This is a genomic window from Achromobacter sp. 77, assembly GCF_020541125.1.
GTDB classification, from domain to species: domain Bacteria; phylum Pseudomonadota; class Gammaproteobacteria; order Burkholderiales; family Burkholderiaceae_B; genus Achromobacter; species Achromobacter mucicolens.
Genome location: NZ_CP059848.1, coordinates 1,751,996 through 1,809,123 on the forward strand (window position 1 = coordinate 1,751,996; position 57,128 = coordinate 1,809,123).

Genomic DNA, 57,128 nt, shown 5'->3' on the forward strand with positions numbered 1-57,128 from the left:
CAGCGGCATGTGGGGCTCATAGCGTTTGAACTTTTCCTTGATCAGGCGCGCGCGGTCCAGCACGTAGGCGATCTCGGCGGACGAGAAGTCCTTGAACTGCAGAAAGTGCCGCAGCGGGCCGTTTTGAGTCGTGGGAGGAGTCATGTTGATGTCGCAGGTCATTGGGCCCGGCCAGGCTCGTGGCCCGGCAGGGACGTTGATTATGGTTTTTCGGCCAGGAACTGTTGGATGAGCGGAACCAGGATGGCGACGATCTGGTCGGCCTCTTCCCGGGTCAGGATCAGCGGCGGCAGCATGCGGATTACGCGGTCGCGCGTGACGTTGATGAGCAGGCCCGCTTCCAGGGCGCGTAGCGCCAGGACGCCGCAGGGGCGGGCCAGTTCGATGCCCAGCATGAGGCCGCGGCCGCGGATGTCGGCCACGCCGGGCGTGCCGGCCAGCGCGCCGGCCAGGCGGTCTTTCAGGTATTCGCCCACGGCATGGGCGTTTTCAAGCAGGTTTTCGGATTCCAGCGCATCGAGCACCGCGAGGCCCGCGGCGCACACCAGCGGCCCGCCGCCGAACGTGGTGCCATGGCTGCCCGGCGTGAAGACGCCCGCGGCGGGGCCTGCCGCCAGCATCGCGCCGATGGGCACCCCGCCCGCCAGCCCCTTGGCCAGCGTCATGACGTCGGGACGGATATCGGCCCATTGGTGCGCGAACCACTTGCCGGTGCGTCCGATGCCGGACTGCACTTCGTCGATCATCAGCAGCCAGCCGCGCTCGGTGCACAACTGGCGCAGTGCTTGCAGGTAGTCAATGTCGGACGGGCGGATGCCGCCTTCGCCCTGCAGGACTTCCAGCAGCACCGCGGTGGTGCGGGGCTCGGCGTCGCCCGCGGCGCGCACCGCGTCCAGGTTGTTGTACGGCACCTGGATGAAGCCGCTGGGCAGGGGTTCGAAGCCCTTGCGCGCCTTGTCGCTGCCGGTGGCCGCCAGCGTGGCCAGCGTGCGGCCATGCCAGGACGAATCCATCGTGATGATGTGGGCGTGCTTGTTGCCGCGCTGGTATGCGTAGTAGCGGGCGAGCTTGATGGCCGCTTCGTTGGCTTCGGAGCCGCTGTTGTTGAACGCGACCTCCTGCATGCCGGACAGCGCCGTCAGCCGGGCGGCCAGCGCGGTCTGCTGGGGGATTTCGTAGATGTTGGAGGTATGGATGACCCGGGCGGCCTGCTCGGTGATGGCGGCGACCAGCTTGGGATGGGCATGGCCCAGGCACGAGACGCCGATGCCGGCCAGGGCATCCAGGTACTTTCGGCCGTCGGCGTCCCACAGCCAGACACCCTGGCCGTGCGTGAACGATACCGGCAGCCGGGCATAGATATTGGCCAGAGGCGAGCTCATCGCGGATCCTCCTGGGGGAATGGCATCGACAGCGTGCCCGCTTCCAAGGGGCGAATCGGGGGCGAATCGCGGTTTGAAAGAGGGCAAAGGATCAATCATATACAATTCGCGGCGCGGCACGCATGTTTGATCACGCCGAAGATCCGGCTTTCGTGAAAGGCGTCCCGCAGTGAAGAACACATGGCAACTCGCGTCAGACAATTCGTAATTCATGGCGTTACCGAAAGCGGTAGCCGCTTCCGCCCCAGCGATTGGGCAGAACGGCTCGCCGGCGTAATGGCACAGTTCCGGCCGGCCGGCTGTGCTGGTAACCACCTCACTTATTCGCCTTATGTGCTGCCCGTCGTGATCGATGGCGTGCGCGGGATCGTGGTCGACCTGCGCCTGCGCGACCTGGAGCCGCTGGCCTACAAGTTCGTGGTGGATTTCGCCCGCGACAACAACCTCAAGACGGAAGAACGCGAAATCTAGGCCCCCAGAACGAAAAAGCGCCCCAACCGGGCGCTTTTCTCATTCTGCGGCCCTGCACGCCCCTTGGGCGGGCCGGGCGCTACCCGCCGCGCGGGCGCTGGCCCGCACGGCGGCAGGCAGATCACTTGGCGTACACCAGGTCGCGCAGTCCCAGCGACAGGCCTGGCCAATAGGTGATGACCATCAGGCACAGGATCACGACGCCGACGAAGGGCACCAGCGGCTTGACGATACGCTCGAGCGGCAGCTTGGCCACCGCGCAGGCCGCGAACAGGTTCACCCCGAACGGCGGCGTGATCATGCCCAGCGCCAGGTTGACCACCATGATGATGCCGAAGTGCACCGGGTCCACGCCGAACTGCAGCGCCACCGGCAGCAGCAGCGGGGCCAGCACCACGATCGAGGCCGAGGTCTCGATGAACATGCCGATCACGAACAGCGCGGCGTTCACGCCCATCAGGAATCCGAACTTTGTGTCGAAAACCTGGGCGAGCCACGTGCCCAGCGCGTCCGGAATGCCGGCGCGGTTGAGCAGGAAGCTGAACAGGCCGGCGTTGGCGATCACGAACATGATGACCGCGGTCGACACGACCGACTTGTGCAGCGTGGTGGACAACTGGCGGAACGTGAGGCGGCGGTAGATGACCTTGCCCACGAAGACGGCGTACATCACGGCCACGACCGAGGCCTCGGTCGGCGTGAAGATGCCGCCGTAGATGCCGCCCAGGATGATGACGGGCATCAGCAGCGCCAGCCACGCGCGCTTGAACGACGGCCACAGCGGCAGGCGGCCTTCGCCGTCGCGCTTGCCCAGGTTGTTGCGCTTGGCGTAGAGCCAGACGTAGAACATCAGCGCCACCCCGATCAGGATGCCGGGCATCACGCCGGCGATGAACAGCTCGCCGGTGGACGTGTCGGTGGACACCGCAAACAGGATCATCGGGATCGATGGCGGAATGATGACGCCGAGTTCTGCCGCGCTGGCCTGCAATGACGCCGCAAAGGGGGCGGGATAGCCGTGCCGGATCATGGCGGGAATCAGGATCGCACCGACCGCGAAGGTGGTGGCCACGCTGGAGCCGGCGACTGCCGCGAAGATCATGCAGGTCAGCACGCAGGTGCAGGCCAGGCCGCCCTGGATGCCGCCCACCACGCTCTTGGCGAATTCCACCATGCGTTCGGAGATGCCGCCGGCTTCCATCAGGTTGCCGGCCAGGATGAAGAAGGGGATGGCCACGAGCGGGTACTTGTCCAGCGCGGCGAACAACTGCTGCGCGACGACCAGCCAGGGCAGACCCGCGGCGCCGACGCCCGCCAGGCTGGCCAGCCCGATCGACACGGCGACCGGCACGGACAGCCCGAAGAAAATCAGCATCGAGACAATCATTAATTGGGACATGGCGATTTCTGCTGCTCAGGTTCGATAAGGGGCGGCTCAGCCTTGCGCGTCGTTGCGCACGGGCACGTCTTCTTCTTCGCCGGCGCACCAGCGGGCCAGCACGGCGATGGCCGCCAGCGTGGCGCCCACGGGGATCGCCAGGTAGATCCAGGAAATCGAGATGTCCAGACTCGGCACGTTCTGGAAACGCACGCGGTAGGTCATGTTGCCGCCGATCCAGGCCAGAAAGCCGAGAAAACCGGCGCAGATGAGGCCGATGATGGCTTCCAGTACCCGGCGTCGCTTGCCGCCCAGCATGTTGCGCAGCAGTTCCACGCTGATCATGGCGCCGTGACGAAAGGCCAGGGCCACGCCCAGCAGCACGGTCCAGATGAGAAGCGCGCGGGTGAGGACCTCGCTCCAGTCGGCGGGCGAATGCAGCACGAACCGGGCGATGACCTGATAGAACGCGGCCGCTGCGGCGGCGACCAAGAGGAGTTGGGCGAATGCCGAGACCAGCTTGAACAGGCCGCGGTCGAAGGCGCAGAGCAAACGCATGGTGAATTCCGTTGGCGAAAGTCGCGAAAAAAATAGGGCGGGCGCGCGGCGAAAGCCGGCCCCGCCGCCAGGCGAGCGGCCCCGCCACGGGGGCCGCGCCGGCTTACTTGGTGTCGCGGATCGAGTCGATCAGCTTCTTGTCGAACTTCTTGTAGTACTCGGGGTAGGCGGGTTCCACGGCGGCGGCGAAGGCGGCGCGGTCCACTTCGGTGACTTGCATGCCTTCCTTCTTCAGCTGCTCGACGCCCGTTTTCTCGATGTTGTCGACGTAGGCGCGCATGGCCTGGGCCGATTCCTTGCCGGCCTTGTCGAAGTTGGCCTTGTCGGCGGCCGACAGGCCTTCATAGACGTTGGCCGACATCAGGACCAGGGCCGGACCGTACACGTGACCGGTCAGCGACAGGTACTTCTGCATCTGCGACAGCTTGGCCGACGTGATCACGGACAGCGGGTTTTCCTGGCCGTCGATGGTGCCCTGCTGAAGGGCGGTGGCCACTTCGGGCCAGGCCATCGGCGTGGGCAGGATGCCGATCTGGCGGAAGGCGGTGATGTGGATGGGGTTTTCCGTGGTGCGGATCTTCAGGCCCTTGGCATCCGCCGGGGTCTTGACCGGACGCACGTTGTTGGTCAGGTGGCGAAAGCCCTGTTCGCCCCAGGCCAGCGCCACGATGCCGCGGCTGGGGAACTTGGCCAGCATGTCCTGGCCGATCTTGCTGTCGAGCACGGCACGGGCGTGCGGCAGGTCGCGCAAGAGGAAGGGAATATCGAAAACGCCGGTTTCGGGAACAAAATTGAGGGTTGCACCGGTCGAAACGATCGCGAGATCGATGGTGCCGATCTGCAGGCCCTCGATGACCTCGCGTTCGCCGCCCAGCGCGCTGTTGGCGAATTGCTGGACCTTGAACTTGCCGTTGGAAGAGGCCTCGATGGACTTGGCCATCGCGTCGGCGCCGGCGCCGTAGTGCGACGAGGTCGACAGGGCGTAGGCCATCTTCAGGGTGGTCTGTGCCGCCGAGGGCAGGGATGTGGCGGCCGCGCAGGCGGCCAGAATCGTGGCCGCAAGCCAGGATTTACGCATTGTCTTCTCCGGAATTGGTTATCTTTATGGGCGGCTTTGCCTCCCGCCCCGGGATGATATCGGGAATCAGATCGCTTTCTTACCGTTGGCTAACATAGTTGAATGATGGATTTCCCTGATATGTCACAGGCCAAGCGCCCCGGTTTCTGGTCCACCCTGCGCCTGGGCGCCCGGATGATGATGCGCGATGCGCGTGCCGGCGAACTGCGCCTCCTGGTGCTGGCCCTGGTCGTGGCGGTGGCGGCGGTCACCAGCGTGGGCTTTCTGGCGGACCGTGTCGGACGCGCGCTGGAACGCGACGCCGGCCAGATGCTGGGCGCCGATCTGGTGCTGGATGCCGACGAGCCCGTGCCGGCCGCCTTCAAGGATCAGGCGCGCGAGCGCGGCCTCACCGTGTCCAGCACGTGGCAGTTTCCGTCCATGGTGGGCGCTGGCGACGGCGCTCAGCTTGCCGCCCTGAAGGCCGTGGAACCCGGCTATCCGCTTCGCGGGGCGCTGCGGGTGGCGGATGCGCCGTTCGCGCCCGACGCGCCCACGCGCGACGTGCCGCCCGAAGGCGCGGTGTGGGTCGACGCGCAACTGCTGGCCCTGCTGAACCTGAAGGTGGGCGACACGCTCAATGTGGGCGACGCCCACCTGCGCATCGACCGCGTCATCACCTATGAGCCGGACAAAGGCATGCAGTTCGTCAACGTGGCCCCGCGCGTGCTGCTGCGCGCCAGCGACCTGCCGGCCACCGGCCTGATCGCGCCGGGCAGCCGCATCGGGTATGCCATGCTTGTCGCCGGTCAGCCGGACGCCGTGGCCGGGTATTCCGCCTGGCTGAACCAGAACCTCAAGCGCGGCCAGAAGATCGCCACGCTGGAGTCTGGCCGCCCCGAAGTGCGCCGCACGCTGGACCGCGCGCAGCGTTTCCTGTCGCTGGTGGCGCTGCTGGCGGTGCTGATCTCGGCCGTTGCCGTGGCGCTGGCGGCGGGGCGCTACATGACGCGGCACCGCGACGGCATCGCGGTCATGCGCTGCCTGGGCGCCGTGCAGTCGCAGGTCGCGCGGATGCTGACGCTGGAATTCACGCTGGTCGGCCTGTTCTCGTCCGCGGCCGGCTGCCTGCTGGGCTTTGGCGTGCACCAGGTGCTGGTGATGCTGCTGGGGTCGCTGATCGACACCACGCTGCCGGCGCCGTCGGCCATTCCGGCGCTGCAGGGCCTGTTGACCGGGCTGCTGCTGCTCCTGGGCTTTGCGCTGCCCGCGCTGGCGCAGCTTCGGCACGTGCCGCCCGCCCGCGTCCTGCGGCGCGATGCGGACACGATCAGCGCGCGCAGCGCCTTCGGATACGTGCTGGGCGCTGCGGGGTTCGCGCTGCTCATCTGGTGGTTCGCGGGCGACGCCAAGCTGGGGGGCGTGGTGGCCGGCGGCTTCCTGGGGGCCTTCGGCGTGTTCGCCCTGGTTGCCTGGCTGTGCATTCTGGGGCTGGCGCGGGTGCGCCGCCTGGCGGCCGGGTTTCCCGCGCTGCGTTTCGCGCTAGCGGGCGTGGTGCGCCGCCGTGCGGCCACCATCACGCAGGTCTGCGCGCTGGCTGTCGGGTTGATGGCGCTGCTGCTGCTGACCATGACCCGCACCGATCTGATTCAGGGGTGGCAGCGCACCATGCCGCCGGACGCGCCCAACCGGTTCCTGATCAACGTGCAGCCAGACCAGCGCCAGGCCGTGACCGATGCGCTGACGCGCGAAGGGCTGGGCCGCATTACGTTGTCGCCGATGGTGCGTGGCCGGCTGATCGCGGTCAACGGCAAGCCGGTGGAACCGGACGACTACGAAGAGCCGCGCGCCAAGCGGCTGGTGGACCGCGAATTCAACCTGTCCTATGGCGATGCGCTGCCGTCTTCGAACCGCATCGAGCAGGGCCGATGGCTGGCGCCGGGCTCGGCCGAGGTCTCGCTGGAGGCGGGGCTGGCGCAGTCCCTGCGCATTGGCCTGGGCGACAAGATGACGTTCGACGTGGCCGGCCAGCAGGTCGAAGTGGCCGTCTCGAGCATCCGCCGGGTGGATTGGGATACGATGCGCGTCAATTTTTTCGCCATCCTGACCCCCGCCGCACTGGCCGACATGCCTCAGAGCTGGATCACGTCCTTTTACCTGCCGCCTGACAAGGCGGCGGTGCTGCCCGCGCTGGTGCGGGAGTTTCCGAACCTGACGGTGTTCGACGTAGGCGCCATCCTGCAGCAGTTGCAGTCCGTGCTGAATGAAGTGGGCCGCGCGGTGCAGCTCCTGTTCCTGTTCACCCTGGCCGCCGGCGTGCTGGTGCTGTCCGCGGCGCTGACCGCGACGCGCGATGAGCGGATGCGCGAGGCGGCGGTGCTGCGCGCGCTCGGCGCCACGCGCCGTCAGCTTGCCCGTTCCCAGCGCATCGAGCTGTGGGCGGTGGGCGGGCTGGCCGGCCTTTTGGCGGCGGCTGGCGCCACGGCGATCGCTTGGGTTTTGTCAACGCAGGTGTTCGACTTCACCATTACCCTCAGCCTCTGGCCATGGCTGGCCGGCATCGGCGCCGGCATGCTGGGCGCCTGGGCGGGCGGCGCGCTTGCCCTGCGCGGCGTGCTGCGCACGCCGCCGCTCGTCACCCTTCGAGAAACCTGATGACGTCCCGCGTCCACACCATTACAGAACCCGTGGAAAACTCCCGCACCATGTTTGACCTTCTCGGCGGCGAAGCCGGCGTGCGCGCCCTCGTCGACCGTTTCTATGACCTGATGGACATGGAGCCCGACCTCAAGGAACTGCGTGCCGCCCACGGCCCCAGCCTGGACGAGGCGCGCGACAAGCTCTTCTGGTTCCTGTGCGGGTACTTCGGCGGGCCGGACCACTATATCGAGCGCTTCGGGCATCCCCGCCTGCGGGCCCGCCATCTGCCGTTTTCCATCGGCGAGGTCGAGCGCGACCAGTGGGTGGCCTGCATCGGACGCGCGATGGAAGACGAGGGCATCGAGCCCGTACTGATCGAGCGCCTGCTCGAATCGTTCTACGGCGTTGCCGACTGGATGCGCAATCGTGAAGGGTGACGATCAATCCGGCGCGCGGCGCACCGCCTGGGAGGGTCCGCTGGCCGGCGCCATGCTCAGCGACGCGCGGCGCCTTGCCGACGCGGGGCCGGAAGTCTTCAATCCCGCGCACTACGGCGACCGGGCGCGGCCCGTGGACGCGGGCGGACGTCAGGCCGCGTGGTTCGTGGAGGGGCAGGGCTGGCAGGGCGTGCTGCGGCGCTACCGCCGCGGCGGCATGATCGCCCGCATCAGCCGCGATGCCTATCTGTGGAACGGCGAGTCGCGCACCCGAAGCTTCCGGGAATACCGCCTGCTGGCCGCGCTGCGCGCGCAAGGGCTGCCGGTGCCCGCCCCGCTGGCGGCGGCCTACTGGCGCCAGGGCCCGATCTACCGCGCCGCCATCGTGGTCGAGCGCATCCCCGGCGTGCGGCCCTTGGCGCAGGCGCTGACCGAACCGTTATGGCAGCCAGTGGCCGACGCCATCGTCCGCATGCACCGGGCGGGCGTCTGGCACGCCGACCTGAACGCGTTCAACATCCTCATCGGCAATGACGGCCGGGTCTGGCTCATTGACTTCGACCGCGGCACGCAGGGCGCGCTGTCCGAGCGTCAGCGCCAGGCCAATCTGGACCGGCTGCGCCGGTCGCTGCGCAAGGTGGCTGGCGAGGCCGGCGACCGATTCTGGATGCGCCTGCGCGACAGTTACTGGACGGCCTGGGGCATCGGCATCCAGCCCTGACCGCCGGCCCGCCGGCGCGCGGCCGCCACGGGGGTAATTGCGCCAATTACCCGCCAAAGTTGGGCAGGTCAGCGCTAAAAGGCTTTATCATTTCGCCTTTTGGTACTCCTGTCATAAACGGCATAGAGCAAGGGGGCTGGACATAATGGAACTGAAGGCGGGAATGCGCTGGGCGCTCGGCGCGGTGCTGGCTGCGGCAGCTACATCGGCGGCGGTGGCGCAGAACAAGGTCGTCAACGTCTACAACTGGGCCGAATACACGGCCCCGGACACGATCCCGGGTTTCGAGAAGGAAACCGGCATCAAGGTCCGCTATGACGTCTATGACAGCAACGACGCCTTGCAGGCCAAGCTGCTGGCCGGCAAGTCGGGTTACGACGTCGTTGTCCCGTCCACCCATTACGCCTCGCGCCAGATCGAAGCCGGCCTGTTCCAGAAGCTGGACAAGTCCAAGATCCCCAACTGGAAGTACCTGGATCCCGAAATCATGGCGCTGGTCGCCACGGTCGATCCCGGCAACGAACACGCCATTCCGTGGGGCTACGGCACCAACGGCCTGGGCTACAACGTCACCAAGGTCAAGCAGATCATGGGAGATGACGTGGACCTGGCCAGCTGGGACATGATCTTCAAGCCCGAGAACGCCGCCAAGCTCAAGGAGTGCGGCATCTCGATGCTGGACGAAGCCGCGCAGGTCTTCCCGGCCGTGCTCAAGTACCTGGGCAAGGACCCCAACAGCACCAACGCCGCCGACTACCAGGCCGCGATGGAAGTGCTGAAGAAGATCCGCCCGTATATCCGGCAGTTCAGTTCGTCGGGCTACATCGACGAGCTGGCCGTGGGCGACCTGTGCATGGTCTACGGCTTTTCCGGCGACGTCATGATCGCCCGCAAGCGCGCGCAGGACGCCAAGAAGCCCTATGAAGTGAACTACTTCATTCCCAAGGGCGGCGCGCCGGCGTGGTTCGACCTGATGGTCATCCCCAAGGATGCGCCGCATCCCGAAGAGGCGCTGGCCTTCATCAACTACATCGAAACGCCGAAGGTCCATGCGGCCATCACCAACACCATGTTCTATCCCAACGCCAACAAAGAGGCGCGGCAGTACGTGAACAAGGATGTGGCTGAGAATCCCATGATCTACCCGCCCGCCGACGTCTCCAAGACCCTGTACGTGATCAAGGCGCTGCCCTTGAACATTTCACGTCTGCAGAACAAGTTGTGGTCCGAGCTGAAGTTGGGAAATTAGTCATCATGAACGATAGCCGTTACTCGGCGCAGCACGCGGCGGACCCGGACGAGTTCGTCCGGGTTTCCGACGTGGTAAAGATCTTTGGCGACGTGGTGGCCGTGCGCTCGGTCAACCTGTCCGTCAAGCGCAATGAAATCTTCGCGCTGCTGGGCAGCTCGGGCAGCGGCAAGTCCACCTTGCTGCGCATGCTGGCGGGCTTCGAGGAAGCCACGTCGGGCCAGATCCTGCTGGACGGCGAGGACATCACCAGCGTGCCGCCGTACCGCCGGCCCGTGAACATGATGTTCCAGTCGTACGCGCTGTTCCCGCACATGACGGTCGAGGCCAATGTGGCCTTTGGCCTGAAGCAGGAAGGCGTGGACCGCGCGGAAATCCATGACCGCGTGTTCGAGGCCCTGGACCTGGTGCAGATGGCGGGCTATTCGCGCCGCAAGCCCAACCAGCTCTCGGGCGGGCAGCAGCAGCGCGTGGCGCTGGCGCGCAGCCTGGTCAAGCGTCCCAAGCTGCTGCTGCTGGACGAGCCCATGTCGGCGCTGGACAAGCAGATCCGCCAGAAGACGCAGATCGAACTCGTGAAGATCCTCGAGCAGGTCGGCGTGACCTGCATCATGGTCACCCACGACCAGGAAGAAGCCATGACCATGGCGCACCGCCTGGCCGTCATGACCGAAGGCCAGATCGTCCAGTGCGGCACGCCCCAGGACGTCTACGCGTTCCCGAACTCGCGCTTTGTCGCCAGCTTCATCGGGTCGACCAACATGTTCACCGGCACCATCGTGGTCGACGAGCCCGACCACGTGGCCATCGAATGCGCCGAGCTGACCCGTCCGCTTTACGTGAACCACGGCGTGAGCGAGCCGCTGGGCATGGAAGTGCACGTGTCCATCCGCCCCGAGCGCCTCTTGGTGTCCCGCGAGCAGCCCGATGGCGATTACAACTGGGCGCACGGCATGGTCAGCCACATGGCCTGGATGGGCAGCTATGCCCTCTATCAGATCCGCCTGGATTCCGGCAAGACGGTCGAGGCCAGCGTGCCCAGCCGGCTTCTTGCCCAGATGGATGCGCCGGGCATCGACGAAGAAATCTTCGTCAGCTGGGACGCCGACAGCGCGACGGTGCTTGCGTCATGATCCGTTTTTCGCCCCGCGACTGGCTCCCGTCGGGCCGGGCACTGGCGGTGGTGCCGCCGTTCGCCTGGCTGGTGCTGTTTCTGCTGGTGCCGTTCCTGCTGGTGCTGAAGATCAGCTTTGCCGAAATGAAGTTCGGCATCCCGCCGTATACGTCGCTGGCGCAGTTCCAGGACGAGGCGATCCAGTTCAGCCTGCACCTGCGCGGCTACATCCTGCTGTTCACGGAAAACCAGTATTTCCGCACGTACCTCAGCTCGGTCAAGATCGCCGGCATCACCACGCTGGTCTGCGTGCTGATCGGCTATCCCATCGCGTACTACATTGCCCGTTCGTCGGCGCGCGTGCGCAACCTGCTGCTGCTGGCGGTGATCCTGCCGTTCTGGACTTCGCTGCTGCTGCGCGTGTATGCCTGGGTGGGCATCCTGCGCAACGACGGCCTGCTCAACAACCTGCTGCAGAGCCTGGGCCTGATCTCCAGTCCGCTCGAGATCTACCGCACCGACCTGGCCGTGTACATCGGCATGGTCTACGCCTATCTGCCGTTCTTCATCCTGCCGCTGTACGCGACGCTGGTGAAGATGGACCTGCGTCTCCTGGAGGCCGCCTATGACCTGGGTGCCAAACCCTGGCAGGCGTTCTGGCAGATCACGGTCCCGATGTCCCGCCAGGGCGTGATCGCGGGCGCCATGCTCGTGTTCATCCCGGCCGTCGGCGAATACGTGATCCCGGAAATGCTGGGCGGGGCCAATACGCTGATGATCGGCCGCGTGATGTGGAATGAATTCTTCAACAACGCCGACTGGCCGATGGCGTCGGCCGTGACGTGCGTGATGGTGTTGCTGCTGCTCGTGCCGCTGGTGTACTTCCAGTACAGCCAGGTCAAGCAGCAGGGGGGAGGCCGCAAATGAACGGTCCGAACAAGACGCTGCGCGCCGTGGTGCTGGGGCTGGGCTACTTCTTTCTGTACGTGCCCATCATCAGCCTGATGGTGTTTTCGTTCAACGAGTCGCCGTCCGTCACGTCGTGGACGGGGTTCTCGCTGCGCTGGTATCACTCGCTGGCCAACGACGACGCGCTGTTGCGCGCCGCCTGGCTGTCGTTCCGCATTGCCGTGCTGACGGCCACCGCGGCGGTCGTCATCGGCACCTGGGCCGGCTACGTGCTGGGCCGCATGGGGCGCTTTCGCGGCTTTGCGCTCTACGTCGGCATGCTGAGCGCGCCGCTGGTGATCCCCGAGGTCGTGCTGGGCATCTCGCTGCTCCTGATGTTCGTCGAAGTGCGCGGCGCGCTGGGCTGGCCCGAGCAGAACGGCATGTTCACGATCTGGGTGGGGCATGTGACGCTGTGCATGGCGTTCGTGGCTGTCGTCATCCAGACCCGCATCCGCGACCTGGACAGCTCGCTGGAAGAGGCCGCGCTGGATCTGGGCGCCACCCCGATCACGGTGTTCTTCAAGATCACGCTGCCGCTCATCGCGCCCGCGCTGGCGTCGGCCTGGCTGCTCGCCTTCACGCTGTCGCTGGACGACGTCGTCATCGCGTCGTTCCTGTCCGGCCCCGGTTCCAGCACGCTGCCCATGGAGGTCTTCTCCCGGGTGCGGCTGGGCCTGAAGCCCGAGATCAACGCGCTGGCCACCCTGTTCATCCTGGCGGTGGGCACGTGCGTGATCCTCGCCAACCGCATGCAATGGCGCAAGGAGTCCGAATCCAAATGACGCAAACCACCCTGTATGGCCTGACCAAGTGCAGCACGTGCGTGAAGGCGCGCGACTGGCTTACCGAACACGGCGTCGACCACGCCTTCGTCGACTATCGCGACAATCCGGTGGCGGCCGCGACGCTCAAATCCTGGGCCGAGCAGGTCGGCGGCTGGGAAAAGCTGGTCAACCGCGCCTCGATGACGTGGCGCAATTTGCCCGAAGACCGCAAGACCGCGCACACCGACGCCCAGTGGACCAAGCTGATCGCCGAATACCCGGCGTTGGTGCGCCGTCCGGTGACGGTCACGCCGGATGGCGAGGTGAGTGTTGGTTTCAGTGAAAAGCGCTACGGCGAACGTTTCGCCTGAGGCCGGGGGCGGGCCCGGCCGGGCCCTGCCGGACCCCTTCTTCGACCGCGATGCAGCCCAGCTTGCGCGCGAGTTGCCCGGCAAGGTGATCCGCCACCGGGTCGGCGGCCTGTGGCTGTCGGCCCGCATCATCGAGACCGAGGCCTACTATCTGGAAGAGCGGGGCAGCCATGCCTCGCTGGGCTACACCCACAAGCGCCGCGCCCTGTTCATGGACGGCGGCACCATCTACATGTATTACGCCCGCGGGGGCGATTCGCTGAACTTCAGCGCGGGCGGCCCCGGCAACGCGGTGCTGATCAAGTCCGCCTATCCGTGGACCGACGCGCTGTCCGGCCCCGAAGCCCTGGACCGGATGCGCGAGTTCAATCCCGATGCGCAAGGACGGCCCCGGGCTTTGGGCGCGCTCTGCGCGGGGCAGACCCTGCTGTGCCGGTCGCTGGGCCTGAAAGTGCCCGAGTGGGATGCGCGCCGCTTCGATCCCGAGGCCCTGTACGTCGAAGACGTGGGCGAGTCCCCGCCGTATCTGATCTGCACCACGCGCCTGGGCATTCCCACGGGGCGCGACGAGCACCTGAGCTACCGGTTCGTGGATCCGGCCTACGCCGCCTTCTGCACGCGCAATCCGCTGCGGCGCGGCCAGCGCGCGGGACAGGACTATGTGTGGGTGGACCGGCAGGGCATCGTGCTGCCCGAGGCGCCGGCCGGCGGTTAGAGGCCGGCTTCGCGGACGCGCCGGGCAAGCGATTCGCGCAGTTCGGCGTACTTGCGCTGCAGGCGCCGGCGGTTCAAGCGCTTGCTCCATGCATACAGCGGGATCAGCGGCAGCACGCCGAAGCCGTCGATCAGGTACAGCCCCTTCTTGCCGTCGGCGTTCTGGCCCACCGCGATGTTGCTGCTGGACATGTCATGCACCACCACGTGCGCGTCGGCCAGGTCGTCGAAGAATTCGTCCAGCTGCGCCCGCAGGGCCTCGTCAAACTGACCCTTCATGGCAAGTTCGGTCAAGGTAGGCGCCATGTTGCCCGCCTCGTCCGTGATCTTTTCGACAACCAGGCCCAGCCCAAGCGAGGTCTGCGCCACACCGAAAATGCGCGCCATGGGCACCTGCCACACGCCGGAGGGACGAGTCGTGGTGGTGACGTACTCCGAGATCTCGTTCAGGTAGACGCGGTAGGCGCTTTCGCGCTGATATTGCTTGTACCAGCGTTTGAACGGCCGGGCTTCCAGGTAGATCGCCCGCGCGCGCATGTCCATGACCTTGACGAGCAGGGACGGGGAGTGCGGGTGCTGGAAAATGTGCCGATCCCCGCCGGTCGCGAGCGGCGTGGCCGAATCCAGGTTCAGCGGTCCGAACACGGATTGATATGACACGGGAGGCGTGCTGGCGGGGCGGTCGGCAGAGTTCAAAGAGGCGGGGCGATTCATTCGGATGGCCGCCAGTTTAATCCGGTTGCTCCCGCCGCGTCTTCGCGCCCGCCGCGCCGGCTGGAAACGGGGGCAGAATGCGACCTACAATTTGCGCTTTGGAGAGCCCTTTCTTGAACGACATTCTGCTTTGGGTCGCCGCGGGTGGCGCGGTGCTTGCCTTCGTGGCCGCGGTGCTGGCCTGGCTGCGTCCGTCCGCGTCGGACGCCCGCCTTGAGGCTTTGCTGGAAGGCCTGGAAAGAACCGAGCGCGCGCTGCGCGCCGACATCGCCGAAGGCCAGCGCGGCCTGCGCAGCGAGTTTTCAGAATCCACGCGCGGGCTGCGTCAGGAGCTGGCGCAGTCGCATGGCGACCTGCGCGCGGGGCTGTCGCGTGATGCGCAGGCCGCCCGCGCCGAGTCCGCCGAATCGCTGGCGCGCTTTGCCGCGGGGTTCTCGGAGCAACTGCAGGGCCTCATCCAGATCAACGAGCGGCGCCTGATGGAAGTGCGCGCCACGGTCGATCAACGGCTGCAGTCGCTGCAATCGGACAACAGCGCCAAGCTCGATGAAATGCGCCGCACTGTCGACGAAAAGCTGCACGCCACCCTGGAGCAGCGCCTGGGCGAGTCCTTCAAGCTGGTGTCGGACCGCCTTGAAGCCGTGCACAAGGGGTTGGGCGAAATGCAGGCGCTGGCGGCCGGGGTCGGCGACCTCAAGCGTGTGCTGACCAACGTGAAGTCGCGCGGCACGTGGGGCGAAGTGCAACTGGCGCGCCTGATCGAAGACAACATGACGCCGGATCAGTACGCCAGCAACGTCAAGCCTGTGCCGGGCAGCGATGCCGCCGTCGAATTCGCCATCCGGCTGCCGGGGCGCGGCGATGGCGGGGATCCCGTCTGGCTGCCGATCGACGCCAAATTTCCCAAGGAAGAGTACGAGCGCCTGATGGATGCGCAGGAAGCGGCCGACGCCGAAGGCGTGAAGGCGGCCGGGGCCGCGTTGGGCCGCGCGGTCGAAGTGCAGGCGCGGCTGATTGCCGGCAAGTACATCGCGCCGCCGCACACGACCGATTTCGCCATCATGTTCCTGCCCACGGAAAGCCTGTATGCCGAGGTGCTGCGCCGCCCCGGCCTCCTGGACAAGCTGCACGACCTGCGGGTCAACGTGGCGGGGCCAAGCAATCTGGCCGCGCTGCTGAACAGCCTGCAGATGGGATTTCGCACGCTGGCGATCGAACAGCGTTCCTCCGAGGTCTGGCAGGTGCTGCGGGCCGTCAAGACAGAGTTCGGCAAGTTCGGCGAATCGCTGGCCAGCGTCAAGAAGACCCTGGACACCGCCAGCAACAAGATCGGCCAGACCGAGGTCCGCACGCGCGCCATGCTGCGCAACCTGAAGGGCGTGGAGGCCCTGCCCGAAGCCGATGCCCTGCGTCTGCTGGGCGCCAGCGCGGCGGACGCCGCCGACCCCGACGACGACACCGATGAGACCCGCGCACCGTCCACCGGCGGCGTCTGAGGCGGGAACACCGAAGTCCGGGGCCCCGTCCGCCCCGGCGCGTGCTTGTTGCCCGCCCTCGCAGCCGATATCCTCATGCATGCGGCACTTCGCCGTCGATACCTGGAGCATCGTCAGCATGAGCATCGCCGAACGCCATGATTCCTCTTCTCTCGACGCGACGGCGCTGGGCGCCGATATCGCCCTGGGCGCCACCACGGCGCTGGCTGCCATGCAGCAGGCGGTGGACAGCGTCGCGGCGCGCAATCCGTCCATCAACGCCGCCTGCGGCGTGCAGCCCGAGGCCGGCTTGCGGCTGGCAGAGGCGATGGACGCCGAACTTGCGTCGCTGACGTCCGAACAACGCCAGGCGCTGCTGCGCGACCGGCCATTTCTGGGCGTGCCCACCCTGCTCAAGGACCTGGCCACAGCCGCCATCGGCCTGCCTAGCATGATGGGGTCCGTGCTGTACGGCAAGGTCCAATGGAACCTCGACGCCGACATCGTCAAGCGCTATCGCCGCGCCGGGCTGATTCCGTTTGGCCGCACGACCAGCGCCGAGCTTGGCCTGAGCCCCACGACGGAATCGCCGGTCTATGGCCCGGCCACGCAGAATCCCTGGAAAAAGGGTCATAGCGCGGGCGGCTCCAGCGGCGGCGCCGGGGCGGCGCTGGCCAGCGGGATGGTGCGCATCGCCCATGGCAGCGATGGCGGCGGCTCGATCCGCATTCCCGCCTCGTGCTGCGGCGTGCTGGGGCTCAAGCCCTCGCGCGGCCTCATGCCGCTGGGTCCGCTGAAAGGAGAAGGGTGGGGCGGCCTGGCCACCGAACACATGATGACGCTGTCGGTGCGCGATTGCGCGGCGGCGCTGGACATCAGTGCGGGCGCGGACGTGGGTGCGCCTTATGCGGCGCCCGTCCAGCCCGCGCAATCCTATCGTGGCGTGGTGGCCCGCGTTGCCGCCGATCCGCGCGCGGCGCCCCGCCGGCGCATCGCGTTCATCAACACCACCTACGAAGGCGGCGCGATCCATCCCGATGTCGCCGCCACGCTGGACGAGGCCGCCGCGTTCTTCGCCGCGCTGGGTCATGAACTGGTGCCCGCCGCGCCGCCCGTCGGCTCCGAGGAAGTCCTGTCGCCGATGCTGCCCCTGATCGCCAGCGCGGCCGCCAACGCCATCGACAGCTTTGTGGCCGCGCGCGGCCGGCGCCTGGCCGCCGACGAATTGCAGCCCACCACGCTCGGCGCGCGCGAGTACGCCCGCGCGATCTCCGGTGCGCAGTACGTGGCCTGCGTGGACACCTGCCACGAAATCACCCGCCGCATCGGGCGCTTCCTGCATCGCGACGGCGCCCAGGGCTACGACCTGTTCCTCAGTCCGGTCCTGGCGCTGCCGCCCGCGCCTATCGGGCGCTACGCCATGGACAACGCCGACTATCTGGCCTACCGTCTGGGCAAGAAGGGCGTCATCGGCTATTCGCCATTCGCCCCGTTGGCCAACCTGACCGGCATGCCCGCCATTTCGATCCCCTTCGGCATGTCTGCGGACGGGCTGCCCATCGGTATCCAGGTAATGGGTCCGCTCGGCGCCGAGGCGCAATTGCTGGAGCTGGCTGCCCAGGTCGAAACGCTGCGGCCCTGGCCCTTGACGGCGCCCATGGCCCGATAGCTGCCACCGGGCGCCGCCGCGCCGCGCCGGCCGGCCAAACCAGGGAGATCGCATGTCATCGTTTGCGACGCATACCGTGTTCAACCAGGTGCCGCTCCTGGAAGACTATTCCCTGTACGACACCGATCCGGCGCTGCGCGAGGCCGTGCGGCGCGAGGGCGCCGAGGCCTGGGCGGGCGATCTTGCCGCGCACGGCGCCTGGTTGGGCCGGGCGCAGACGCTGGCCGCCGGCGCCGAGGCCAACCGCTGTCCGCCCCGCCTGGTCAGCTTCGACCGGGCCGGCCATCGCGTGGACCGCGTCGAATTCCACCCCGCCTGGAACGTGCTGATGAGCGGCATCATGGCGCGCGGCCTGCATAGCCGCGCGTGGATGCAGCCCGCGCCGGGCTCGCAGGTGGCGCGCGCGGCTGCCTATCTGATGCAGGGGCAGGTCGAGGCCGGCACGCTATGTCCCACCACCATGACCTTTGCCGCCGTGCCGCTGCTGCAACGCGAGCCCGCCGGCGTGGTGGACTTTGCCGGCCAATGGCTGCCTGCCCTATATGCGCGGGAGTTCGATGGCAGCGACGCGCCGCTTGCCGCCAAGCGCAGCGCGCTGATCGGCATGGGCATGACCGAAAAGCAGGGCGGCTCGGACCTGCGCGCGGTCACCACGCGCGCCGTGCCGCTGGGTGCGCCCGGCCGCGGATGCGCCTATCAGCTCGTGGGGCACAAATGGTTCTTTTCGGTGCCGCAGGCCGACGCCCACCTGGTCCTGGCGCAGACCGATGAGGGGCTGAGCTGCTTTTTCGTTCCGCGCTGGATCCCGGATGGCCCGCGCAACGCGGTGCGCGTGCGGCGGTTGAAGGACAAGCTGGGCAACTGGAGCAACGCCAGCTCGGAAGTCGAATTCGAGGATGCCTGGGGCGTGATGGTCGGCGAGCCCGGCCGTGGCCTGTCGGTGCTGCTGGAGATGGCGGGCACCACGCGGCTGGACTGCGTGCTGGGCAGCGCGGCGCTCCTGCGCCAGGCGCTGGCGCAGTCGGCGCACCACGCGCTGCACCGCCGGGCCTTCGGCAAGCCGCTGGTCGAACAGCCGCTGATGCGCAATGTGCTGATCGATCTGGCGCTGGAAAGCGAAGCGGCCATGGTCCTGGCGCTGCGTCTGGCGCGTGCCGTGGACGAGCGCGCCGACGCGGGCGCGCGCGCGCTGGTGCGCGTGGGCACGCCGGCCGCCAAGCTGTGGGTCTGCAAGCGCGCGGTTGCCGCCGTGGCCGAGTGCATGGAGGTCTGGGGCGGCAACGGTTACGTCGAGGAAGGCCCGATGCCGCGCCTTTACCGCGAAACGCCCGTCAATTCGATCTGGGAAGGCTCGGGCAACGTCATGGCGCTGGACGTGCTGCGGGCGCTGCAACGCGAACCCGATGCGCTGCCGGCGCTGGAGGCCGAATTGGCCCGCGCCGCGGGGCAGTACCGGGATTTCGACGCGGCGCTGGCGCGTTGGCGCGCCATGTTGGCGGATGGCGAGCACGCGCAATTCCACGCGCGCCGCATCGCCGCCGGGCTGGCGCGCCTGTGGCAGGCGGCGCTGCTCATCGAGCACGCGCCCGCCGCCGTGTCGCAGGCCTTCGTCGCCAGCCGCCTGCGGGAGACGGGCGGCATGTTCGGCGAACTGGGCGCGGGGGACGATACATCTGGCGTCGCCACGCCGGCGATCCTGGCGCGCGCCTGGCCCGCCATCGCCGCATGCTAAATTTCCCGGCTCAAGCAACTTTTCCGCACTTCTACCGCCATGCTCTCCCAGCAAGAACTCAAGCAGCAAGCCGCCGACGCGGCCCTGGAATTCGTCGAACAGGTCGCCGGCCCGGACGTCATCATCGGCGTGGGCACCGGTTCCACCGCCGACCTGTTCATCGACGGCCTGGCGCGATTCAAGGGCCGCATCGGCGGGACGGTCGCCAGCTCCGAGCGCAGCGCGGCTCGCCTTGCCGGCCATGGCCTCAACGTGCTGGACCTGAACGACGTCTCGACCATGCCCATCTACGTGGACGGCGCCGACGAGATCAACGCCGACCTGCACATGATCAAGGGCGGCGGCGGGGCGCTTACGCGCGAGAAGATCGTGGCCTCGGTGGCCGAGCGCTTCATCTGCATCGCCGACGAATCCAAGCTGGTGCAGACGCTGGGCAAGTTTCCGCTGCCACTCGAGGTCATCCCGATGGCGCGCGAGTCCGTGGCCCGCGCGCTGACCGCGCTGGGCGGCCAGCCCCGCCTGCGCGACGGCTTTGTCACCGACAACGGCAACATCATCCTGGACGTGTCGGGCCTCACCATCTCGGACGCGCCCGCGTTCGAAGCCATCGTCAACAACCTGCCGGGCGTCGTGACCTGCGGCCTGTTTGCGTTGTCCGGCGCCGACGTGGCCCTGCTGGCCACCCAGAACGGCATCCGCCGCCTGGACCGCCGCGCCTGATTGCGGCGGCCAAGGCTGGTCCCGCCGAACCGCCTTGCGGGGGGCGGGGCCGCCATTCATAATCCTGTCACACTTGGGTCATAACCTTGCCGGTTGTGCAGGCCCATCTCGTAACTTCTCTCAACTTCGGGGCAATGCAATGAGATCAACCACGCAGGGAGCCCGGATGACGGAGCATACAAACAAGCAGTTCGACGCCGATCTGGAAAGCGTCCGTTCGCAATTCTTGCAAATGGGCGGCGTGGTGGAAGCCATGATCCAGGAGGCGATCGATGCGCTGGCCAGCGGCGACATGACACTGGTTGAAAAGGTGCGCGAGCGGGAAAAGGAAGTCAACCGCCACGAAGTCGAGATCGACGAAAGCATCAGCCGCATCCTGGCCCGGCATCAGCCCACCGCCATCGACCTGCGCATGCTGATGGCCGTGTCCAAGATGCTGACCGACATGGAACGCTCCGGCGACGAGGCCGAGAAGGTCGCTACCGTCGCCCGCCGCGTTCACGAAGGCGAACTGCGCCACATTCCCGTGATCGAACTGCGCCACATGGCCGCCAACGTGCGCAACATGCTGCACCAGGCGCTTGACGCGTTCGCCCGTCTCGACCCCATCCAGGCCGCCGCCGTCGTGCGCAGCGACAAGGAAGTCGACAAGGAATGGAAGGGCGCGCTGCGCCACCTGATCACCTACATGATCGAAGACCCGCGCACGATCTCGCGCGCCATCGACATGATCTTCATCGCGCGCGCGCTCGAACGCATTGGCGACCACGCCAAGAACATGTCCGAACGCGTGATCTACATGGTCAAGGGCGCCGACGTGCGCCACACCGGCGTGAAGAACACCGAGCGCCTGGCGCGCGGCGAAGAAGAATCCGAGGACACCTCGGACCAGTAAACGGCAAGACCGGCTGCCGCTTTACAGCGGCAGCGCCGCTCCCTGGCACAGCCGGGGATCCGGCACACCCGACTTGCCGCCGTCGATGCGGCCCGCCAGCCGGCGTCCAAAGACCGGCATGGCCGGCGCACTGACTTCCAGGTCGTACCAGCCCTCGCAACCCGCGTACTTGAGCTCGACCGCGCCGCCCGCGGGCACGTGCGCCATCGCGCGCCAGCCATCGTTCATCTGCGATTCCACCCGCACCGGTTGGGGCTCGCCGCCGTGGTTCACGAGCCGCAGGCGCAGGCCCGAGGTGACGGGCACCAATTGCGCTTCCAGCGTGCCCGCATCGCGCGCATCGCCGCGGAACTGCCGGTGAAAGCCGTCCGGCCCCAATAGCCAGAGGTCGTACCTGCGGTCCGCGCCCAGCTTCCAGCCGTCGTCCAGGCGCGCGCCCGCACCGACCGTGTAGCGCCGGGGCGCGCGCGCCAGCGCGAGCCGATCGTACACGTGCAACACGGCGCCCGCGCTGCCCGGATTTCGCAGCGTCAGGCGGTAGTGTTCGCCGTCGGCCGCCATCTGGCCCACGGCCTCCAGCGTGTAGGGCAGGGGACAGGTGTGGCGGTTGCTGTCCGGGTGATGCGAATTCCGGTCGCCAGCGAAATCGAATGCCGTCGTCAGGTCGCCGGCCACCGAGCGCCGCCAGGCGCTGATGTTGGGTTCGGCCACGCCGAACCGCATTTCCAGAAATCGGATGACCGAGGTGTGGTCGAACACCTGCGAATTGACCCACCCGCCGCGGCTCCAGGGCGAGACGACCAGCATCGGCACGCGTGGCCCCAGGCCGAAGGCGCGCCCGTGCATGCCCGCCGGATCGTCGGCCGTGGACGCGCTGGGACCCCGCCGCGCGTCGTGGTATTCGCCGTCCAGCTCCACGGTCGACAGGCCGCCCGACTCGCCGTCCGGAGGTCGCGCCGGCGGCGCGGGCGGGGGCATGTGATCGAAGAAGCAATCGTTTTCGTCGTAGGTGACGAACAGCACGCACCGGCTCCAGGTGTCGGAACTGGACGTCAGGATGTCCAGCACCCGCTCGGTATAGGCGCCGCCTCGCCGGGGCGAGGAGACTTCGGGATGCTCCGAGTCGGCCGTGGGCGCGATGATCCACGAGACGGCGGGCAGCGTGCCCTGCGCTACATCGCGCGCCAGGTCGTCCAGCGTGCGGGTGGCCAGCGCGCGGTCGCGCAGCGGCGCGTCGCCGGCGCTGTCCTCGTGTTGCCGCCGGTACTGCCGGAATCCCGCAAGCGGATTGTCGTTGTAGTTGTCCGCCATGTCCTGATAGATGCGCCAGTCCACGCCCGCGTCCTGCAGACGCTCGGGGTACGTGGTCCAGGCGTAGCCTTCGCCCGCGGGGCCCAGCCGGTCAAAGGTGTTGACCAGCGCGGGTCCGCCGGCCGCGCCCAGCGGATCGTTCGTCCCGGTCCACAGGAACAGCCGGTTCGGATTGGTGCCTGCCTGGATCGAGCAGTGATAGGCATCGCACAGCGTGAAGGCGTTGGCCAGGGCGGTCTGAAACGGCACGTCGGCGCTGCGGTAGACGCCCAGCCCCAGCCGGCTCTTGGCGGACAGCCATTGGTCCATGCGGCCGTCGTTCCAGGCGCGCTGCGAGTCGTCCCAGGTATGCGGCGTGATGTAGCCGACGGGCTTGTCGCTGGGAACCTCAGCCTGCAGATCGTAGGGGCGGCATCGCGCCTGGCCATCGGTCTGCGTCATCACCGTGCCCGCGCGGGTGGGCGCGGGATGCGGATCCGCGAACCCGCGCACGCCGGGCAGCGTGCCGAAGTAATGGTCGAAGGACCGGTTTTCCTGCATCAGGATCACGACGTGGCGCACATCTTGCAGCGTGCCGGTCTTGCGGTCGGGTTCGATCTGCAAGGCACGCGCGATGACAGGGGACGGGTCGGGACTGATGGGCGGGCGCGATTCTTCTTTCATGACAGCTTTAATACGGTCGGCATTCTTTGAATCTTAAGGCCTTGGCCGGTGTGCGATTGACGCTCGGAAGACACTCGGGCAGGACGGATGCCGGCGTGCCGCAAAAACAAAGCCCCTCGCATGCGAGGGGCTTTGCCAAGCCGCGCGCCTGTGGGCGCGGCGGGGGCGGGCCGGATCAGGCCGAGGGCGGAACGTAGCCGTCGGCTTCGACGCTGCCGTCTTCGAAAAGATAGCGTTCCATTTGCTGCTGCAGGTACTTGCGTGCGCGGGCGTCGGCCAGGTTCAGGCGGTTTTCGTTCACCAGGCGGGTCTGCACGCCTTTCCAGTCTTCCCAGGCTTCCTTGGAAATGCTTTGCCAGATGCGGGTGCCGAGTTCACCGGGATAGGGCGGGTAGTCCAGTCCTTCGGCTTCACGCTTCAGTTTCACACAGTTGACGATACGGGCCATGGTTCGCTGCCGGAAAAATGAATAACGCGCCATTTTAGCGGGCTTGGCGTGCGTCGGGCGCCAAACCCCTTCCGCTGGCGGTGCAATGGCCCCGCAGGCCGGTCTCAGAGCTTCTTGATGAAGACCAGGCTGTTGCGGGAACGGTTGTAGTTGGTCTGCTTTTCGCGGGGCAGGTCGGTGATGCCGCCCTGCACGAAACCGCGCTTGATGAACCAGTGCGAGGTACGCGTGGTCAGCACGAACAGCCGCTTGGCCCCCAGCGCGCGGGCGCGCGACTCCATGTGGCGCAGCAGGATTTCGCCTTCGCCCGAGCCTTGCCATTCCGGGTGCACGATCAGGCAGGCCATTTCGGCCATCTGTTCCTCGTGAAAGTCGTGCAGCGCCGCGCAGCCGTAGATGACGCCGTCGTGTTCCAGCACGGTGAAGTTTTCGACGTCGCGCTCGACCACGCTGCGCGGGCGCGGCACCAGCGTGCCGTCGGCTTCCAGCGGCTCGATGAGGCTGAGGATGGCGCCCACGTCGTCGATGGTGGCCGGGCGCAGGTCGTCCAGCGTGTCCTCGACGACCATGGTGCCCACGCCGTCGTGGGTGAAGATCTCGAGCAGCACGCTGCCGTCCAGTTGGAACGGCAGCAGGTGGGCGCGCGCCACGCCGCGCTTGACCGCGAGCGAGGCGTATTGCAGGAAGGAATGGGTCTCTTCGTCCAGCTCGCCGGCCGCCAGGAGGGCGTCGGCATCCACACGCGCCAGTTCGGTGTCCAGCGTGCCGTCGTCGTTCAGCACGCCTTGCGAGCTGGACAGGAAGATCAGCTTTTCGGCGCGCAGTCCCACGGCCACGCTGGTGGCCAGGTCTTCCATCGCCAGATTGAAGGCATCGCCCGTGGGCGAGAAACCCAGCGGCGACAGCAGCACGACCGACGAGCCTTTCTCGATGGCGAACTTCAGCGCTTCCACGTCGATCTTGCGCACCTGGCCGGTGTGCTTGTAGTCCACGCCATCCAGCACGCCCGCCGGACGCGCGGTGACGAAATTGCCGGAGATGACGCGGATGTGCGCGTGCGACATGGGCGTGTTGGGCAGCCCCTGGCTGAACGCGGCCTCGATGTCCAGGCGGATCTCGCCGGCGGCTTCCTTGGCGCACTCAAGCGCGGCGGCGTCGGTGGGGGACATGCCCCGGTCGAACTGCTGCGTGTAGCCTTTCAGGCGCAGCTGCTCGTTGACCTGGGGCCGCGAGCCATGCACCAGCACCAGCCGGATGCCCAGCGACGAGAGCAGGGACAGATCCTGGACCAGGGCGTTCAGCGCGCCGGCCTGCACCAGTTCGCCGCCAAACGCCACCACGAAGGTCTTGCCTCGGAACGCATGCACGTAGGGGGCCACGTCTCGGAACCATCGCACAAATTGCGCGGCGGCGAATTCAGGGGCTTCAAGGGCGGAGACGGTGTCTGGTTCCAGGTCGGGCATGATGTGTGTTGCTTAAGATCCTATGGGTCGCGGGACGGCGCGGGCCGAGGGGCCATGCGCAGAGCACCGCCCCGGGGGCGGCGCTAGGCGGAATTATAGGGCTCGCGCCTGCCGCGCCCACGGCGGGCGCGGCAGGCGTTGTTGCGGGCGCCCCACAGGCGGTCGCGCTTTGCGGTCCCGGCAGGCGAGCGGACCGCAAGGCGCGCGTCAATGCCGCGACAACTGGCGGTGTTCCAGCCGGCTGAGCAGCCGCACCACCGGCCACAGCAGCGCCAGGTAGAAAAGCGCCGCCAACACGATGGGCGACGGGTTGTAGACCAGCGACTGGGCGTCGCGGGCCACCCGAAGCAGCTCGGGCAGCGCCACGGCGCTAGCCAGCGTGGTCAGCTTGACCACTTCGAGCGTGTTGCTGATGAGGTCCGGCATGACATTGCGCGTGGCCTGCGGGATCTGAACGTGCCACATCGTTTGCCAGGCCGACAGGCCGGTGGACCGCGCCGCCTCGATCTGGCCGCGCGGCACGCTTTCCAGGCCGGCGCGAAAGACCTCGCCGTAGTAGGACGAGTTGTTCAGCATGAAGCCCACGGCCACCGCCAGCAATTTGGGCAGGTCCAGCCCCAGGAACGGCGCACCGAAGTAGATGAAGATCAGCAGCACCAGCGGCGGCAGCGCGCGAAAGAAGTCGATGTAGATGGCCAGCAGCACGCGCGGCCAGCGCGCCTTCAGCGTGACCGACAGCACCCCGATGAGCAGCCCCGAGGCCAGCCCCACGGGAATCACCATGGCTGACAGCATCAGCGTGCGGCCCAGACCCTGCAAGAGGTACGGCGCGACGCTGACATAGATGTTCAGGTTGAAGAAATTCTGCAGGATTTCGTCCATGCGGTTCCCCTGGGGCCCGTTTGGGGCCCGTTCGGGGCTCCCTTGTTGTGCCGGGCGGGTGTGATCAGCCTCGCTTCCTGCCCGGTATGTATTCGTAAAGATGCGTTCGCGCAGTGCTTCCCGTCAGTGCTTCCCGTCAGTGCTTCCATTTGAAGCGCGTTTCGGTCCAGCGCCCCAGCACGACCACGGGCAGGAAGATCAGCAGGCACGCCACCGCGGCCAAGGTCAGCGGCGTGGCGTTGCCCGCATTGCTGCTGGCCGATTGCGCGTTGTTGAGCACTTCGCTCAAGCCCACGACAGAGCCCAGCGCGGTGCTTTTGGTGATGGCGATGACGCGGTTGGTCAGCGGCGCGACCGTCAGCCGCATGGCCTGCGGCATCACCACATACACCATGCTCTGCAGCCAGTTCAGCCCCGTCGAGCGCGCCGCCTCGGCCTGGCCGCGCGGCACGGACAGGATGCCCGCCCAGAAGATTTCCTCGGCAAAAGCGGCCAGCACCAGCGACAGCGACAGCCAGCACGCCATGAACGCCGACATCGACAGGTTGATGTACGGGAACGCGAAGAACAGCACCATGATCACCACCAGCGGCGGCAGCGCACGCAGGATGTCGGCAAAGCAGATGATCAGGAAATTGACCGGCCGGATGCGCAGCGCGCGCACCACGGCCAGGACGAGACCGAGCGCCACGCCTGTCGCGGCCACGGCCACGCCCAGTTGGAGCGTGACCCACATGCCGGCCAGGATGTCGGGCAGGTAGAGCCAGGCGACTTCCGCATTGAAGAACGAGAACAGCAGGGCATTCAGATCCATGGCGAACTCTTCAAACCGCGTTACGCGGCATGTTCCGCCATGCTGGCCAGGAAGGCCTGCGTGCGGGGTTGTCGGGGGGCGCCGAAGACGTCCTGCGGCGGGCCTTGTTCGACGATCACCCCGCCGTCCATGAACACGACCCGGTCGGCCGCCGCGCGGGCAAAGCCCATTTCGTGGCTGACCACCATCATCGTCATGCCGTCGCGCTTGAGTTCACGCATCACGTTCAGCACGCTCCCCACCAGCTCCGGGTCCAGCGCGCTGGTCGGCTCGTCGAACAGCACGACCTTGGGCCGCAGCGCCAGCGAACGCGCGATACCCACACGCTGCTGCTGGCCGCCGGACAGCTGGTCGGGATAGGCTTTTGCCTTGTCGGCCAGCCCCACGCGGTCCAGCGCCTCCATGCCGCGGCGGTCGGCCTCGGCACGCGCCAGCTTCTGCACCTTGCGCAGCGCCAGCGTGATGTTCGACAGCACGGACATGTGGCGGTACAGGTTGAAGTGCTGGAACACCATGCCGATGTTCTGGCGGATGCGGTTCAACTCGGCCGCGGGGGCGGTGATTTCCTCTCCGTCGACGTGGATGCTGCCGGCGGTCGGCTCCTCCAGCCGGTTGCAGCAGCGCAACAGGCTGCTCTTGCCCGAGCCGGACGGGCCGATCATGAAGACCAGCTCGCCCTTGCCCACGTCCAGGTCGATCCCTTTCAGGACCGCGTTGTCGCCATAGGACTTGTGCAGCCCGGCGATTTTCAGGATCGGCGTTTCCATTGAAAGCTCCTCAAAGCGCGGGCGGGAGGCCGCGTTGCGGCTTCCCCCCTGTCGTTGGCGGTGCGCCGGAAAATCAGCTGCAGCGCAGCTCGACCGGCTTGGCGTCGTAGCCCGGCAGGTCCGGCACGCCCTGGCCCGGCGTCACCGTGACCGCCGCGGAACCCGCGGCAGGCGTGAAGCCGAACCACTTTTGCGCCAGCTTGGACACCGTGCCGTCCTGCTTGAGGCACTTGAGCGCCATCGACACGCGGTCGCGCCCCGCCTGGTCGTCCAGCCGGAACGCCAGCGCCCACACCAGGCCCGTCTTGATCGTGTAGCTGGTGCGCACCGCCGGGTTCTGCTTGGCCGCCCACGCCGCCACCGTGTTGCCCGCCAGGTTGGCGTCCGCGCGGCCGGCCTGCACGGCCTGAACCGCGTCGGCGTTGGAGGCGTACACGTCATACGTGAAGCCGTACTTGGCGGCGTTGTCGCGCGCCCAGTTCTCGTAGGCCGAGCCCTTGTTGACCGCCAGCTTGCGGCCCTTCAGGTCATCCAGCCCTTTGATTTCCTTGCCGTTCTTGCCGATCACGAAGGTGTAGTCCGTGTTCAGGTAGCCCTCGGAGAACAGCAGGGCGCGGGCGCGTTCCTCGGTGGCCGTGGTGGGCGCCAGCACGAAGTCGTACTTCTTGGCGTTCAGCCCCGGAATCAGCGCCGCGTATTCGGTGCCCTCGATCTTGATCGTCGTGCCCAACTGCTTGGCGATGGCTTGGCCGAGTTCGATGTTGAAACCGTCCAGGCCGCCGCCCAGCTTGGGCATGGCGTGCGGGGCGAACGTGGCATCCACGCCGGTGGTCAGTGGCTGGGCGGCAACCGCGGCCAGGCTGGCGCCAGCCAGGCACAACGTGAGGCCGCAGCGGCCGGCAAAAGTCAGGGTGCGGAGAAGGCGGGTCATGGCAGGTCCTTTAGGGAAGAGGCGTCTTGCCCAGGGCGGGTCCGGTTCCCACGCGCTCGAGGATCAAGCCGTAGTGTTCCGGACGCCGGTGGGCGGCGAAGTTGAAGATGTGCTGCTTGAAGGTGTCTCCCAGCGCCAGATCGGCCTGGCAGAAAATCACCTCGTCCTCCTCCCCCTGCGCCTGCGCCACGATCTCGCCCGTGGGCGCGACGATGGCCGATCCGGCGATCAGGTGGCTGCCGTCCTCGTTGCCTGCCTTGCCTGCGGCAGCCACCCAGACCGCGTTCTGATACGCGGCCGCCTGCAGACTGAGCAGGTGGTGGAACATGCGCAAGTGGACCGGTTCGTTCCAGTGGATGTTCAATGACGGCGTGTTGTATCCCAGCGCCACGATCTCGGCGCCCTGCAACGCGAGCACGCGCCAGGTCTCCGTCCAGCGGCGGTCGTTGCACAGGCACATGCCGATGCGCGTGCCCAGCGTTTCCCAGACGTTGAAGCCGTCGTTGCCGACCTCGAAGAACTTCTTTTCCAAGTGCTGGAAGGGCGCGTCGGGCTTGTGGTCGCTGTGGCCTGGCAGATGGATCTTGCGGTAGCGTCCGACGATGCGCGCGTTGGCGTCGACCAGGATGCTGGTGTTGTAGCGCCGGCCATCCGAGGCGATTTCCGCATAACCCAGATAAAACCCGATGCCCAGTTCCCGGGCGGTGTCGAACAGCACGCGGGTCTCGGGGCCGGGCATCTCCTTTTCGAAGTAGCGCGCCATCGCCTCTTCTTCGGTCATCCAGTAGCGCGGAAAGAAGGTGGTCAGCGCCAGTTCCGGAAACACCACCATGCGCGCGCCGCGTCCGTGCGCCTCGCGCATCATCTCGAGCAGGCGGGCCACCGCCTGCCGCCGGGTCTCTTCGGGTTGCACCGGACCCATCTGCGCGACCGCCAGGCCGAAGGGACGTTTGCTCATGCCGTGATCCTTTGCTCAGTGACTCAGGCGGCGCTATCGGCCGAAAAGTATTTGCGCACCAGCGCGTTGGGGTTGCCGGTCAGTCGCTGACGCAGCACCGGTTCCGGCGTGCCGCGCTTGATGAAGCGGCCGCTGCCGCGCGCCACGTGCAACTGTCCGTCCTGGACGGCGATGCGGCCGCGGCTGATGACCACTTCGGGCCAGCCGCGCACCGTCCTGCCCTCGTAGGGCGTGTAGCCGACGTTGTCGTGCAGCATGGATGCGGAGATCGTCACTTCGCGTTCCGGGTTCCAGATGGCGATGTCGGCGTCCGCGCCCACGGCGATCGTTCCTTTCTGCGGATACAGGCCGTAGGTGCGGGCGTGATTGGATGCGGTCAGCGCGACGAAGCGTTCGATGGAAATGCGCCCGCCCAGCACGCCTTCGGAGAACAGCAGCGGCATGCGCACTTCCAGTCCCGGCACGCCATTGGCCACGTCCTTGAAGGTGGTGGCCTCGCCCTTGGGCAGCTTGCCGCTGGCATCGAAGCGGTAGGGCGCGTGGTCGGACGAATAGATCTGCAGCGTGCCGTCGGCCAGGCCCTGCCAGACGGCCTCTTGCGAGGCCGCATCGCGCGGGGGCGGGCTGCAGCAGAACTTGGCGCCTTCCAGTCCCGGCGCGTCGATGTTGTCGGCCGTCAGGAACAGGTATTGCGGGCAGCTTTCGGCGTGGATCGGCAGCCCCAGCGCCTGCGACGAATGCACCACGCGCACGGCTTCCAGTCCGGCCACGTGCACGATCAGGATCGGCACATCCATCATCCGGGCCAGCGTCACGGCGCGGTTCGTCGCCTCGCTTTCGGCCAGCGGCGTGTGGGCCACCGCGTGATACTTGGGCGCTGTCATGCCGCGTTCGGCCAGGCGGCGCGCCACCCAGCGGATCATGTCGTTGTTCTCGGCGTGCACCATGACCAGCGCGCCCTCGCGGTCGGCGACCTCCAGCACGTCCAGCAGCTGGTAGTCGTCCAGCTTCAGGCGGTCGTAGGTCATGAAGACCTTGAAAGACGTGATGCCGTTCTTGATGAGCGCGGGCAGGTCATGCTTGAGCGCCTGTTCCGTGGGGTCGGACAGGATCAGGTGAAAGCCATAATCGATGACGGCCTTTTCCTCGGCGCGGCGGGCGTAGTCGGCCACGACTTCAGGCAGCGCGTTGCCGCGATGCTGTGCCGCGAAGGGAATGATGGTGGTCGTGCCGCCGAAGGCCGCGGACACGGTTGCGCTGTAGAAGTCGTCGGCGCACATGATGCCCATGCCCGACAGCTGTTCGACGTGGCAGTGGCTGTCGATGCCGCCGGGCAGCACCCAGCGGCCCGCGGCGTCGATGTCGCGCGCGCCCGGCGGCAGGCCCTGGCCCAGCGCGACGACCACGCCGTCGCGCACGCCGATGTCGGCATGGAAGGTGTCGGCGGCCGTGCTGATGCGGCCGTTGCGGATCGTCAGGTCGAATGCTGCGGTGTCGGTCATGGATAGGGTTTCCGCGCGAAGGGGGGGTCAGAGCGTGCCGGGATAGATGCCGCCGTCCAGCACGAGGTTCTGCCCCGTCATGAAACCGGCGCGCGCGCCGCACAGAAAGGCGCAGGCGTCGCCGAACTCGGCGGGGTCGCCATAGCGGCCCGCGGGGATGCCCGCCAGCCGCGCGGCCAGCACGTCGTCCACCGTCTTGCCGCTGTCGCGCGCGCCGCGCTCGGCCGTCTGGCGCAGGCGGTCCGTCAGGAACGGGCCGGGCAGCAGGTTGTTGATCGTGACGCCGTGGCGCACGGTCTGGCGCGCCAGTCCCGCGACAAATCCGGTCAGCCCGGCGCGTGCGCCGTTGGACAGGCCCAGGATGTCGATGGGCATCTTCACGGCGGCCGACGTGATGTTCACGATGCGGCCGAAGCGGCGCGCGATCATGCCGTCCACCGTGGCGCGGATCAGCGCGATCGGCGTCAGCATGTTGGCGTCCAGCGCCGCAATCCAGTCCTCGCGCGACCATTCGCGGAAGTCGCCCGGCTTGGGCCCGCCCGCGTTGGTGACCAGGATGTCGGGCTCGGGGCACGCCGCAAGCAGCGCCTGTCTTCCGGCCTCGGTGGTGACGTCGGCGGCCACCGTGACGACCGAGGCGCCCGTTTCGCGGCGGATGGCGTCAGCCGCGGCGTCCAGCGTGGCCGCGGTGCGCGCGGCCATCACCAGATTCACGCCTTCGCGCGCCAGCGATAGCGCGCAGGCGTAGCCCAGACCCTTGCTCGATGCGCACACCAGCGCGTGCTTTCCCTTGATGCCCAGATCCATGCGAGCACTCCTTTCTCAGCCTTGCACGGGTTGGCGGCCGGTGGCGGCCAGGGACAATCCGACGCGCGCGACCGTGGCTTCCAGTTCGGCCGCGGTCACCGGATCGATGCGCATCCCCGGTGCGCGCAACGCATGACTCTTGATAGCGCCGCGGCGCTGGTACACGTATTTGCGCAGCGCCAGTCCGATCTTGGGCTGGAACTCGTAGCGGATCAGCGGGCAGTAGCGGTCGAAGATCGCGGCGGCGCCGGCGTGGTCGCCGCTGGCGTAGCGTTCGTAGATGGCGACCAGGATTTCCGGAAACGCAAAACCGGTCATGGTGCCGACCGCGCCGCGCTGCAATTCCTCCAGGAAGTACACGCCGCCCAATCCGCCGAAGATCGCCATCTCCGCGTCAGGCACCAGTTCGCGGATGCGGCTGATCTTCTGGCCCACCGGCGGCTCTTCCATCTTGATCATGTGCACGCCGCCTTCGCGGCCCAGGCGCGCCACCACCTCGGGCCGGATCTCGGTGCCGAAGGAATCCGGAAAGTCGTGGATCACGACCGGGATCTTCACGGCGTCCGCCACCGCCTTGTAGTAGTCGAACAGCAGCGCATCGCTGGCGTTGTCCAGGGGGGCGGCGAACACGGCCGAGGCGCCCAGTTCCTGGGCTTCGAGGGCCTGCTCGATGGCGCCGGCAATGCCGTGGGCGCGCACGCCGACCCACACCGGCACGCGGCCATCCGTGTGCTTGACGAAGGTTTCCAGGACCAGCCTGCGCTCGGCGTTCGACAGCTTGTGCAGCTCGCCGAGAAACCCGAGGATGGCCAGGCCGGTAACGCCGGTTTCCAGCAGGAAGTCGACCAGCGTCCGGATGCTGTCGGCATCGACGCGCAGGGCATCGTCAAAGGGCGTGGGGCAAATGGTGAAGACGCCTTTGGCGTCGATGGAGGCTGCCATCTTTTCTCCGTCAGGATGCGTGAAAACCGAAATCGGGAACGACGTTTCGATGTCATCCTAAAGCGGAACTTTTAGAACTCCACTTGCTTTTTTATTGCCTTGGTATAACAGCCGGTTAAGTCAAGGTTTACCCTTGGCAGGGTTTGCCTGGACCTGCGCCGAGAGCTCGAAACCCTGCTCCTGCAGCGTGTGGCGCAGCACGTCCACGAACGCTTGCGCAAGCTGCGACAGGGGCTCGAATCGCGACTGCACCAGGCTCGCCGTGAGGATCTTGGCCTGGTCGATCGGACGCACCACGAAGTCGCCTTGCGTGCGGCTCTTGACCGAAAATTCGTCGACGATCGCGATGCCCGCGCCAGCCTGCACCAGCGAGCACGCGTTCTGCGGCGAGCTCACTTCGACAGCCAGCCGGCGGGTCTGGCCGGCCTCGTGGTACATCTGCTCGACCAGCATCCCGAACGGCGTGTCGCCGCCGTAGGAAATCAGCGGATAGGGCAGCAGGTCCCCGATCGACAGCAGCGAGCGATGGGCAAGCGGATGGTTGTAGGGGCAGATGCAGACGAGCCTGGCCTGCCCGATCGGCTGGGTCAGCAGGTTGGGGTGCTGGACCGGCAGGATCACGACGCCCAGTTCGGCGCGGTTATCCAACAGCATCTGCGTGAGCGGCTGCTGCGTAAGCGGCTGGAAGGTGATCTTGACGTCCGGATGCGTGTCGCGAAAGCGCGAGATCGTCAGCGGCACGAGCATGTGGCCGATGCTGGGGCTGGACACCAGGTGCAGGATGCCGCTGCGCCGCTCCGACAGTTCCGAGGCCAGCTCGCCCACGCGGCGCACGCCCGCATAGACGGTTTCCACTTCGCGAAAGAGTTGCCGGGATTCGGGCGTGGGATAGAGCCTGCCCTTGATGCGTTCGAACAGCGCGAAGCCCAGGCGCTGTTCCGTGTGCGACAGCAGCCGGCTGACCGCGGGCTGCGAGACGAACAGCAGCTTGGCTGCCCCGCTGATCGAGCCCGTGGTCATCACCGCCCGGAAGACTTCGATTTGCCGCAGATTCAGTTGCATGGCGCGCCCGCTCCGAATTGACGCGACGAGCATAACAAAGGGTTAAGGGCAGCGCACAAATTGACAATACATGCTCAGGCCGCGCCCGGATAGACTGGCGCCGTACCTTGCCCCGGCCCGCGTCCGCGCGTCGCCAACACCAGGACGGACGAATGGAACAGACCCTGTTTGTGATCAATCCCAACTCCACGCAGGCCGTGACGGACGCGTTCGACGCGGCGCTGGAACCGCTGCGCATGGCCGGTGGGCCGCGCATCCGGTGCCTGACGCTGGCCGAGGGACCTGCGGGCGTGCAGACCCAGCTGGACGTCGAAAGCGTGACCCTGCCGCTGGCCGCCCTGGTGCGCAAGCTGGACGCCGACCACGGCGCCGCCGCCGCGGGCTACGTCATTGCCTGCTTCAGCGATCCGGGCCTGCACGCCGTGCGCGAAGCCACCCGCAAGCCGGTGCTGGGCATCAGCGAATGCGGCATGCTGACCGCCCTGACGCTGGGCCAGCGCGTCGGCGTGATCGCCATCCTGCGCCAGTCGCTGCCGCGTCACGGGCGCATGTTCGGCGCAATCGGCTTGGCCGGCCGCGTGGCGGCCGAGCTGCCGCTGGATCTGGGCGTGGTGGAACTGTCTGACGAAGCCCGCACGCGTGAGCGCCTGCTGCATGTCGGCGCGCGGCTGCGCGACGAGCATCAGGCCGACGTGCTGGTGCTGGGCTGCGCGGGCATGGCTGCCTATCGGGGCTGGTTGCAGGCCGAGCTGGGCCTGCCCGTGGTCGAGCCGACCCAGGCCGCCGCGGCGATGGCGATCGGCCGCATCCGCCTGAACTGGCACGGCGCCTGGGGCCACCATGCGCAACCATGAACTGATCGAGCGGCTGTCGCATCTGGTGGGCGATGGCGGACTGGTGCTGGATGCCGACGGCCAGGCGCCCTACGTACGCGATTGGCTGGGCAAGTGGCAGGGCAGCACGCCCGTGGTGGTGCGGCCGCGCAACGCCACGGAGGTGTCCGCGGTCATGCGGCTGTGTCACCAGACGCGCACGCCGGTGGTGCCGCAAGGCGGCAATACCGGGATGAGCGGCGGCGCCACGCCCGATGGCAGCGGCGCGCAAGTGATCTTGAGCCTGAACCGGATGAAGCGCATCCGCGAGGTGGACGCGGTCAACAACACCTTGTGCGCCGACGCCGGCGTGCTGCTGGCCGACGTGCAGGCGGCCGCGCGCGAGGTGGGCCGCTTCTTCCCGCTGAGCCTGGGCGCGGAGGGCAGCTGCACCATCGGCGGCAATCTGGCCACCAATGCCGGCGGCACCGCGGTGCTGCGCTATGGCAACACGCGCGACCTGGCGCTCGGACTGGAGGTGGTGCTGCCGGACGGCCGGGTCTGGAACGGCCTGCGCGGGCTGCGCAAGGACAACACCGGCTACGACCTGAAAAGCCTATTCATCGGCTCGGAGGGCACGCTGGGCATCATCACCGGCGCGGTGCTCAAGCTGTATCCCGCGCCGGCGGGCCGCGTGGCGGCCTGGGTGGGGGCCGAGACGCCCGCGCAGGTCGTGGGGTTGCTGAGCCGCCTGCAGAGCGTCTGCGGCGAACGGCTGACCGCGTTCGAAATGATGTCGGCGCGCTGCCTGGATCTGGTGGTGGCGCACGTCAGCGGCGCGGCCAGCCCGCTCGCCGGCCGTCACGCGTATTACGCCTTGGTGGAACTGTCCGACACGGAACCGGCCGGCCTGCCGGGCTTGCTGGAAGCCGCGTTGGGGGCGGCGCTGGAGGCCGGCGTCATCCAGGATTGCGTCGTCGCCATGAACGACACGCAGGTGCAGACCCTGTGGCGCCTGCGCGAGGGCATCTCGCAGGCGCAAGTGCGTGCGGGCAAGGCGGTCAAGCACGACATCGCGCTGCCGATCTCGCGCCTGGCGGCGTTTGTGGAGGAAGCGGATCTGGCGCTGGTCTCGGATTTTCCGGGGCTGCCCATCATCAACTTCGGCCACATCGGCGATGGCAACCTGCATTACAACGTGCTGCTGCCGCTGGACGTGGCGCCGGCCGAATATGCCCGTCTGACCGCCGCGCTGAACCGGCGCGTGCATGACCTGGTGGCGCAGCGCGGGGGCAGCATCAGCGCCGAGCATGGCGTGGGCCAGTTGCGGCGCGACGAGCTGCGCCGCTACAAATCCCCGGTCGAAATGGACCTGATGCTGATGATCAAGCGGGCGCTCGACCCCAACCAGCTCATGAACCCGGGCAAGCTGCTGTAGGACATCCGAGGCGGGCCGGGCAGGGGGCGCGCGCGCGAAGTCCGCCAGAAATTTATAATGGCGGGCTAATCGGATAAATCCTACATGCCTGAATCCTCCAGCCCGCGGGCGGCGAAGCAACCGGCGCCGCGCGCCAGCGACGCGGAAAAGCCCGGGGAACAATCCCGGAAAGACACCCGGGAACCCGCCCGGGCCCGGCCCGAAGGCCGCTTGGCCGCACCTCGTCCCGAACGGCCCATTCCGGCCGTCACCTATCCCGAAGACCTGCCCGTCAGCGCGCGGCGGCAGGAGATCGCGCGCGCCATCGCTGGCCATCAGGTCGTCATCGTCAGCGGCGAGACCGGCTCGGGCAAGACCACCCAGCTGCCCAAGATCTGCCTGGAACTGGGCCGCGGCCGCCAGAAGATGATCGGCCACACGCAGCCGCGCCGCCTGGCGGCGACGTCGGTGGCCAAGCGCATCGCCGAAGAACTGAACACGCCCATGGGCGAAGTTGTCGGCTACCAGGTTCGGTTCAACGACCGCACCGGTCCCAACGCGTCCATCAAGCTGATGACGGACGGCATCCTGCTGGCCGAATCGCAGCGCGATCCGCTCCTGCGCCGCTACGACACGATCATCATCGACGAGGCGCACGAGCGCAGCCTGAACATCGATTTTCTGCTGGGCTACCTGAAGCAGCTTTTGCCGCGGCGCCCGGACCTCAAGCTCATCATCACCTCGGCCACCATCGATGCCGAGCGCTTTGCCAAGCACTTTGCCGCCTCGGAAGACAAGCCCGCGCCGGTCATCGAAGTCTCCGGCCGCCTGTATCCCGTCGAAGTGCGCTACCGGCCCGTGCGCGAAGAGCCCGCCGCCGACGACAACGCGCCCGCGCCCAACAAGGCCGGCCGCGACCGCGAGCGCATGTCGGGCGACGAAGAGCGCGACCTGATCGACGCCATCGTCGATGCCGTCGACGAATGCGCGCGGCATGGCCCTGGCGATGTGCTGGTGTTCCTGCCCGGCGAACGCGAAATCCGCGAATCGGCCGAAGCGCTGCGCAAGCGCCATCCTGCTGGCACGGAAGTCCTGCCGCTCTTTGCGCGGCTGTCGCAGGCCGAGCAGGAACAGATCTTCCGCCCGCGCGGCAACGCGCGGCGCATCGTGCTGGCCACCAACGTGGCCGAAACCTCGCTGACCGTGCCCGGCATCCGTTTCGTGGTCGACAGCGGGCTTGCCCGCATCAAGCGCTATTCGTGGCGCAACAAGGTCGAGCAGCTGCGCATCGAGCCCATCAGCCGCGCCTCGGCCAACCAGCGCGCCGGCCGATGCGGCCGGGTGGGGCCGGGCGTCTGCATCCGACTCTACGACGAGCTGGACTTCAACAACCGGGCCGCCTTCACCGATCCCGAAGTGCTGCGTTCGTCGCTGGCCTCGGTGATCCTGCGGATGAAGTCGCTCAAGCTTGACGACATCGAGCAGTTTCCGTTCGTCGAGGCGCCGCCGGGACGCGCGGTGGCCGACGGCTACCACCTGTTGCAGGAACTGGGCGCCATCGAGCTGGCGTCGGCGTCCGACCCCGACACGGATGCGGGCCGCACGGGCGCCTCGTTCGTCCTGACCCGCACCGGCGTCGAGCTGGCCAAGCTGCCGGTCGACCCGCGCATCGGCCGGATGATCCTGGCCGCGCGCGAACACCAGTGCCTGGCCGAAATGCTGATCATCGCCTCGGCGCTGTCCGTGCAGGATCCGCGCGACCGCCCCATGCAGGAGCGCGAGGCCGCCGAGGCCGCGCACGCCAAGTTCGGCGACGACAAGTCCGAGTTCGTCTCGTTCCTGAAGCTGTGGCGCTGGTATGGCGAGCAGGTGCAGCACAAGGCCTCGCAGCGCAAGCTGGTGGGCCTCTTGCGCCAGAACTTCCTGTCGCCGATCCGACTGCGCGAATGGCACGACGTGCACACGCAGCTTGCGGCGCTGGTGGGCGAGCAGGGCTGGCGCGTCAACCAGTCCGAAGCCACGTATGAACAGCTGCACATGGCGCTCCTGTCCGGCTTGCTGGGCAACATCGGGTTCAAGAGCGACGAGGGCGGCAGCTACCTGGGCGCGCGCGATATCCGCTTCCACATCCATCCGGGCTCGCGCCTGGCCAAGAAGGCCGGCCGCTGGATCATGGCGGCCGAACTGGTCGAGACCACCCGCCTGTATGCGCGCTGCGTGGCGCGCATCGATCCGGTTTGGCTGGAGAAGGTCGGCGCGCACCTGATCCGCAAGAACTGGTCCGACCCGCGCTGGGAAAAGAAGGCCGGGCAGGTGGTGGCCAACGAGCGCGCCACGCTGTATGGCCTGGCCATCTACACCGGCCGGCGTATTCACTACGGCCGCGTGAACCCCACGCATGCGCGCGAACTCTTCATCCGCCAGGCGCTGGTGCCGGGCGAAATCGACACGCGCCTGCCGTTCGTCGCGCACAACCGCAAGCTCATTGCGGGCATCGAAAAGCTGGAACACCAGACTCGCCGGCCGGACATCCTGGTCGACGACGAACTCATCTACGCGTTTTACGACCGGCAACTGCCCGCCGACATTTCGCAGACCGCGTCGCTGGAAAAGTGGGTAAACGGCCTGGACAAGGCGGCCGCCGCCAAGCTGATGCTGACGCGCGACGAGCTGATGCGCCACGAGGCCGCCGGCGTCACGACCGACGTCTTCCCCAAGAAGGTGGAGTGGCAGGGCGTGTCGATGGCGCTGGACTACCACTTTGAACCCGGCTCGCCGCGAGACGGCGTCACGCTGTCGGTGCCGCTTTTCGCGCTGAACCAGATCGATCCCGCGCGATGCGAGTGGCTGGTGCCCGGGATGCTGAAGGAAAAGGTGCACCTGCTGCTCAAGTCGTTGCCGCAGAAACTGCGCCGTCATTGCGTGCCGCTACCCGACTACGCCGCCGGTTTCTACGACCGCTGGTTCGACCGCCAGGCCGATCCGCAGCAGGGGCTGGTGGACGCGATCATCGCCGACATGTGGGATCAGGTGCAGGTGCGTCCGGCCGTGGGCGACTTCAAGCTCGAGACCTTGCCTGCGCATCTGTTCATGAACTTCCGCGTCGTGGACGAGCACGGCCGCATGCTGGCCGCCGGACGCAACCTGGCGCAACTGCGGGCCGAGTTCGGCAAGCAGGCCCAGGCCACCTTCCAGCAGCTGGCGGCCAGCGACACCCAGGTCGCGCAGGCGCTGGCGCACGAAAACCTGACTTCCTGGTCGTTCGGCCCCTTGCCCGAGATCATGGAGATCAAGCGCCGGGGCCAGTCCGTCATCGGCTATCCGGCGCTGGTGGACCGCGGCGCGCATTGCGACCTGGACGTCTTCGACGATCCGGACGAGGCGCGCAAGCACCATCGCGCGGGTCTGCTCAAGCTCTTCCGGCTGGGCCTGCGCGAACAGGTCAAGTTCCTGGAAAAGAACCTGACCGATCTCACCAAGATCAGCATGCTGTACATGACGCTGGGCACGCAGGAAGAACTGCGCGACCAGATCATCGACTGCGCGCTGGGGCAGGCCTGCCTGGCCGAACCGTGGCCGGTGAACGAACAGCAATTCGAAGCGCGCCGCGCCGAGGGCAAGGGCCGGCTGGGCCTCTTGGCCCAGGAAGTCGCGCGGCTGGCGGGTGCGGTGCTGACGGAATACGCGGCGCTGCAACGCAAGCTGCCGCAAGCCAAGCCGCATGCGGCGGCCTACGCAGACCTGCAGCAGCAGCTTGGCGCGCTGATGCCCAAATGGTTCATCCGCGACACCCCGTACGCGCAGTTGTCGCACTTTCCGCGATACCTGAAGGCGGCGGTGGCGCGCATCGACAAGCTGCGTGCCGATCCCGCGCGGGATGCAAAGCTGGTGGCGGAAATGGCGCCGCTGGTCACGCAGTACCAGCGCGCGCGGTCGGCGCTCAAGGGCGCGCCCGATCCCCGGCTGGACGAGTTCCGCTGGCTGCTCGAGGAATTGCGCGTGGCGCTTTTTGCGCAGGAGCTGCGCACGCCGATGCCCGTGTCGGTGAAACGCCTGATGAAAAGCTGGGAATCCCTGCAGCGCTAGCCTAGGTGTCTGACACCCTTGAGCCGGCGCCCCGCCTGCCAGGGGTCCGCCCGGGTGTCAGACACCGGTGCGCATGCGGGATTACAGCGCCAGAAACCCGACGACCACCAAAGCGATCAGCCCGTACTTCGTGGCCTTGTACGCCGTGCGGTTCCACTTCTTGAACGCCTTGCGCTTCTGGTCGATCACCCAGTGCGCGTGGGTCAGCTTGTTGATGGCGCCAGTCTGGTCGCCGCCGTCGTTGGGCGAGCTGGCCGCGGACATGACCTTGCGGCCGAACCAGCGGTTGACGGCCTCTGCCCAGCGCCACTTCAGCGGGCGTTCGACGTCGCAGAACAGGATGATCCGGTTCTGGTCCGTCTTGTTGTAGGCCTCGTGCACGTAGGTTTCGTCGAACACCACGCTTTCGCCATCGCGCCAGCTGTAGTGTTCGCCGTCCACGATGATGTGGCAGCCGTCGTCGTTGGGCGTGGCCAGGCCCAGGTGATAGCGCAGCGACCCGGCGAACGGGTCGCGGTGCGGATTCAGTTGGCCGCCCGGGGGCAGTTCGGCAAACATGGCGGCCTTGACCTTGGGCAGGCCTTTCAGGATGGCGACAGTTTTGGGGCAAAGTTCTTCGGCCGACGGGTGGCGGGCGTCGTACCACTTCAGGTAGAAGCGCTTCCAGCCGTACTTGAAGAACGAGTTGAAGCCGATGTCGTTATGGGTGTCGGCCGCCTTGATCCGGCGAAGCTCGGCCATCTGCATGGCTTCCTCGCGGATCGTTTCCCAGTTGTCGTCCAGCACCTTCAGTTCGGCGATTTCGCTGGTGGTCAGGTAGGGGGTGGTGGGCACCCGCGACGTCAGGACCATGAACGCGTTGATCGGCGCCAGCAGCACCGAGTGGTCCAGCAGCTGCCGGCCCAGCGGCAGCTTGACGCGGCCGCGGAAGTGCGCGAACAGGATGGCGGCAAGCCAGATCCCGGGTATTAACCATTTCATAGGTAGATCTCGTCGTGCAACGGGGTGGTGCGGTATGGGCGGTATTGTCCCACAAGCGGGCGACGCCAATCAGCCAGCAGGGCGCGCGGCCTGCCGGATTCTGATTCAAAGGATTGCCCTCTGGAGGTCGGCCGCTGGGTACAATTCCGGCATGTCCGAAGCCGTAACGACCCCGACCCCATTTGTTCACCTGCGCGTCCACTCCGAGTTTTCGGTCGTGGACGGCACGGTGCGTATTCCCGACCTCATCAAGCGTGTGGCCAAGCTGGGCCAGCCCGCCGTCGCCCTGACCGATCTGTCGAACCTGTTCGGACTGATCAAGTTCTACAAGGGCGCGCGCGGCGCGGGGGTCAAGCCCATTGCCGGCTGCGACGTCTGGATCTCCAACGACGAAGATCCCGCCAAGCCATTTCGCCTGCTGTTGCTGGTGCGCAACCACCAGGGCTACCTGAATCTCTGCGAACTGCTGTCCAAGGCCTTCCTGACGAACCAGGGCAAGGGCCGCGCGGAAATTCGCCGCGAATGGCTGCAAGGGCAGGCCGGTCTCATCGCCTTGTCCGGCGGACGGGCCGGCGACGTCGGGCAGGCGCTGGAGGCCGGCAATGCCGTCTCGGCGCTGGCCTTGGCCCGCCAGTGGGCGCTGATGTTCCCCGGCAGCTACTACATCGAATTGCAGCGTGCCGGCATGGACGGCGACGAAGGCTACTGCCAGGCCGCCATGCGGCTGGCCGCCGAAGCCGGCCTGCCGGTGGTCGCCACCCATCCCGTGCAGTTCCTGGATGAATTCGAATTCCAGGCCCATGAGGCCCGTGTCTGCATCGCCGAAGGCGAGATCCTGGCCAACCCGCGCCGCGTGCGCCGGTTCTCCAAAGAGCAGTACCTGCTCAGCTCCGAGGAAATGGCGCGCCGGTTCGCCGACGTGCCGTCGGCGCTGGCCAATACGGTCGAAATCGCCAAGCGCTGCAACCTGAGCCTGGTGCTGGGCAAGCCGCGCCTGCCCAATTTCCCCACGCCGGACGGCGTGACGCTCGACGATTACCTGGTCCAGCTCTCCGAGCAGGGCCTGGAAAAGCGCATGGAGTTCCTGTTCCCGGACGAAGCCGAGCGCGAGTCCAAGCGCGAGCAGTATTACGAGCGGCTGCGCTGGGAGTGCAAGACCATCATCCAGATGGGCTTTCCAGGCTACTTCCTGATCGTGCAGGACTTCATCAACTGGGGTAAGAACAACGGCGTGCCGGTTGGACCGGGCCGGGGTTCCGGCGCCGGTTCGCTGGTGGCCTACGCGCTGGGCATCACCGACCTCGATCCCATCCGCTATGACCTGCTGTTCGAGCGCTTCCTGAATCCCGAGCGGGTCTCCATGCCCGACTTCGATATCGACTTCTGCCAGGACAACCGCGAACGAGTCATCGACTACGTCAAGGAAAAATACGGCCGCGCCGCCGTCAGCCAGATCGCGACCTTCGGCACGCTGGGCGCCAAGGCCGTGGTGCGCGACGCGGGCCGCGTGCTGGACATGCCCTACATGTTCTGCGATGGCCTGTCCAAGCTGATCCCGTTCAACCCGATGGATCCCTGGACGCTGGAGCGCACGCTAAAGGACGAGCCCGCCTTCAAGGACCGCTACGAGCAGGAAGAAGAAGTCCGCTCGCTGGTCGATCTGGCCAAGCCGCTCGAAGGCCTGACCCGCAACATCGGCATGCACGCGGGCGGGGTGCTGATTGCGCCCGGCAAGCTCACCGACTTCTGCCCGCTGTACTGCCAGCCGGGGCAGGAGAACAGCGCGGTCTCGCAGTTCGACAAGGACGACGTGGAGGCCGCCGGCCTGGTGAAGTTCGACTTCCTGGGGCTGCGCAACCTGACGATTCTGGACTGGGCCGTGCGCTACGTGCGCCAGTTCAACGCCGAAAAGCGCGACTTCGACGTCATGGCGCTGGCCCTGGACGATCCGGCGGCCTACAAGATCCTGTGCGACGCCAACACCACCGCGGTGTTCCAGCTTGAATCGCGCGGCATGAAAGAGCTGCTCAAGAAGCTGCGGCCCAATACGTTCGAAGACATCATCGCCATGCTGGCCCTGTATCGTCCAGGGCCGCTGGAATCGGGCATGGTGGACGACTTCGTGAACCGCAAGCACGGGCGCGCGGCCGTCGATTATTTCCACCCGGACCTGGAAGCCACCCTGAAGAGCACCTACGGGGTCATCGTCTACCAGGAACAGGTGATGCTGATCTCGCAGATCATCGGGGGCTACTCGCTGGGCGGCGCCGACCTGCTGCGCCGGGCCATGGGCAAGAAAAAGCCCGAGGAAATGGCCAAGCACCGCGAGCTCTTCGAACAGGGCGCCAAGGAAAAGGGCCACGATCCCGACCTGGCGGTCAAGCTGTTCGACCTGATGGAGAAGTTCGCCGGCTACGGCTTCAACAAGTCGCACTCGGCCGCGTACGCGCTGATCTCCTACCAGACCGCCTGGCTGAAGGCCTACCACCCGACCGAGTTTCTGGCCGCCACCATGTCCTCCGACATGGACGACACCGACAAGGTCCAGATCTTCTGCCGCGACGCGCAGGACAACGGCGTCGAGGTGCTGCCGCCCGACGTCAACCACTCGGGCTACCGGTTCGAGCCCGTCGCCGACAAGCACACCGAAAAAGGCAAGCCGCCGCGCACCATGCGTTACGGCCTGGGCGCCGTCAAGGGCACGGGGCAAGGCGCGGTCGAAGACATCCTGCGCGCGCGCAAAGAAGGCGGCCCGTTCCTGAACCTGTTCGACTTCTGCCGCCGCGTCAGCAAGCAGGCCGTCAACCGCCGCACCATCGAGGCGCTGATCAAGGCGGGCGCGTTCGACACCATCGAGCCCAACCGCGCCGCCATGCTGGCTTCGGTGCCCACCGCCATGGAAGCGGCCGAGCAGGCCGCGCGCAGCGCCAACCAGGCCTCGCTTTTTGGCGACGACAGCGGCGACGTGGTCGCTGGCGAACTGGCCAAGGTCGCGCCCTGGGATCTGCACAAGAAGCTGACCGAAGAAAAGTCCGCGTTGGGCTATTACTACAGCGGCCACCTGTTCGATGCGTGGCGCGACGAAGTGCGCCGCATCGTGCCGATGCAGCTTGCGCGTGTGGAGCCCCAGCGCGACCTGCAATGGATGTGCGGCGTGCTGGCCAGCGTGCGCGTCATGATGACCCGCCGCGGCAAGATGGTCTTTGCCGTGCTGGACGACGGCTCGGCGCAAGTCGAGATCTCGGTCTTCAACGAACTCTACGAGAAGCACCGCAACCGGCTGCGCGAAGACCAGCTCGTCATCGTGCAGGGCAAGGTCAGCAACGACGACTACTCCGGCGGCATGCGCATCGTCGCCGAACAGCTCTACGACCTGCAACTGGCGCGCGAGGCGCGCGCCAAGTCCCTGCGCGTCAAGCTCAACGGCACTGCCGACGCGGCCCGCCTGCGTCAGATGCTCAATCCCTTCCGCGCCGAACCCGAGAATGGCATTCCCGGGGTGCCGGTCGATATCGTCTACACGAAGAACAATTTCCTGTGCACGGTCAGGCTCGGGGAGGAATGGCGCGTGCGCATGGCCGACACGCTGCTGGCCAACCTGAACGACTGGACCAAGCCTGATGGCGTGGAGGTCACCTACTAATGATGCCCAGCCTGCGTATTGTGCATTCGGAAGCCGCCACCAGTTTCGGCGGACAGGAAGGACGTATCTTCAAGGAAATGCACGCCATGCGTGCGCGTGGGCATCACCTCGAGGCGATCTGCCAGCCGCGCGCGCAACTGACGGAACGGCTGCGTGATGCCGGTTTCACGGTGCATGCCGTGGACATGGCCGGGCCGGTGAACTACCTGAAGGGTGTGGCCGCGGTCCGCAAGATCCTGAAGGCCGGGCGCTTTGACGTGCTCAATACCCACAGCCGGCGCGACACGGTCATCGCGGCCCTGGCCGGGCGCATGGCCGGCACGCCGCTCATCGTGCGCACCCGCCACCTGTCCAATCCGGTCGGGTCGATGTGGTCGTACACCGTCCTGCCGCACCGCGTCACGGCCGTCAGCGACCACGTGCGCAAGTACCTCATCACCCGCGGTGTCCCGCCCGAAAAGATCGCGACGGTGTATTCGCCCATCGTGCTGCCCGCGCCGGTCGAGCGCTCCACCCTGCGCGGAGAACTCGGCCTGGCCGACGACGACGTCGTGGTGGGCTGCGTGGCCGTCATGCGCGCCACCAAGGGCCACAAGGACCTGATCGACGCCATCGCGCCGCTGATGGCCACGCGCCCGAAGCTGCACCTGGTATTCGTTGGCGCCGGATCGCCGGTCTTCGAGCAGACCCAGGCGTATGTGGCCGAGCGCGGACTGCAGGACCGCATCCATCTGATGGGCACGCGGCGCGATGTGCCCAATCTGCTGGCGGGATTCGATCTCTTTGCCTTGGCCACGCAGCAGGAAGCGTCCGGCACGGTGTTTGTCGAAGCGCAGGCCAGCGGCCTGCCTGTCATCGGCACGAACGTGGGCGGCGTGTCCGAAATGTTCCGCGACGGCGTGACGGGCTTTCTGGTCCCGCCCAAGGACCCGGCCGCATTGACCGCCGCGCTGGCGCGCCTGATCGACGACCCGGCCCTGCGCCGCGCGATGGGCGAGGCCGGCCGCAAGATGGTCTGGGAAGAGGGCGTGTTTTCGCCCGCGCGCCTGGCGGAAACCACGGAAGCCATCTACCTGCGCTGGCTGGCGGAGCGCCGCCCGGCGGAGCGCCGCCCGGCGGAGCGCCGCCCATGAATGCGCCCAATGTGCCGGTGCTGATGTACCACCACGTCACGCCGGCCGGCGGCATGATCGCCGCGACGCCTGACGTCTTCGAGGCGCAGATCTCGCGCCTGGCGCGCGCCGGCTACCAGTCGCTCACCACGGCACAGTTTGCCGCCTATCTGGCCGGCGCCTCCGTACCCGAACGCGCCGTGCTGATCACGTTCGACGACGGCTACCTGAACAACTGGGTGCACGCGCACCCCGTCCTCGCCCGTCATGGCATGCGCGCGGTGTTGTTCACCATCACCGGCTGGATCGGCGACGGCCCCGTGCGGCCCCATGCGGGGCAGGGCGGCCCGCTGCCGCCCACGCCCGACCACCACGCCTGCAAGGAACTCGTGGCGTCGGGCCGCGCCGACGAGGCGATGCTGCGCTGGAGCGAGATCGAGGCCATGCAGGCTGCCGGCACCTTCGAATTCCATTCCCACACCCACACGCACACCCGCTGGGACAAGGTCTGCGGCGCGGATACGAACGCCAAGCGCGAACACATCGCGCAGGATCTGGAGGATTCGCGCGACACCCTGATCCGCAGGCTGGGCGGCGTGAGCGACCACCTCTGCTGGCCGCAGGGCTATTTCGATGCCGATTACGTGGCCGCCGCCGGGCAGGCCGGTTTCCGGCACTTGTACACTACCGACCCTTTCGGCCAGAACGTTCCCGGCACGGATCCCGCTCACATCTACCGCTTCGCGGTGCGCAATCAGGGCGGGTCCTGGCTGAACCGCCGGATCTGGCTGTCGCGCGACCCCTTCTGGGGCCCGCGCTATCACGCCTGGAAGGCCTGGAAAAAGCGTCTTAGGAATCGCGGATGAAGTTATCAGTCATCATCATCACCAAGAACGAAGCGGCCAACATTGCCGCCTGCCTGAAGTCCGTGTCGTTTGCCGACGAGTTCATCGTTGTGGATTCGGGCAGCACCGACGGCACCGTGGAATTGGCGCGGGCGTTGGGCGCGCGGGTCGAAGTCACCCCTGACTGGCCCGGCTTCGGTCCGCAAAAGAACCGCGCGCTGGACCTGGCGACGGGCGACTGGGTCCTGTCGATCGATGCTGACGAGCGCGTCACGCCCGAGCTGGCGCAGGAAATCCAGGACGTGCTGCGCGCGCCCAAGGCCGACGCCTACGAAATCGCGCGCCTGTCCAACTTCTGCGGCCGCGACATCCGCCATAGCGGCTGGTGGCCCGACTACGTGCTGCGGCTTTTCAAGCGCGGCACGGCGCGCTTCACCGATGCCGCCGTGCACGAGCGCGTGGTGCCCGCCAATGGCCGGCCCCTGCAGTTGCGCGGCTATTTCAACCACTATCCGTACGACAACCTGGACGCGCTGATCAACAAGGTCAACCGGTATTCGTCCGACGCGGCCGCCATGATGTACGCCAAGGGCAAGCGCACGTCGGTCTTCGGTGCGCTGGGCCACGGCTTCTGGACCTTCGTGCGCATCTACCTGATCCGCCGCGGCTTCCTGGACGGCCGTCACGGGCTCGTGCTGGCCGTGACGGCGGCGGCGGGCAGCTTCTTCCGTTACTCGAAGCTGATGTTCCTGGCAGAAAACAAAAAGTGAAGATCCTCTACACGAACTTCCACGCGGGCAACGGCGGGGGGCACGTCACCTACATCATCAACCTGGCCAAGGCGCTCGCCCGCGACCACGAGATCACGGTGGCGGTGCCGGAGACCAGCCGGCTGTACCGCTACGCCAAGGCCATCCCCGGCGTGAACGTGGTGGACATGCGCTACACGACGCGCCCCTCGTCCTGGTTCAAGGACCGCGCCAGGCTGCATCGCCTGATTGCCGACGGCCAGTTCGACATCATCCACGCCAACGGCTCGGCCGATCACAAGCAGGTCATGCTGGCCACGCTGGGCATGCGGCGCCGGCCGCGCATCGTGTTCACCAAGCACAACGATCACCCGCTGACCAGCTTCGGGCACAAGCTGCGGGTGGCGCTGGCCACCGATCACGGCATCGCCGTCAGCGACTACATCCGCGGCATGATGGAGCAGTCCCCGTACCGCAAACGCCCCATCACGACCATCCGGCACGGCATCGATACGAATTTCTTTGCCCCGCCGCCGCCCGAAAGCCTGGACAAGCTGCGCGAACTCTTCTTTGGCCCGGACTGGCAAGGCAAGCTGCTGCTGGGCAGCGCGGGCGGCACCGATTACGACAAGGGCTGGCTGGACCTGGTGGCGGCCGCGGCCGCGCTGCCGCCGGCCGACAAGGCACGCGTCTTGCTGATGGTGGCGGGCGATCCGCCCTCCGAGGCCAAACTGGCGCGTGTGCGCGAGCTTGGCATGATCGACCAGGTGAAGTTTCCCGGGCTGCTCGATGACGTGCGCGCGGCGCTGGCGTCCTGCCATGCGGGATTCGTGCTGTCGTACCGCGAGGCGTTGTCCTTTGCCTGCCGCGAGATCATGGCGCTGGGACTGCCGGCGCTTGTCAGCGATGCGGGCGGTCTGCCCGAAAACGTCACAGACGGCGTGGATGGCTGGATCGTGCCCGCGCGCGACATCCCGGCCATGACCGCCAAGTTGCGATTCATGCTGGACAACCCGGAGGCGGTGCGCCTGATGGGCCACAAAGCGCGCGAGACCAGTTTGCGCGACTTCAACCTGGAGCGTTTCGCAGCTGCCACGGTGGATGTATACCAACGCACGCTCGCGGGACGCTGAGCCATATAATGTCGAGCTATGTCTATTCCAATCCTTATGTATCACCAGATCGGCGAGCCCAACCCCAAGGGCACGCCGTTTCGCGGACTGACGGTACATCCCGATAGCTTTGCCCGCCAGATGCGCTGGATGCGCCGGCTGGGCTATCGCGGATTGTCCATGCGCGACGTCATGCCTTACGTCCGCGGCGAGCGCCAGGGAAAGGTCTTCGGCATCACGTTCGACGACGGTTTCCGCAATGTGCATCACAACGCGATGCCGGTACTGAGCGAACTGGGATTCACCGCCACCAACTATTTCGTGGCCCGGCAGTTCGACGGCGGCAACGTGTGGGACCTCGAAAAGGGGATCCCGTTTGCGCCGCTGATGACCGTCCAGGAAATGCGGGAATGGGCGCAGGCCGGCAACGAGGTCGGCTCGCACACGCTGGATCACGTCCACCTGCCCGAGCTGCCTGCCGAAGAAGCGCGGCGCCAGATCGTCCAGTCCAAGGACGAGCTCGAACAGGCGCTGGGCGCGCCCGTCACCGCGTTCTGTTATCCGTATGGCGACCATGGCCCCGAGCATCAGGCCATGGCGCGCGAGGCCGGTTACGAGAACGCCACGCTCACCAAGCGCGGCCTGGCGGCGGCGTCCGACGATCCCTTCGGACTGCCGCGTGTGACCGTGGCGCGTTCGACCAATATCTTCCGATTCCTCCAGAAGTGCCTCACCCGGTATGAAGACAGCCGCCGGCGCTCCTGAACGCCGGCTTCGCATCGCGCTGTTGGTTGATCGCTTCGGCAACCGTTTCGGCGGGGCCGAGGCCTATGGCGTCGAGTTGATGCGTGTACTCGGCAAGCGCCACGACATCTCCGTGGTCGCCCGCGATTTCGACAGCGACCTGCCATTCGAATACCTGCCCGTGCGGTTTCCCGGCTGGCTGCCCAGCTGGACGCGGGTGCTGTATTTCGCCTGGCGCGCCGACCGCCTCACCCGCGGCCGCTTCGACATCGTCCATTCGCACATGAACGGCTGGGCGGGCGAAATCCAGGTCATGCACGTGACGCCGGTCCGCTACAACCGCATCACCCGGGTCACGCCGCTGCAGCGCCTGACGGCCTGGCTCAGCCCGCGGCTGGCTACCTACCTGATGCTCGAAAAGCTGCGCGTGCGCAAGACGCCCCAGCGCCGCGTGGTGGCGGTATCGGGCCTCATCATGGACCAGCTGCACCGCAGCTACGGCGAAGATCTCGCGGTCGACATCATCGCCCCGGGCGTCAAGCTGCCCGCGCCCGACCGTAACGGGGGCCGCCTGGCCACGCGCGCGCGGCTCGGCTGGGACGCGGACACGATCGGCTGTCTGCTGGTGGCGCGCAATCCGCTGCGCAAGGGCCTGCCCGCCTTGCTGGACGCGCTGGCGCTCTTGCCGCCGCGCTACCGGCTGCTGGTGGTCGGCGCCGACGAGCCCACGCGCGAGCGCGTACGCGCCGCCGGAGACGTCGCCCGCCGCGTCACGCTGGTCGATCCCACCCCGGACGTCGCCCAGTATTTCAATGCGGCCGACATCTACACGCACCCGACCCTGAACGACAGCTACGGCATGGCGCCGCTGGAAGCCATGTCGCACGGTCTGCCGGTCATCGTCAGTTCGCCGGTCTATTGCGGCTTTGCGCAATACCTCACGGCGGGAACGGATGCGCTCATTCTGCAGGACCCGCGCGATGGCGCCCAATTGGCGCAGGCGCTGGAAAGCCTGGGTTCGGATCCGCAGCTGCGCGCGGCGCTGACGTCACGTGGCCTGGAAATCGCTCGCGACCAAAGCTGGGAAACCGTGGCCTCGCGCTACGAGGCCCTGTACGAACAGGTGCTGCTGGAGCGCCATTGAAAAACGGGGCGTCGAGCCCCGTTTTCAATGGCAGGGCGCGGTTGCCCTTTCCAGGTCGGCCAGCCAGTGGATGGCGTGTTCGCGGTCGGGACCGCACATCTCGTGCTGGGGCTGCAGTCCCTCGCAGAAGTCCGGGCGGGAAGGATCGCCAAAGATCGCGCACCGCATGTCCGGCAGCAACTGAACACAAGGCACGCCCGCGGGCTTGCCCTGCGGCATCCCCGGAATGGGCCGCGTGATCGACGGCGCGATGCAGCAGGCGCCGCATCCCGAGCGGCACGCTGGCGCCGCGCCGGTCAGGCTCATACCCATCCGCGCAACCAGTACACAAAGAGACCCGCGTATTCCTTCACGATCGAACGGCTGGCGTCGAACGTGCGTTCATCGGGCAGCCACAACGACAGCGACCCGTCGGCCGGCTCCACGATCTGCGGCGGCGCGGGGGCGGCAATCACTTCCACGCCCTGCTTGGAAAAGGCCGCCATGGCGCGGGGCATGTGCAAGGCGGACGTGACCAGCAGCACCTTGCCGATGCCGCGCGCCTTGAGCTGGTCTTCGGTGAGTGTGGCGTTTTCATAGGTGGTGCGGCTGGCGTTTTCCAGAATCAGGGCCGACTCCGGAACGCCCTGCTGGCGGATCGCATGCGCCATGCCGCGCGCTTCGCTGACATCGCCTTCCAGCGCGCCGCCCGACAGCAGCACCTTGGGCGCGCGGCCGGCCAGATACAGCTGGGCCGCGGCATCCACGCGCACGATGGCCGTGTCCTTGTCATAGGGCAGGAACCAATTGGCGCGGCCGTTGGCGGTATTGCCGCCCAGCACCACGATCGCGTCGGCCGTCGGCATCTCGGCGGCGGGCTTGTGCGGATAGCGGTTCTCCAGCGCGCCGCCCGCCCACAGCGACGTCGCCGGCAACGACCAGGCCAGCGCCCAGAGCAAGCCTGCCGCGACAAGCGTGAGGCCCGTCTTGCGAAGCCGGAACAGTCCCAGCACCAGGCCAAGGACCACCAGGGTGATGCACAAATTCAAGGGAATGATCAGATTCGTGAGATAGCTGGAAAAGGTCATTTCGAGACTGTCCTGATTACTGCGTACCATCCAGCAGGCGCTCGGCCTGCTGTGTTGCTTCTTCCTGCGACGGCCAAGCCTGGTCGCTGCCCAGGCACACCGCGCGCGGCGACCACGGGCCGGTGCGTTGCGGCTGTGTCACGCCAAACAGCGTCAGCTGCCGCGCCGACGCCGCCGCCGCGACGTGCGACACGCCGGAATCGTTACAAATCACCAGCGCGGCCCGCGCGGTCAGCGCCGCAAAGGCGCTCAATCCCAGCGGGGGCAGCAACTGAGCGGTCGGCGCATTGCGGCGGGCTTCGTCGGTTTCGGCCGGAGGGGGGCACATTACCACGGTATGGCCGCGGGCCTGCAGGGCGCGCGTCAGTGTATCGAATCCCGGCCACACCTTGATCCTGCCCTTGTGCAGACCCGTGGCGGTGGGCGCAATCAGGACGAAGGGCCGGTCTTGCAGGCCGGCCTGGGCCAGGGCCTCGCCGGCCGCGCGTTCATGCGCCGCCGTCAGCGGCAGGTCCAGCGTCGGGCCGGGCTGGGCGGGACCGCTGGGCAGATTCCAGCGGATCAGGGCCTCGCGGGTCAGGTGATGCCAGGATTCGACGGCATGCATCGGCTGGTCGGGTTTGGCGAACGGCCAGCGCAGCAGAAAGCTGCGGCCGTCGTCGCGGTACCCCGCCGACGGCACGCCGGCCAGCCGGAACACCAGGGCGCTGGACAGGGAATCCGGCAACAGCAGGCCCCGGGCGCGGCGGCCTTGCGCGCCCAGCCCGCGACGGTGGGCGCTGACCGCCGCCCGGTCCGGCCCGACCTTGCCGCGCATGGGGACGAAATCCAGTTTGTCCACGCCATCGAGCAGGTCGCGGGCCCAGGGGCGGGCGCAGAGGACGAGGGGAAGGCCGCTTGCCGCCAGGGCGCGCAGGCTGGGCAGGCTCATGCAGACATCGCCCACCCAGTTGGGCAGGCGGACATACAGGCAACTGATATCGGACATGGAAGGGCGCACGGGCGCGGATAGGGCTAAGGGGCGGGGACGGCGCGCAGACGCGCAGCCGGTACAATCCTGGGCACAATTGTATGAAAAGCGAGTGATCCCTTTGAATTCTGCCGCACGGAATGCGCCAGCGGGCTCCCAGCCCGTCAAATCCGAACTCTGGACCCGGATCTACAGCCGGGTCGGTTCCTACTGGAAGGGCTTGCTGGCGGCCGTCCTCCTGATGGCAGGCGCCGCGGCCACGCAGCCCGTGCTGGCGGTCATCATGAAGCCCCTCCTGGACGGCGGCTTCTCAGGCGCCAAGCCGTATTACGTGTGGGCGCTGCCGCTGGCGGTCGTGGGCCTGATCCTGGTGCGCGGCATCTGCAACTTCTTCAGCGACTACCTGCTGGCCTGGGTGGCCAACAACGTGCTGCTGGGCATGCGGCGCGACATGTTCGAGCGCCTCCTTGGCCTGCCGGACGCCGACTTCAAGCGCGGCGACACCGGGCGCCTCCTGAACCGCTTCACCATCGACGCCGGCAACGTCACCGGCTACGCCACCGACGTCATCACCGTGCTGGTGCGCGAAACCCTGGTGGTCATCGCGCTGATCTGCGTCCTGCTCTACATGTCGTGGGTGCTGACGCTGATCATCCTGGTCATGCTGCCGGTCTCGGTCCTGATCTCGCGCTTTTTCATCAAGCGCCTGCGCCGCATCAACCGCGAAACCGTCAACATGAACGCCGAGCTGACCCGCGTGGTCGGCGAAGGCATCGACGGCCAGCGCGTCATCAAGCTGTTCGACGGCTACGAGGTCGAACGCGGCCGCTTCGATTTCGTCAGCCGGCGCCTGCGCCGCTTTGCCATGCGCACGGCCACGGCCGATGCGGCGCTGACGCCCTTGACCCAGGTCTGCATCTCGATTTCCGTGGGCGCGGTCATCGCCGTGGCGCTCAGCCAGGCCAACAGCGGCTCGCTCACCGTGGGCAGCTTCGCGTCGTTCATGGCCGCGCTGGCCCAGATCTTCGACCCCATCAAACGCCTGACCAACGTGGCCGCCCGCCTGCAAAAGATGCTGGTCTCGGCCGAAAGCGTGTTCACCCTGATCGACCAGATCCCGGAAAACGACACCGGCACCAAGGAATTGCCCGAGCCCGTGCGCGGCAAGGTCGAGTTCCGCAGCGTGTCGCATCGCTTCCCCGACGCCGACCGCGACACGGTCAATGACATTTCCTTCGTGGTCGAACCCGGTCAGACCGTCGCCCTCGTGGGCCGCTCGGGCAGCGGCAAGACCACGCTGGTCAACATGCTGCCCCGCTTCGTGCTGGCCGACAGCGGCCAGATCCTCGTGGACGACGTGCCCATCGATGAACTCACGCTGCGCAGCCTGCGCTCGCACCTGTCGCTGGTCAGCCAGGACGTCGTGCTGTTCGACGACACGATCGCCGCCAACGTCGGCTACGGCGCATTGGGCAAGTCCAGCGAGCAAAAGGTGCGCGATGCGCTGGCCGCCGCCAACCTGCTCGACTTCGTCGAAGGCCTGCCGCAGGGCATCAATACGCCCGTGGGCGAGAACGCCGCCCGCCTGTCCGGCGGCCAGCGCCAGCGTCTGGCCATCGCGCGCGCGCTCATCAAGAACGCGCCCATCCTGATCCTGGACGAAGCGACGTCGGCGCTCGACAACGAATCCGAACGCCAGGTGCAGGCCTCGCTGGAACGCCTGATGAAGGGGCGCACCACGCTGGTCATCGCGCACCGCCTGTCCACCGTCCAGAACGCCGACCGCATCATCGTCCTGGACGCCGGCAAGATCGTCGAACAGGGTCCGCACGCGGAACTGCTGGCGGCCGACGGCCTGTACGCATCCCTCTACAAGATGCAGTTCCGGGAAGACTGAGCCAAACCGTATACGTCTTTCCCCAGCAGCCGCCCCTCGGGGCGGCTTTTCATTGCCGAAGTTCCTGTTTGCCAATCCCGCGGTTTGCCGGAAAATGGCCCCAGCCTGCGCATAGCGGGCTGGGCGGCGTCCCAGGCGCTTCGGCCCGCCATGCAACCAGGAGCGCTCCATGGCCCTGCCTTCCGAAGGCAATCAAGTCCTCAACGTCGTCGTTCTGCTTGGCGCAGCGGTGATTGCCGTCCCCTTGTTCAAGCGTCTCGGACTGGGTTCGGTCCTGGGCTATCTGGCGGCCGGCCTGGCGATAGGCCCGTTCGGCATCGGGTTTTTCACCGATCCCAAATCCATCCTGCACGTCGCGGAACTGGGCGTGGTGATGTTTCTTTTCATCATCGGGCTGGAGATGCAGCCGTCGCGCCTCTGGAAGCTGCGCGGCGAAATCTTCGGGCTGGGCGTCGCGCAGGTGCTGGTTTGCGGCGCGCTGCTTACCGGCGTCGGGTTGCTGGCCGGCCTGTCAGGCGCCGCGGCCTTCATGGCAGCGATGGGTTTCGTGCTTTCATCCACGGCCATCGTGATGCAGATCCTGGCCGAGCGCGACGAGACCACCAGCGCGCAGGGCCAACGCATCGTCTCCATCCTCCTTCTCGAAGACCTGGCGATCGTCCCGCTGCTGGCGCTGGCCGCCTTGCTGGCTCCGGCAAGCAGCGGCAGCGAGGCCAATCCGTGGTGGCAGGCCGCCATTGCGCTCGGCTGCATTCTGGCGCTGCTGGCCGCCGGCCGGTGGCTGCTAAACCCTCTGTTCCGTCTTCTGGCCGCGGCGCATGCGCGCGAAGTGATGACCGCGGCCGCATTGCTCGTCGTGCTGGGCGCCGCGTTGCTGATGGAACTGGGCGGCCTGTCCATGGCCATGGGCGCGTTCCTGGCCGGTGTGCTGCTGTCCGAATCCACATTCCGCCATCAGCTCGAAGCCGATATCGAGCCGTTTCGCGGCATCCTGCTCGGCCTGTTCTTCCTGGGCGTGGGCATGTCGCTGGACCTCCTGGCCGTGGCGCGGGAATGGCCGCTCATCCTGGCGGGCGTCGTCGCGTTCATGGCGGTCAAATCCGTGGGCGTCTACATCGTGGCGCGCCTGCTGCGCGCCACCCATGCCGAAGCCATCACCCGTTGCGCGCTGCTGGCGCAAGGCGGCGAGTTTGCCTTCGTGCTGTACAGCGCAGCCGCCGACAAAGGCATCTTCGACGCGCATACGGGCGCGGTGCTGACCGCGGTCGTCATCATTTCCATGGCGCTCACCCCGCTGTGCGTCCTGGCCTTGCGCTGGCTCCTGCCCAAACCCAAGCCGTCCATGGATGGCGTGGACGTGGCCCGCGACCTGGACGGCTGCGCGCTGATCGTGGGTTTTGGCCGTTTCGGCCAGATCGTGACGCAGGCAATGCTGGCACGCGGGGTAAAGGTCTCGATCCTGGACACCGACACCGACGCGATCCGCGCCGCGGCAAAGTGGGGGGTGAAGGTGTATTACGGGGACGGTACGCGCGCCGACATGCTGCGTTCGGCTGGCGCCGAAAACGCCTGCGCCATCCTGGTGTGCATCGACGACCCGCGCGCCGCCACCCACATGGTGCATCTCATCAAATCCGAATTCCCGCTGGTGCGCGTCGTGGTGCGGGCCTATGACCGCATCCATTCGCTGGCGCTGGCCCGCGAAGGGGTGGATTTCCAGGTCCGCGAAACCCTGGAATCGGCGCTGGTCTTCGGCGAAGCGGCGTTGCGCGCCATCGGCGTGCCGCCTGACGAGGCCGAGGAGGTCATTCAGGACGTACGGCAACGCGACACCGAACGCTTCGAACTCGAGGTGGCAGGCGGGCTGTTCGCCGGCCGCTCGCTGCTCTACGGAAATATGACGGGCCAACCGGATGGCATCAATGACCGTCCGGACCGCGAAACCGGCGACGCGGCGCCCAGTCCATCCGCCTGACGGCTATTTTTCGGCGTGCATTTCCGGATCTTTGCATTACTTTACGCATCATTTCACGCGCAAAATCAAACAGCTAGGGTAGATTAATCCGCAATGACGCTTCACTCAGGAAGCGCTTTTGCCAGGGGGCTGCCATGCTGCAAACGGACCGTAATTCGACTACGTCGCACGCCATCGGAATCGAGCTTGCCCGGCGTCAGGCCATGACGCTTCGTTGCGGATTCTCTGGCGTGCTCACCCGCCAATTGATGGCGCAGGCCGGCGGGGCAGGGCCCGCCTGGGCCATCAACGCCCACCGCGAAACCGACAAGGCACGCGGGGCCAAGGCCTTCCCGTTCCGCATCGCAGCCGCCGCGCTGTCCTGAAAGTCCCGCCTCGGGCGCGCCGCGCCCGGCTGCTGTCTTTCCGCGCGTGCCCGGGCATGGGACGCGGCCTACGTATCGGCCCGCAACCTGGCCAGCGTGCTCGCGGCGGACATCGGCCGCACGTTGCATGTCTACGACCTGTCGCTGCAGGGCGTGGTCGAGCGCCTGCAAGAGCCAGGCATCGCCGACCTCGAACCGGAATCCCGGCATCGCTTCCTCTTTGACCGCGCCGCCACCGCGGCGTATCTCGGCGCCATCGTCGTGCTCGACGCCCAAGGCAACATTCGGTACGACTCGCTTGCCGCCACCCCGCCTGACGTCAATTTCGCGGACCGCGACTACTTCAAGGTGCACCAGACCACGGACGACGTCGGTCTCTACGTCAGCCGGCCGTATTACAGCCGGCTGCGAAGCGCCGATGAAAGCATTGCGATCAGCCGGCGGATCTCCAACGCCGACGGCAGTTTCGCCGGCGTCGTTGCCAGCTCCCTGCGCATGGCGTACTTTCGCGATCGCTTTGCCGAGGTGTCCATCGGTCCGCACGACGCGATCACGGTCTTTCGCAACGACGGTGTTGTGCTGTTGCGCAATCCCTATTCACATGCCGACTTCGACAGCGGCATCGACATGCCGCTCGACTTCCAGCA

51 protein-coding genes (2 of these 51 running past the window's edge) are annotated in these 57,128 nt (G+C 67.1%); 29 read left to right on the forward strand and 22 right to left on the reverse strand.

Features of this window, described 5'->3' with window-relative positions; genetic code table 11:
• Positions 1-144, reverse strand: the beginning of a protein-coding gene (argF, locus tag H4P35_RS08125; RefSeq protein WP_056320238.1) for an ornithine carbamoyltransferase. 798 nt of this gene lie to the left of the window's left edge; the window shows 144 of its 942 coding nt (coding positions 1-144); the start codon lies at positions 142-144; its stop codon lies off the left edge, out of view.
• A gap of 56 nt (positions 145-200) precedes the next feature.
• Positions 201-1,382 (reverse strand): aspartate aminotransferase family protein, encoded by a 1,182-nt coding sequence (locus H4P35_RS08130; protein WP_226848580.1) that lies wholly within the window; start codon positions 1,380-1,382, stop codon positions 201-203.
• Between the two features lie 180 nt (positions 1,383-1,562).
• On the opposite strand from H4P35_RS08130, the gene H4P35_RS08135 reads away from it, so the two are divergent.
• A complete protein-coding gene (locus H4P35_RS08135; protein WP_013392635.1) occupies positions 1,563-1,853 on the forward strand; it encodes a DUF3579 domain-containing protein in 291 nt (96 codons plus the stop codon).
• Between the two features lie 121 nt (positions 1,854-1,974).
• On the opposite strand, the gene H4P35_RS08140 is transcribed toward H4P35_RS08135, so the two are convergent.
• The 3 genes from H4P35_RS08140 to H4P35_RS08150 all read right to left on the reverse strand — a co-directional run bounded on the left by H4P35_RS08140 (position 1,975) and on the right by H4P35_RS08150 (position 4,867).
• A complete protein-coding gene (locus H4P35_RS08140; protein ID WP_226848581.1) occupies positions 1,975-3,252 on the reverse strand; it encodes a TRAP transporter large permease in 1,278 nt (425 codons plus the stop codon).
• Between the two features lie 36 nt (positions 3,253-3,288).
• Complete coding sequence (locus tag H4P35_RS08145) at positions 3,289-3,789, reverse strand: TRAP transporter small permease (protein ID WP_226848582.1); 501 nt, start codon at positions 3,787-3,789, stop codon at positions 3,289-3,291.
• Between the two features lie 103 nt (positions 3,790-3,892).
• Positions 3,893-4,867, reverse strand: a complete 975-nt coding sequence (locus tag H4P35_RS08150; RefSeq protein WP_056320112.1) for a TRAP transporter substrate-binding protein — start codon at positions 4,865-4,867, stop codon at positions 3,893-3,895.
• A gap of 102 nt (positions 4,868-4,969) precedes the next feature.
• Between H4P35_RS08150 and H4P35_RS08155 the strand changes: the two genes are divergently transcribed.
• From H4P35_RS08155 to H4P35_RS08195, 9 genes are all read left to right on the forward strand, one after another.
• Positions 4,970-7,501, forward strand: coding sequence for an ABC transporter permease (locus tag H4P35_RS08155; protein ID WP_226848583.1), 2,532 nt, complete (start codon positions 4,970-4,972; stop codon positions 7,499-7,501).
• Positions 7,501-7,923, forward strand: coding sequence for a group II truncated hemoglobin (locus tag H4P35_RS08160; protein ID WP_081259751.1), 423 nt, complete (start codon positions 7,501-7,503; stop codon positions 7,921-7,923). Before H4P35_RS08155 ends, H4P35_RS08160 begins: the two co-directional genes overlap by 1 nt.
• Positions 7,913-8,644 carry a 3-deoxy-D-manno-octulosonic acid kinase gene (locus H4P35_RS08165; RefSeq protein WP_226848584.1) on the forward strand — a complete coding sequence of 244 codons (732 nt, stop codon included), beginning with the start codon at positions 7,913-7,915 and terminating at the stop codon, positions 8,642-8,644. The genes H4P35_RS08160 and H4P35_RS08165 overlap by 11 nt, the downstream gene beginning before the upstream one ends.
• Before the next feature lie 145 nt (positions 8,645-8,789).
• Entirely contained in the window at positions 8,790-9,893 is a 1,104-nt protein-coding gene (locus H4P35_RS08170) for a polyamine ABC transporter substrate-binding protein (RefSeq protein ID WP_175156866.1), read from the forward strand.
• Between the two features lie 5 nt (positions 9,894-9,898).
• Positions 9,899-11,026: an ABC transporter ATP-binding protein gene (locus H4P35_RS08175; protein WP_056320123.1), complete on the forward strand. Its 1,128-nt coding sequence runs from the start codon at positions 9,899-9,901 to the stop codon at positions 11,024-11,026.
• Positions 11,023-11,934 carry an ABC transporter permease subunit gene (locus tag H4P35_RS08180; RefSeq protein WP_062838427.1) on the forward strand — a complete coding sequence of 304 codons (912 nt, stop codon included), beginning with the start codon at positions 11,023-11,025 and terminating at the stop codon, positions 11,932-11,934. Before H4P35_RS08175 ends, H4P35_RS08180 begins: the two co-directional genes overlap by 4 nt.
• Positions 11,931-12,740 (forward strand): ABC transporter permease subunit, encoded by an 810-nt coding sequence (locus H4P35_RS08185; protein ID WP_226848585.1) that lies wholly within the window; start codon positions 11,931-11,933, stop codon positions 12,738-12,740. The genes H4P35_RS08180 and H4P35_RS08185 overlap by 4 nt, the downstream gene beginning before the upstream one ends.
• A complete protein-coding gene (locus H4P35_RS08190) occupies positions 12,737-13,093 on the forward strand; it encodes a Spx/MgsR family RNA polymerase-binding regulatory protein (protein ID WP_056320131.1) in 357 nt (118 codons plus the stop codon). Before H4P35_RS08185 ends, H4P35_RS08190 begins: the two co-directional genes overlap by 4 nt.
• Entirely contained in the window at positions 13,062-13,808 is a 747-nt protein-coding gene (locus tag H4P35_RS08195; RefSeq protein ID WP_226848586.1) for a DNA-3-methyladenine glycosylase, read from the forward strand. The genes H4P35_RS08190 and H4P35_RS08195 overlap by 32 nt, the downstream gene beginning before the upstream one ends.
• Here H4P35_RS08195 and H4P35_RS08200 read toward each other — a convergent pair.
• Positions 13,805-14,521, reverse strand: coding sequence for a PhoP regulatory network YrbL family protein (locus H4P35_RS08200; protein WP_174245383.1), 717 nt, complete (start codon positions 14,519-14,521; stop codon positions 13,805-13,807). The genes H4P35_RS08195 and H4P35_RS08200 overlap by 4 nt on opposite strands.
• A 113-nt stretch (positions 14,522-14,634) precedes the next feature.
• Here H4P35_RS08200 and rmuC point away from each other — a divergent pair, with 113 nt between their 5' ends.
• The 5 genes from rmuC (at position 14,635) to phoU (ending at position 21,012) form a co-directional block, all read left to right on the forward strand.
• Positions 14,635-16,017 carry a DNA recombination protein RmuC gene (gene rmuC, locus H4P35_RS08205; protein WP_226848587.1) on the forward strand — a complete coding sequence of 461 codons (1,383 nt, stop codon included), beginning with the start codon at positions 14,635-14,637 and terminating at the stop codon, positions 16,015-16,017.
• Between the two features lie 79 nt (positions 16,018-16,096).
• A complete protein-coding gene (locus H4P35_RS08210) occupies positions 16,097-17,665 on the forward strand; it encodes an amidase (protein ID WP_226848588.1) in 1,569 nt (522 codons plus the stop codon).
• 52 nt (positions 17,666-17,717) lie between these two features.
• Positions 17,718-19,397 carry an isovaleryl-CoA dehydrogenase gene (locus tag H4P35_RS08215; protein WP_226848589.1) on the forward strand — a complete coding sequence of 560 codons (1,680 nt, stop codon included), beginning with the start codon at positions 17,718-17,720 and terminating at the stop codon, positions 19,395-19,397.
• 39 nt (positions 19,398-19,436) lie between these two features.
• Positions 19,437-20,117, forward strand: a complete 681-nt coding sequence (rpiA, locus tag H4P35_RS08220) for a ribose-5-phosphate isomerase RpiA (RefSeq protein ID WP_180099204.1) — start codon at positions 19,437-19,439, stop codon at positions 20,115-20,117.
• Between the two features lie 166 nt (positions 20,118-20,283).
• Positions 20,284-21,012 (forward strand): phosphate signaling complex protein PhoU, encoded by a 729-nt coding sequence (gene phoU / locus H4P35_RS08225; protein WP_056320149.1) that lies wholly within the window; start codon positions 20,284-20,286, stop codon positions 21,010-21,012.
• A gap of 21 nt (positions 21,013-21,033) precedes the next feature.
• On the opposite strand, the gene H4P35_RS08230 is transcribed toward phoU, so the two are convergent.
• The 12 genes from H4P35_RS08230 to H4P35_RS08285 all read right to left on the reverse strand — a co-directional run bounded on the left by H4P35_RS08230 (position 21,034) and on the right by H4P35_RS08285 (position 33,562).
• Entirely contained in the window at positions 21,034-22,986 is a 1,953-nt protein-coding gene (locus tag H4P35_RS08230) for a phosphocholine-specific phospholipase C (protein WP_226848590.1), read from the reverse strand.
• A 175-nt stretch (positions 22,987-23,161) separates the two neighbouring features.
• The gene (locus H4P35_RS08235; protein WP_056320154.1) at positions 23,162-23,434 is read right to left on the reverse strand and encodes an oxidative damage protection protein; all 273 of its coding nucleotides are present in this window, start codon (positions 23,432-23,434) and stop codon (positions 23,162-23,164) included.
• A 104-nt stretch (positions 23,435-23,538) separates the two neighbouring features.
• Positions 23,539-24,897 (reverse strand): amino-acid N-acetyltransferase, encoded by a 1,359-nt coding sequence (gene argA / locus H4P35_RS08240; protein WP_226848591.1) that lies wholly within the window; start codon positions 24,895-24,897, stop codon positions 23,539-23,541.
• Positions 24,898-25,104: 207 nt separating this feature from the next.
• Positions 25,105-25,779, reverse strand: coding sequence for an amino acid ABC transporter permease (locus H4P35_RS08245; protein ID WP_226848592.1), 675 nt, complete (start codon positions 25,777-25,779; stop codon positions 25,105-25,107).
• A 136-nt stretch (positions 25,780-25,915) separates the two neighbouring features.
• Positions 25,916-26,593, reverse strand: coding sequence for an amino acid ABC transporter permease (locus H4P35_RS08250; protein ID WP_226848593.1), 678 nt, complete (start codon positions 26,591-26,593; stop codon positions 25,916-25,918).
• Positions 26,594-26,613: 20 nt separating this feature from the next.
• Positions 26,614-27,360: an amino acid ABC transporter ATP-binding protein gene (locus H4P35_RS08255; RefSeq protein ID WP_056320163.1), complete on the reverse strand. Its 747-nt coding sequence runs from the start codon at positions 27,358-27,360 to the stop codon at positions 26,614-26,616.
• Between the two features lie 73 nt (positions 27,361-27,433).
• Positions 27,434-28,291 carry a transporter substrate-binding domain-containing protein gene (locus H4P35_RS08260; RefSeq protein WP_175156869.1) on the reverse strand — a complete coding sequence of 286 codons (858 nt, stop codon included), beginning with the start codon at positions 28,289-28,291 and terminating at the stop codon, positions 27,434-27,436.
• 10 nt (positions 28,292-28,301) lie between these two features.
• The gene (locus H4P35_RS08265) at positions 28,302-29,249 is read right to left on the reverse strand and encodes an N-carbamoyl-D-amino-acid hydrolase (protein ID WP_128827150.1); all 948 of its coding nucleotides are present in this window, start codon (positions 29,247-29,249) and stop codon (positions 28,302-28,304) included.
• A gap of 23 nt (positions 29,250-29,272) precedes the next feature.
• Positions 29,273-30,751 carry a dihydropyrimidinase gene (gene hydA, locus H4P35_RS08270; protein WP_226848594.1) on the reverse strand — a complete coding sequence of 493 codons (1,479 nt, stop codon included), beginning with the start codon at positions 30,749-30,751 and terminating at the stop codon, positions 29,273-29,275.
• 27 nt (positions 30,752-30,778) lie between these two features.
• Positions 30,779-31,558 carry an SDR family oxidoreductase gene (locus H4P35_RS08275; protein WP_056320173.1) on the reverse strand — a complete coding sequence of 260 codons (780 nt, stop codon included), beginning with the start codon at positions 31,556-31,558 and terminating at the stop codon, positions 30,779-30,781.
• Positions 31,559-31,573: 15 nt separating this feature from the next.
• Positions 31,574-32,500 carry a dihydrodipicolinate synthase family protein gene (locus tag H4P35_RS08280; RefSeq protein ID WP_142049794.1) on the reverse strand — a complete coding sequence of 309 codons (927 nt, stop codon included), beginning with the start codon at positions 32,498-32,500 and terminating at the stop codon, positions 31,574-31,576.
• 120 nt (positions 32,501-32,620) lie between these two features.
• Positions 32,621-33,562 (reverse strand): LysR substrate-binding domain-containing protein, encoded by a 942-nt coding sequence (locus H4P35_RS08285; RefSeq protein WP_226848595.1) that lies wholly within the window; start codon positions 33,560-33,562, stop codon positions 32,621-32,623.
• Positions 33,563-33,714: 152 nt separating this feature from the next.
• Between H4P35_RS08285 and H4P35_RS08290 the strand changes: the two genes are divergently transcribed.
• From H4P35_RS08290 to hrpA, 3 genes are all read left to right on the forward strand, one after another.
• Positions 33,715-34,416: an aspartate/glutamate racemase family protein gene (locus H4P35_RS08290; protein ID WP_226848596.1), complete on the forward strand. Its 702-nt coding sequence runs from the start codon at positions 33,715-33,717 to the stop codon at positions 34,414-34,416.
• Positions 34,403-35,812: an FAD-binding oxidoreductase gene (locus tag H4P35_RS08295; protein WP_226848597.1), complete on the forward strand. Its 1,410-nt coding sequence runs from the start codon at positions 34,403-34,405 to the stop codon at positions 35,810-35,812. The genes H4P35_RS08290 and H4P35_RS08295 overlap by 14 nt, the downstream gene beginning before the upstream one ends.
• Before the next feature lie 84 nt (positions 35,813-35,896).
• Positions 35,897-39,877 (forward strand): ATP-dependent RNA helicase HrpA, encoded by a 3,981-nt coding sequence (gene hrpA, locus H4P35_RS08300; RefSeq protein ID WP_226848598.1) that lies wholly within the window; start codon positions 35,897-35,899, stop codon positions 39,875-39,877.
• An 81-nt stretch (positions 39,878-39,958) separates the two neighbouring features.
• Here the strand turns inward: hrpA and lpxO are convergent, their stop codons facing one another.
• The gene (gene lpxO / locus H4P35_RS08305) at positions 39,959-40,858 is read right to left on the reverse strand and encodes a lipid A hydroxylase LpxO (RefSeq protein ID WP_226848599.1); all 900 of its coding nucleotides are present in this window, start codon (positions 40,856-40,858) and stop codon (positions 39,959-39,961) included.
• 151 nt (positions 40,859-41,009) lie between these two features.
• Between lpxO and dnaE the strand changes: the two genes are divergently transcribed.
• The 7 genes from dnaE to H4P35_RS08340 are packed head-to-tail and all read left to right on the forward strand — an operon-like array spanning position 41,010 to position 50,207.
• On the forward strand, positions 41,010-44,501 hold the full coding sequence (dnaE, locus tag H4P35_RS08310; RefSeq protein WP_226848600.1) for a DNA polymerase III subunit alpha: 3,492 nt from the start codon (positions 41,010-41,012) through the stop codon (positions 44,499-44,501).
• Between the two features lie 2 nt (positions 44,502-44,503).
• Positions 44,504-45,634, forward strand: coding sequence for a glycosyltransferase family 4 protein (locus tag H4P35_RS08315; protein WP_226849448.1), 1,131 nt, complete (start codon positions 44,504-44,506; stop codon positions 45,632-45,634).
• Positions 45,631-46,479, forward strand: a complete 849-nt coding sequence (locus H4P35_RS08320; protein WP_180099212.1) for a polysaccharide deacetylase family protein — start codon at positions 45,631-45,633, stop codon at positions 46,477-46,479. Before H4P35_RS08315 ends, H4P35_RS08320 begins: the two co-directional genes overlap by 4 nt.
• Positions 46,476-47,228, forward strand: a complete 753-nt coding sequence (locus H4P35_RS08325) for a glycosyltransferase family 2 protein (protein ID WP_056320194.1) — start codon at positions 46,476-46,478, stop codon at positions 47,226-47,228. Before H4P35_RS08320 ends, H4P35_RS08325 begins: the two co-directional genes overlap by 4 nt.
• On the forward strand, positions 47,225-48,340 hold the full coding sequence (locus H4P35_RS08330) for a glycosyltransferase (RefSeq protein ID WP_226848601.1): 1,116 nt from the start codon (positions 47,225-47,227) through the stop codon (positions 48,338-48,340). The genes H4P35_RS08325 and H4P35_RS08330 overlap by 4 nt, the downstream gene beginning before the upstream one ends.
• An 18-nt stretch (positions 48,341-48,358) precedes the next feature.
• A complete protein-coding gene (locus H4P35_RS08335; protein ID WP_155721747.1) occupies positions 48,359-49,084 on the forward strand; it encodes a polysaccharide deacetylase family protein in 726 nt (241 codons plus the stop codon).
• The gene (locus tag H4P35_RS08340) at positions 49,059-50,207 is read left to right on the forward strand and encodes a glycosyltransferase family 4 protein (protein ID WP_226848602.1); all 1,149 of its coding nucleotides are present in this window, start codon (positions 49,059-49,061) and stop codon (positions 50,205-50,207) included. Before H4P35_RS08335 ends, H4P35_RS08340 begins: the two co-directional genes overlap by 26 nt.
• Positions 50,208-50,231: 24 nt before the next feature.
• Here the strand turns inward: H4P35_RS08340 and H4P35_RS08345 are convergent, their stop codons facing one another.
• Genes H4P35_RS08345 through H4P35_RS08355 form a run of 3 tightly spaced genes read right to left on the reverse strand, consistent with a single transcriptional unit; the run spans position 50,232 to position 52,262 of the window.
• Entirely contained in the window at positions 50,232-50,513 is a 282-nt protein-coding gene (locus H4P35_RS08345; protein WP_226848603.1) for a YkgJ family cysteine cluster protein, read from the reverse strand.
• Positions 50,510-51,274 carry a YdcF family protein gene (locus H4P35_RS08350; RefSeq protein ID WP_062838404.1) on the reverse strand — a complete coding sequence of 255 codons (765 nt, stop codon included), beginning with the start codon at positions 51,272-51,274 and terminating at the stop codon, positions 50,510-50,512. The genes H4P35_RS08345 and H4P35_RS08350 overlap by 4 nt, the downstream gene beginning before the upstream one ends.
• Positions 51,275-51,290: 16 nt before the next feature.
• Positions 51,291-52,262 (reverse strand): glycosyltransferase family 9 protein, encoded by a 972-nt coding sequence (locus tag H4P35_RS08355; RefSeq protein ID WP_226848604.1) that lies wholly within the window; start codon positions 52,260-52,262, stop codon positions 51,291-51,293.
• A 103-nt stretch (positions 52,263-52,365) separates the two neighbouring features.
• Here H4P35_RS08355 and msbA point away from each other — a divergent pair, with 103 nt between their 5' ends.
• The 4 genes from msbA to H4P35_RS08375 form a co-directional block, all read left to right on the forward strand.
• On the forward strand, positions 52,366-54,141 hold the full coding sequence (gene msbA, locus H4P35_RS08360; RefSeq protein ID WP_056320209.1) for a lipid A export permease/ATP-binding protein MsbA: 1,776 nt from the start codon (positions 52,366-52,368) through the stop codon (positions 54,139-54,141).
• A 169-nt stretch (positions 54,142-54,310) separates the two neighbouring features.
• Positions 54,311-56,116, forward strand: coding sequence for a monovalent cation:proton antiporter-2 (CPA2) family protein (locus tag H4P35_RS08365; RefSeq protein ID WP_152383887.1), 1,806 nt, complete (start codon positions 54,311-54,313; stop codon positions 56,114-56,116).
• A 134-nt stretch (positions 56,117-56,250) separates the two neighbouring features.
• Positions 56,251-56,481, forward strand: a complete 231-nt coding sequence (locus tag H4P35_RS08370; protein WP_062838401.1) for a hypothetical protein — start codon at positions 56,251-56,253, stop codon at positions 56,479-56,481.
• Positions 56,482-56,577: 96 nt separating this feature from the next.
• On the forward strand, positions 56,578-57,128 hold the 5' end (the start) of the coding sequence (locus H4P35_RS08375; protein ID WP_255616273.1) for a diguanylate cyclase. It continues 772 nt past the right edge of the window; only the first 551 of its 1,323 coding nucleotides appear in the window; the start codon lies at positions 56,578-56,580; its stop codon lies beyond the right edge, outside the window.

Coding starts and splice junctions, on each gene's coding strand:
- hrpA (WP_226848598.1), top strand. CDS start 35,897: ATGCCTGAATCCTCCAGCCCGCGGGCGGCGAAGCAACCGGCGCCGCGC.
- H4P35_RS08355 (WP_226848604.1), bottom strand. CDS start 52,262: ATGTCCGATATCAGTTGCCTGTATGTCCGCCTGCCCAACTGGGTGGGC.
- H4P35_RS08135 (WP_013392635.1), top strand. CDS start 1,563: ATGGCAACTCGCGTCAGACAATTCGTAATTCATGGCGTTACCGAAAGC.
- H4P35_RS08200 (WP_174245383.1), bottom strand. CDS start 14,521: ATGAATCGCCCCGCCTCTTTGAACTCTGCCGACCGCCCCGCCAGCACG.
- H4P35_RS08170 (WP_175156866.1), top strand. CDS start 8,790: ATGGAACTGAAGGCGGGAATGCGCTGGGCGCTCGGCGCGGTGCTGGCT.
- H4P35_RS08150 (WP_056320112.1), bottom strand. CDS start 4,867: ATGCGTAAATCCTGGCTTGCGGCCACGATTCTGGCCGCCTGCGCGGCC.
- H4P35_RS08180 (WP_062838427.1), top strand. CDS start 11,023: ATGATCCGTTTTTCGCCCCGCGACTGGCTCCCGTCGGGCCGGGCACTG.
- H4P35_RS08255 (WP_056320163.1), bottom strand. CDS start 27,360: ATGGAAACGCCGATCCTGAAAATCGCCGGGCTGCACAAGTCCTATGGC.
- H4P35_RS08335 (WP_155721747.1), top strand. CDS start 48,359: ATGTCTATTCCAATCCTTATGTATCACCAGATCGGCGAGCCCAACCCC.
- hydA (WP_226848594.1), bottom strand. CDS start 30,751: ATGACCGACACCGCAGCATTCGACCTGACGATCCGCAACGGCCGCATC.
- dnaE (WP_226848600.1), top strand. CDS start 41,010: ATGTCCGAAGCCGTAACGACCCCGACCCCATTTGTTCACCTGCGCGTC.
- H4P35_RS08190 (WP_056320131.1), top strand. CDS start 12,737: ATGACGCAAACCACCCTGTATGGCCTGACCAAGTGCAGCACGTGCGTG.
- H4P35_RS08215 (WP_226848589.1), top strand. CDS start 17,718: ATGTCATCGTTTGCGACGCATACCGTGTTCAACCAGGTGCCGCTCCTG.
- H4P35_RS08370 (WP_062838401.1), top strand. CDS start 56,251: ATGCTGCAAACGGACCGTAATTCGACTACGTCGCACGCCATCGGAATC.
- H4P35_RS08155 (WP_226848583.1), top strand. CDS start 4,970: ATGATGGATTTCCCTGATATGTCACAGGCCAAGCGCCCCGGTTTCTGG.
- H4P35_RS08210 (WP_226848588.1), top strand. CDS start 16,097: ATGCGGCACTTCGCCGTCGATACCTGGAGCATCGTCAGCATGAGCATC.
- rpiA (WP_180099204.1), top strand. CDS start 19,437: ATGCTCTCCCAGCAAGAACTCAAGCAGCAAGCCGCCGACGCGGCCCTG.
- H4P35_RS08250 (WP_226848593.1), bottom strand. CDS start 26,593: ATGGATCTGAATGCCCTGCTGTTCTCGTTCTTCAATGCGGAAGTCGCC.
- H4P35_RS08260 (WP_175156869.1), bottom strand. CDS start 28,291: ATGACCCGCCTTCTCCGCACCCTGACTTTTGCCGGCCGCTGCGGCCTC.
- H4P35_RS08275 (WP_056320173.1), bottom strand. CDS start 31,558: ATGGATCTGGGCATCAAGGGAAAGCACGCGCTGGTGTGCGCATCGAGC.
- H4P35_RS08235 (WP_056320154.1), bottom strand. CDS start 23,434: ATGGCCCGTATCGTCAACTGTGTGAAACTGAAGCGTGAAGCCGAAGGA.
- H4P35_RS08315 (WP_226849448.1), top strand. CDS start 44,504: ATGCCCAGCCTGCGTATTGTGCATTCGGAAGCCGCCACCAGTTTCGGC.
- H4P35_RS08295 (WP_226848597.1), top strand. CDS start 34,403: ATGCGCAACCATGAACTGATCGAGCGGCTGTCGCATCTGGTGGGCGAT.
- H4P35_RS08140 (WP_226848581.1), bottom strand. CDS start 3,252: ATGTCCCAATTAATGATTGTCTCGATGCTGATTTTCTTCGGGCTGTCC.
- H4P35_RS08320 (WP_180099212.1), top strand. CDS start 45,631: ATGAATGCGCCCAATGTGCCGGTGCTGATGTACCACCACGTCACGCCG.
- H4P35_RS08175 (WP_056320123.1), top strand. CDS start 9,899: ATGAACGATAGCCGTTACTCGGCGCAGCACGCGGCGGACCCGGACGAG.
- H4P35_RS08345 (WP_226848603.1), bottom strand. CDS start 50,513: ATGAGCCTGACCGGCGCGGCGCCAGCGTGCCGCTCGGGATGCGGCGCC.
- H4P35_RS08340 (WP_226848602.1), top strand. CDS start 49,059: ATGAAGACAGCCGCCGGCGCTCCTGAACGCCGGCTTCGCATCGCGCTG.
- H4P35_RS08230 (WP_226848590.1), bottom strand. CDS start 22,986: ATGAAAGAAGAATCGCGCCCGCCCATCAGTCCCGACCCGTCCCCTGTC.
- argA (WP_226848591.1), bottom strand. CDS start 24,897: ATGCCCGACCTGGAACCAGACACCGTCTCCGCCCTTGAAGCCCCTGAA.
- H4P35_RS08145 (WP_226848582.1), bottom strand. CDS start 3,789: ATGCGTTTGCTCTGCGCCTTCGACCGCGGCCTGTTCAAGCTGGTCTCG.
- H4P35_RS08185 (WP_226848585.1), top strand. CDS start 11,931: ATGAACGGTCCGAACAAGACGCTGCGCGCCGTGGTGCTGGGGCTGGGC.
- H4P35_RS08130 (WP_226848580.1), bottom strand. CDS start 1,382: ATGAGCTCGCCTCTGGCCAATATCTATGCCCGGCTGCCGGTATCGTTC.
- H4P35_RS08365 (WP_152383887.1), top strand. CDS start 54,311: ATGGCCCTGCCTTCCGAAGGCAATCAAGTCCTCAACGTCGTCGTTCTG.
- H4P35_RS08265 (WP_128827150.1), bottom strand. CDS start 29,249: ATGAGCAAACGTCCCTTCGGCCTGGCGGTCGCGCAGATGGGTCCGGTG.
- H4P35_RS08245 (WP_226848592.1), bottom strand. CDS start 25,779: ATGGACGAAATCCTGCAGAATTTCTTCAACCTGAACATCTATGTCAGC.
- H4P35_RS08350 (WP_062838404.1), bottom strand. CDS start 51,274: ATGACCTTTTCCAGCTATCTCACGAATCTGATCATTCCCTTGAATTTG.
- H4P35_RS08285 (WP_226848595.1), bottom strand. CDS start 33,562: ATGCAACTGAATCTGCGGCAAATCGAAGTCTTCCGGGCGGTGATGACC.
- H4P35_RS08325 (WP_056320194.1), top strand. CDS start 46,476: ATGAAGTTATCAGTCATCATCATCACCAAGAACGAAGCGGCCAACATT.
- phoU (WP_056320149.1), top strand. CDS start 20,284: ATGACGGAGCATACAAACAAGCAGTTCGACGCCGATCTGGAAAGCGTC.
- H4P35_RS08290 (WP_226848596.1), top strand. CDS start 33,715: ATGGAACAGACCCTGTTTGTGATCAATCCCAACTCCACGCAGGCCGTG.
- H4P35_RS08160 (WP_081259751.1), top strand. CDS start 7,501: ATGACGTCCCGCGTCCACACCATTACAGAACCCGTGGAAAACTCCCGC.
- H4P35_RS08280 (WP_142049794.1), bottom strand. CDS start 32,500: ATGGCAGCCTCCATCGACGCCAAAGGCGTCTTCACCATTTGCCCCACG.
- lpxO (WP_226848599.1), bottom strand. CDS start 40,858: ATGAAATGGTTAATACCCGGGATCTGGCTTGCCGCCATCCTGTTCGCG.